This window comes from Vibrio sp. Vb1574, from assembly GCF_033338675.1.
Window position 1 is genome coordinate 115343 of the sequence record NZ_JAWOTC010000003.1, and the last position, 57671, is coordinate 173013.

General features: G+C 45.5%; 47 protein-coding genes and 1 pseudogene (2 of these 48 running past the window's edge). 27 read left to right on the top strand and 21 right to left on the bottom strand.

Annotated elements, in window-relative coordinates:
- The 5 genes from otnK to R7O12_RS03580 form a co-directional block, all read left to right on the top strand.
- A protein-coding gene (gene otnK, locus R7O12_RS03560) for a 3-oxo-tetronate kinase (protein WP_085569494.1) crosses the window boundary here: on the top strand, window positions 1-564 show its 3' end. 693 nt of this gene lie to the left of the window's left edge; the window shows 564 of its 1257 coding nt (coding positions 694-1257); its start codon lies off the left edge, out of view; it ends in the stop codon at window positions 562-564.
- An 11-nt stretch (window positions 565-575) separates the two neighbouring features.
- Entirely contained in the window at window positions 576-1223 is a 648-nt protein-coding gene (locus R7O12_RS03565; protein ID WP_005385078.1) for an aldolase, read from the top strand.
- On the top strand, window positions 1223-1999 hold the full coding sequence (otnI, locus tag R7O12_RS03570) for a 2-oxo-tetronate isomerase (protein ID WP_033906789.1): 777 nt from the start codon (window positions 1223-1225) through the stop codon (window positions 1997-1999). The genes R7O12_RS03565 and otnI overlap by 1 nt, the downstream gene beginning before the upstream one ends.
- A 61-nt stretch (window positions 2000-2060) precedes the next feature.
- A complete protein-coding gene (gene denD, locus R7O12_RS03575; protein WP_064369125.1) occupies window positions 2061-3020 on the top strand; it encodes a D-erythronate dehydrogenase in 960 nt (319 codons plus the stop codon).
- The gene (locus tag R7O12_RS03580) at window positions 3020-4513 is read left to right on the top strand and encodes a GntP family permease (RefSeq protein ID WP_005375369.1); all 1494 of its coding nucleotides are present in this window, start codon (window positions 3020-3022) and stop codon (window positions 4511-4513) included. The genes denD and R7O12_RS03580 overlap by 1 nt, the downstream gene beginning before the upstream one ends.
- 266 nt (window positions 4514-4779) lie before the next feature.
- On the opposite strand, the gene rcnR is transcribed toward R7O12_RS03580, so the two are convergent.
- A complete protein-coding gene (rcnR, locus tag R7O12_RS03585; protein WP_005375370.1) occupies window positions 4780-5052 on the bottom strand; it encodes a Ni(II)/Co(II)-binding transcriptional repressor RcnR in 273 nt (90 codons plus the stop codon).
- Between the two features lie 135 nt (window positions 5053-5187).
- Here rcnR and R7O12_RS03590 point away from each other — a divergent pair, with 135 nt between their 5' ends.
- Together R7O12_RS03590 and R7O12_RS03595 are read left to right on the top strand one after the other, a co-directional pair.
- Window positions 5188-6264: a nickel/cobalt efflux protein RcnA gene (locus R7O12_RS03590; protein WP_132936325.1), complete on the top strand. Its 1077-nt coding sequence runs from the start codon at window positions 5188-5190 to the stop codon at window positions 6262-6264.
- A gap of 550 nt (window positions 6265-6814) precedes the next feature.
- Window positions 6815-8374, top strand: a complete 1560-nt coding sequence (locus tag R7O12_RS03595; protein ID WP_031778895.1) for a methyl-accepting chemotaxis protein — start codon at window positions 6815-6817, stop codon at window positions 8372-8374.
- A 148-nt stretch (window positions 8375-8522) separates the two neighbouring features.
- Here the strand turns inward: R7O12_RS03595 and R7O12_RS03600 are convergent, their stop codons facing one another.
- Window positions 8523-9422, bottom strand: coding sequence for a LysR family transcriptional regulator (locus R7O12_RS03600; RefSeq protein ID WP_318125621.1), 900 nt, complete (start codon window positions 9420-9422; stop codon window positions 8523-8525).
- 141 nt (window positions 9423-9563) lie between these two features.
- Here R7O12_RS03600 and accD point away from each other — a divergent pair, with 141 nt between their 5' ends.
- Window positions 9564-10427 (top strand): acetyl-CoA carboxylase, carboxyltransferase subunit beta, encoded by an 864-nt coding sequence (accD, locus tag R7O12_RS03605; protein ID WP_193837195.1) that lies wholly within the window; start codon window positions 9564-9566, stop codon window positions 10425-10427.
- 144 nt (window positions 10428-10571) lie between these two features.
- On the opposite strand, the gene R7O12_RS03610 is transcribed toward accD, so the two are convergent.
- The gene (locus tag R7O12_RS03610) at window positions 10572-11435 is read right to left on the bottom strand and encodes a hypothetical protein (protein WP_318125622.1); all 864 of its coding nucleotides are present in this window, start codon (window positions 11433-11435) and stop codon (window positions 10572-10574) included.
- A gap of 448 nt (window positions 11436-11883) precedes the next feature.
- On the opposite strand from R7O12_RS03610, the gene R7O12_RS03615 reads away from it, so the two are divergent.
- The gene (locus R7O12_RS03615) at window positions 11884-14310 is read left to right on the top strand and encodes a M9 family metallopeptidase (RefSeq protein WP_151515397.1); all 2427 of its coding nucleotides are present in this window, start codon (window positions 11884-11886) and stop codon (window positions 14308-14310) included.
- A 282-nt stretch (window positions 14311-14592) separates the two neighbouring features.
- Entirely contained in the window at window positions 14593-14823 is a 231-nt protein-coding gene (locus tag R7O12_RS03620; protein WP_005375384.1) for a PAS factor family protein, read from the top strand.
- A 77-nt stretch (window positions 14824-14900) separates the two neighbouring features.
- Here the strand turns inward: R7O12_RS03620 and R7O12_RS03625 are convergent, their stop codons facing one another.
- Together R7O12_RS03625 and R7O12_RS03630 are read right to left on the bottom strand one after the other, a co-directional pair.
- Window positions 14901-15278: a carboxymuconolactone decarboxylase family protein gene (locus R7O12_RS03625; protein ID WP_005375385.1), complete on the bottom strand. Its 378-nt coding sequence runs from the start codon at window positions 15276-15278 to the stop codon at window positions 14901-14903.
- Window positions 15279-15336: 58 nt separating this feature from the next.
- Entirely contained in the window at window positions 15337-15693 is a 357-nt protein-coding gene (locus R7O12_RS03630) for a MerR family transcriptional regulator (RefSeq protein WP_005375386.1), read from the bottom strand.
- A gap of 520 nt (window positions 15694-16213) precedes the next feature.
- On the opposite strand from R7O12_RS03630, the gene R7O12_RS03635 reads away from it, so the two are divergent.
- Window positions 16214-17563 carry an alpha-amylase family protein gene (locus R7O12_RS03635; RefSeq protein ID WP_318125623.1) on the top strand — a complete coding sequence of 450 codons (1350 nt, stop codon included), beginning with the start codon at window positions 16214-16216 and terminating at the stop codon, window positions 17561-17563.
- A 108-nt stretch (window positions 17564-17671) separates the two neighbouring features.
- Here R7O12_RS03635 and R7O12_RS03640 read toward each other — a convergent pair whose 3' ends face one another.
- Window positions 17672-17965 (bottom strand): ArsR/SmtB family transcription factor, encoded by a 294-nt coding sequence (locus R7O12_RS03640; RefSeq protein ID WP_005375388.1) that lies wholly within the window; start codon window positions 17963-17965, stop codon window positions 17672-17674.
- A gap of 245 nt (window positions 17966-18210) precedes the next feature.
- Here R7O12_RS03640 and R7O12_RS03645 point away from each other — a divergent pair, with 245 nt between their 5' ends.
- The gene (locus tag R7O12_RS03645; protein ID WP_005375389.1) at window positions 18211-18504 is read left to right on the top strand and encodes a hypothetical protein; all 294 of its coding nucleotides are present in this window, start codon (window positions 18211-18213) and stop codon (window positions 18502-18504) included.
- Window positions 18505-18596: 92 nt separating this feature from the next.
- On the opposite strand, the gene R7O12_RS03650 is transcribed toward R7O12_RS03645, so the two are convergent.
- The 3 genes from R7O12_RS03650 to R7O12_RS03660 form a co-directional block, all read right to left on the bottom strand.
- Window positions 18597-20561, bottom strand: coding sequence for a monovalent cation:proton antiporter-2 (CPA2) family protein (locus R7O12_RS03650; protein ID WP_318125624.1), 1965 nt, complete (start codon window positions 20559-20561; stop codon window positions 18597-18599).
- A complete protein-coding gene (locus R7O12_RS03655; protein WP_005375391.1) occupies window positions 20558-21175 on the bottom strand; it encodes an NAD(P)H-dependent oxidoreductase in 618 nt (205 codons plus the stop codon). Before R7O12_RS03655 ends, R7O12_RS03650 begins: the two co-directional genes overlap by 4 nt.
- 166 nt (window positions 21176-21341) lie before the next feature.
- Window positions 21342-21767 carry a universal stress protein gene (locus R7O12_RS03660; RefSeq protein WP_005375398.1) on the bottom strand — a complete coding sequence of 142 codons (426 nt, stop codon included), beginning with the start codon at window positions 21765-21767 and terminating at the stop codon, window positions 21342-21344.
- A gap of 445 nt (window positions 21768-22212) precedes the next feature.
- Between R7O12_RS03660 and R7O12_RS03665 the strand changes: the two genes are divergently transcribed.
- The 7 genes from R7O12_RS03665 (at window position 22213) to R7O12_RS03695 (ending at window position 34033) form a co-directional block, all read left to right on the top strand.
- The gene (locus tag R7O12_RS03665; protein ID WP_137283091.1) at window positions 22213-23784 is read left to right on the top strand and encodes an ATP-binding cassette domain-containing protein; all 1572 of its coding nucleotides are present in this window, start codon (window positions 22213-22215) and stop codon (window positions 23782-23784) included.
- Window positions 23785-23990: 206 nt separating this feature from the next.
- Window positions 23991-26150 (top strand): prolyl oligopeptidase family serine peptidase, encoded by a 2160-nt coding sequence (locus tag R7O12_RS03670; RefSeq protein WP_318125625.1) that lies wholly within the window; start codon window positions 23991-23993, stop codon window positions 26148-26150.
- 527 nt (window positions 26151-26677) lie between these two features.
- Complete coding sequence (locus R7O12_RS03675) at window positions 26678-27469, top strand: hypothetical protein (protein ID WP_132936330.1); 792 nt, start codon at window positions 26678-26680, stop codon at window positions 27467-27469.
- Between the two features lie 90 nt (window positions 27470-27559).
- Complete coding sequence (gene vmeP / locus R7O12_RS03680) at window positions 27560-28702, top strand: efflux RND transporter periplasmic adaptor subunit VmeP (RefSeq protein ID WP_005391278.1); 1143 nt, start codon at window positions 27560-27562, stop codon at window positions 28700-28702.
- A 10-nt stretch (window positions 28703-28712) separates the two neighbouring features.
- Window positions 28713-31853 (top strand): efflux RND transporter permease subunit VmeQ, encoded by a 3141-nt coding sequence (gene vmeQ / locus R7O12_RS03685; protein ID WP_318125626.1) that lies wholly within the window; start codon window positions 28713-28715, stop codon window positions 31851-31853.
- A gap of 120 nt (window positions 31854-31973) precedes the next feature.
- Complete coding sequence (locus R7O12_RS03690) at window positions 31974-33059, top strand: OmpP1/FadL family transporter (RefSeq protein ID WP_318125627.1); 1086 nt, start codon at window positions 31974-31976, stop codon at window positions 33057-33059.
- Window positions 33060-33235: 176 nt separating this feature from the next.
- Complete coding sequence (locus R7O12_RS03695; RefSeq protein ID WP_005385112.1) at window positions 33236-34033, top strand: hypothetical protein; 798 nt, start codon at window positions 33236-33238, stop codon at window positions 34031-34033.
- 47 nt (window positions 34034-34080) lie between these two features.
- On the opposite strand, the gene speG is transcribed toward R7O12_RS03695, so the two are convergent.
- Window positions 34081-34620, bottom strand: a complete 540-nt coding sequence (gene speG / locus R7O12_RS03700; protein ID WP_258480941.1) for a spermidine N1-acetyltransferase — start codon at window positions 34618-34620, stop codon at window positions 34081-34083.
- Between the two features lie 246 nt (window positions 34621-34866).
- On the opposite strand from speG, the gene R7O12_RS03705 reads away from it, so the two are divergent.
- Complete coding sequence (locus R7O12_RS03705; protein ID WP_005375418.1) at window positions 34867-35019, top strand: hypothetical protein; 153 nt, start codon at window positions 34867-34869, stop codon at window positions 35017-35019.
- 112 nt (window positions 35020-35131) lie between these two features.
- On the opposite strand, the gene R7O12_RS03710 is transcribed toward R7O12_RS03705, so the two are convergent.
- The 7 genes from R7O12_RS03710 to R7O12_RS03740 form a co-directional block, all read right to left on the bottom strand.
- Entirely contained in the window at window positions 35132-36181 is a 1050-nt protein-coding gene (locus R7O12_RS03710) for a diguanylate cyclase (protein ID WP_031780940.1), read from the bottom strand.
- 282 nt (window positions 36182-36463) lie between these two features.
- Window positions 36464-37315 (bottom strand): CARB family carbenicillin-hydrolyzing class A beta-lactamase, encoded by an 852-nt coding sequence (gene blaCARB / locus R7O12_RS03715; protein ID WP_005385116.1) that lies wholly within the window; start codon window positions 37313-37315, stop codon window positions 36464-36466.
- A gap of 326 nt (window positions 37316-37641) precedes the next feature.
- The gene (copI, locus tag R7O12_RS03720; protein WP_318125628.1) at window positions 37642-38208 is read right to left on the bottom strand and encodes a copper-resistant cuproprotein CopI; all 567 of its coding nucleotides are present in this window, start codon (window positions 38206-38208) and stop codon (window positions 37642-37644) included.
- 76 nt (window positions 38209-38284) lie between these two features.
- Complete coding sequence (locus R7O12_RS03725; RefSeq protein ID WP_318125629.1) at window positions 38285-41452, bottom strand: efflux RND transporter permease subunit; 3168 nt, start codon at window positions 41450-41452, stop codon at window positions 38285-38287.
- Window positions 41453-41454: 2 nt separating this feature from the next.
- Entirely contained in the window at window positions 41455-43173 is a 1719-nt protein-coding gene (locus R7O12_RS03730; RefSeq protein WP_318125630.1) for an efflux RND transporter periplasmic adaptor subunit, read from the bottom strand.
- Between the two features lie 146 nt (window positions 43174-43319).
- Window positions 43320-44711 carry a TolC family protein gene (locus R7O12_RS03735; RefSeq protein WP_269334226.1) on the bottom strand — a complete coding sequence of 464 codons (1392 nt, stop codon included), beginning with the start codon at window positions 44709-44711 and terminating at the stop codon, window positions 43320-43322.
- A gap of 135 nt (window positions 44712-44846) precedes the next feature.
- Window positions 44847-45269: a hypothetical protein gene (locus tag R7O12_RS03740; RefSeq protein ID WP_262659554.1), complete on the bottom strand. Its 423-nt coding sequence runs from the start codon at window positions 45267-45269 to the stop codon at window positions 44847-44849.
- Between the two features lie 315 nt (window positions 45270-45584).
- On the opposite strand from R7O12_RS03740, the gene fdhF reads away from it, so the two are divergent.
- Window positions 45585-49823 (top strand): formate dehydrogenase subunit alpha, encoded by a 4239-nt coding sequence (gene fdhF, locus R7O12_RS03745; RefSeq protein ID WP_318125631.1) that lies wholly within the window; start codon window positions 45585-45587, stop codon window positions 49821-49823.
- A gap of 370 nt (window positions 49824-50193) precedes the next feature.
- On the top strand, window positions 50194-50565 hold the full coding sequence (locus tag R7O12_RS03750) for a hypothetical protein (protein ID WP_017635234.1): 372 nt from the start codon (window positions 50194-50196) through the stop codon (window positions 50563-50565).
- 109 nt (window positions 50566-50674) lie between these two features.
- Here R7O12_RS03750 and R7O12_RS03755 read toward each other — a convergent pair whose 3' ends face one another.
- The 4 genes and pseudogenes from R7O12_RS03755 to R7O12_RS03770 form a co-directional block, all read right to left on the bottom strand.
- Window positions 50675-51772, bottom strand: coding sequence for an ABC transporter permease (locus R7O12_RS03755; protein ID WP_053303790.1), 1098 nt, complete (start codon window positions 51770-51772; stop codon window positions 50675-50677).
- Complete coding sequence (locus tag R7O12_RS03760) at window positions 51772-52698, bottom strand: ABC transporter ATP-binding protein (protein ID WP_203345636.1); 927 nt, start codon at window positions 52696-52698, stop codon at window positions 51772-51774. Before R7O12_RS03760 ends, R7O12_RS03755 begins: the two co-directional genes overlap by 1 nt.
- Window positions 52699-52702: 4 nt before the next feature.
- Window positions 52703-53653 (bottom strand): HlyD family secretion protein, encoded by a 951-nt coding sequence (locus tag R7O12_RS03765; protein WP_372587974.1) that lies wholly within the window; start codon window positions 53651-53653, stop codon window positions 52703-52705.
- 207 nt (window positions 53654-53860) lie between these two features.
- Window positions 53861-54064 (bottom strand): annotated as a pseudogene (locus R7O12_RS03770) (PhzF family phenazine biosynthesis protein); the annotation flags it as partial.
- Window positions 54065-54516: 452 nt separating this feature from the next.
- Here R7O12_RS03770 and R7O12_RS03775 point away from each other — a divergent pair.
- The 5 genes from R7O12_RS03775 to R7O12_RS03795 form a co-directional block, all read left to right on the top strand.
- A complete protein-coding gene (locus R7O12_RS03775) occupies window positions 54517-55365 on the top strand; it encodes a recombinase family protein (RefSeq protein ID WP_318125632.1) in 849 nt (282 codons plus the stop codon).
- Between the two features lie 188 nt (window positions 55366-55553).
- Window positions 55554-56153, top strand: a complete 600-nt coding sequence (locus tag R7O12_RS03780) for a hypothetical protein (RefSeq protein ID WP_318125633.1) — start codon at window positions 55554-55556, stop codon at window positions 56151-56153.
- Between the two features lie 30 nt (window positions 56154-56183).
- Complete coding sequence (locus tag R7O12_RS03785; protein WP_318125634.1) at window positions 56184-56516, top strand: hypothetical protein; 333 nt, start codon at window positions 56184-56186, stop codon at window positions 56514-56516.
- Window positions 56517-56525: 9 nt separating this feature from the next.
- Window positions 56526-56840, top strand: a complete 315-nt coding sequence (locus tag R7O12_RS03790; protein ID WP_318125635.1) for a hypothetical protein — start codon at window positions 56526-56528, stop codon at window positions 56838-56840.
- 157 nt (window positions 56841-56997) lie between these two features.
- On the top strand, window positions 56998-57671 hold the 5' portion of the coding sequence (locus R7O12_RS03795) for a hypothetical protein (RefSeq protein ID WP_318125636.1). Its footprint extends 310 nt past the window's final position; only the first 674 of its 984 coding nucleotides appear in the window; its start codon is at window positions 56998-57000; its stop codon lies beyond the right edge, outside the window.

The window sequence follows — 57671 nt, forward strand, 5'->3', positions numbered from 1 at the left end:
TGGATAGAGAGCCTTGAAGATCAAAGTGATGCGAAGCAAGAGGGGAACCCTAAAAAAGCACCAACCGTTGTGTTATCTGGATCTTGTTCTGTCATGACCAACCAACAGGTCGCTGTTTACAAAGAAAAAGCGCCACACTTTGCTATTGATGTGAAGGCGTGTCTGACGGAAGAAGACTACTCAAATCAAGTGTTTGATTGGGTCATGACCAACATCGAAAGCGAGTTCGCACCACTGGTTTACGCAACCGCAGATGCAGCGGCGTTAAAAGCGATTCAACAAGAGTTTGGCGCGCATGCTTCAAGCCACGCGGTTGAACAATTCTTTAGCCAACTTGCAATCAAACTTCAGCAGCACGGTGTGAAAAATTTCATCGTTGCGGGTGGGGAAACCTCAGGGGTTGTAACCCAAAGCCTAGCCGTAAAAGGTTTTCATATCGGTCCTCAAATCGCACCAGGTGTACCTTGGGTGAAGTCACTTGAAGGCGAGCTTTCTTTGGCTCTGAAATCGGGCAACTTCGGCGATGAACACTTCTTTGCCAAAGCACAGTCGTTTTTTGAATAGGTGAGGTTGTGATGAATAAAGAATTGATGACAGAACAACAACTGCGAGAGCAAATGGTCACTATGGCGCGCTCTATGTTTGAACGTGGCTATGCGACTGGCGGCGCTGGCAACCTTTCTCTAAAACTGCCTAATGGACACTTTCTGGCAACGCCGACTGGTTCTTCGTTCGGCCGCTTGATTGCTGAAGAGCTTTCGGTTGTGGATATTGATGGCAACCATATCTCTGGTGAAAAGCCATCAAAAGAAGTGGCTTTTCATCTGGCGATTTATCGAAATAACTCAAAGTGTAATGCGATTGTGCATCTACATTCTACTTACTTGACGGCGCTTTCTTGTCTTGAAGGTTTAGATCGCGAGAATGCCATCAAAGCTTTCACACCTTACTTTGTAATGCGCATTGGCGAACTGCCAGTGATTCCGTACCTGCGCCCGGGCGACCCTCAGATTGCTGAAGAACTTGCGCAGCGGGCAAGTGACTACCGAGCTTTCCTCCTGGCGAACCATGGTCCAGTGATCACGGGTACGGACTTTGAAGATGCAGTGGATAACGCAGAAGAGCTAGAAGAGACAGCGAAGCTAGCGTTCATTCTTAAAGACAGCAACATCCGCTACTTAACGGATACTGAGATTCAAGACCTAAAAGGGAGAGGTAAGTAATGGCTAAATTCGCGGCAAATCTGACAATGTTATTCACAGAAGTTCCTTTTCTAGATCGTTTCGAAAAAGCACACCAAGCGGGCTTCAAAGCGGTGGAATACCTTTTCCCATACGCATTCGAAGCGCAAGAACTAGCAAGCAAGATACAGCAGTTTGGTTTTGAGCAAGCGTTATTCAACATGCCTCCAGGTGATTGGGATGCAGGTGAACGAGGTTTTGCAGCTATTCCGGGGCGTGAGGATGAATTTAAAACGAGCGTCGAGACTGCGCTGATGTACGCCAAGGCACTGAACTGTAAAAAGGTTCACGCTATGTCTGGCATTGTTGATTCACGCTTCACTCGTGATCAGCATATTGAAACCTTTATCTCAAACATTCGTTATGCAGCGGATAAGTTTGCCGAACAAGGTGTTGAGCTGATGATTGAGCCACTCAACAATCGCGATGTACCGAACTACTTTGTTGCACATCAACGTGAAGCGGTGGAACTCATCAAACAAGTGGCTCGTCCAAACGTGAAATTGCAGCTCGATCTCTATCACGCACAAGTTATGGACGGTGATCTGAGTACGTTGATTCGCGATGTGGCGCCATACACAGGCCATATTCAAATTGCTTCTGTGCCTGAAAGGCACGAACCATCGGAAGGCGAACTGAATTACCCACACCTATTCAATGTTTTGGATGACTCTGGTTACCAAGGCTGGATCGGTTGTGAATACAACCCAAGGCATAGCACGCAGCTGGGCCTTAGTTGGGTTAAACCATACCTATAACAATTTTAATTTCTATCCATAAATAACTTGAAACCAATTACAAAAACAAAGGGTCGTGACTATGAATATTATCATAACTGGAGGGGCGGGTTTTCTCGGAACCCTACTTGCCAAATCACTACTAAAAGAAAACAAAGCTGAAAGTATTACTATTGTCGACATTCAAAAGTCGCGCTTAGAGGGCATTGATGACCGAGTCGTTTCTTTAGTCATGGATATGACAAAGCGAGAAAATATAGACCAAGTTATTACTGCCGAAACGACACACATTTTTCATTTAGCGGCAATTGTATCGAGCCATGCTGAGCAAGATTTTGATTTAGGCGTAGCTGTAAATCTGACGACCACACAGTTATTGCTTGAGCGTTGCCGTAAAGTAAACCCTAATATTCGTTTTACGTTTGCTTCATCTTTAGCTGTATTTGGTGGTGATCTTCCGGAAACGATTACACCAATAACAGCACTTCATCCTCAGTCATCCTACGGGACGCAAAAAGCCATAGGTGAGTTATTGGTGAACGACTATGCCCGCAAAGGCTTTGTTAAAGCTGTATCCGTACGTTTACCGACTATTTGTATTCGCCCTGGGAAACCAAACCTTGCCGCTAGCTCTTTCGTAAGCGGAATTATTCGTGAGCCTTTGAATGCTCAAGAATCAAATTGTCCTGTAGACCCTACGCTAAAACTTTGGATATCGAGCCCGTCTAGAGTGGTGGACAATATTCAATATGCAGGGCTAATGCCTTATGAGCAGTTAAATAATCTGTCCTATAGAACGCTTAATTTACCTGGTATTCAAACTACACCAGCTGAGATGATTCAAACAATGGACACTCTAACGGGTAAACAACTTTCTAATTATATTACCTATGAGCATGATGCGGGTATTGATCGTATTGTGAGTAGTTGGCCACAAAAAATTGATTGTACTAAAGAACTGGAGCTTGGATTTAAAGCAGACAGTAATTTCAAGGATGTATTACAACAATTTATTTCTGTTAACAATATGGAGATTGTCTAATGTTACCAACCTCAGTAATTGGACTAATAGTAGCCGTATCAGTCCTTGTTTTTCTTGTGTTACGTACAAAAGTACATGTGTTAATTGCGATGTTAATTGCGGCATGTATCGCAGGTATTATTGGTGGGTTAAGTGTTGACGACACGATTGCGACCGTTAGCAAAGGATTTGGTGGAACATTAGGCGGTATAGGGATTGTCATCGGTCTCGGCGTTATGATGGGGGCTATTTTAGAGGCTTCTGGAGCAGGAGAAAGTATTGCCTATAATTTTATAAAGTGGTTAGGAAAAAAGAAAGAAGAGGCCGCTCTTGCTGTAACTGGCTATATTGTTAGCATCCCAATCTTTGTGGATAGCGCGCTTATCATTCTTTATCCAATAGCGAAGTCTTTGTCAAAAACGTCCAATCGCTCGATTTTAACGCTTACGGTTGCTCTGGCGGGCGGCTTGGTCGTAGCGCATCACGCTATTCCGCCGACTCCAGGGCCTTTGGGCGTTGCTGGTATCTTTGGTGTCGATCTTGCCAGCATGTTAGGTTTTGGTTTGATGATCGCAGCGCCTTGTGTCATGGGTATTGTTTGGTATGCAAGATGGTTAGAAAAGCAGTTTCCTGAATTCATTCCAACCGAACATTTCTCGAAGTCTAGTGAGCAACTGATTAATGATCACAAAGAGTACATTGCAAGTAAAGAAGCGAAAGACCTACCATCTTTAAGTAAATCTATCGCTCCAATTATTATCCCTATTTTACTTATACTTGCGAAATCAGTGATGGGTTTATTAGAGGGGACTTTCGGTTTCGAAGGGCTGACTGCAACAACATTTGGTCAATTTATCGCTTTTATCGGCAGCCCTACTATTGCACTATCAATAGCGACGTTATTAGCGGTTTACACATTGGGTAATAACCTTACCAAAGAAGAAGCGAATGAAAAGATGGAACAAGGAATCTCCACTTGTGGCATCATTTTGTTAGTAACAGGAGCTGGTGGCGCGTTAGGTGCCGTATTGCGTGAAACGGGTGCGGGCGCAGAGATTGCTAACCAAGTTGCAGGGCTTCCTATTTCTGCGGTTATGATTCCATTTATTATTGCGACGTTAGTTCGTATTATTCAGGGCTCTGGTACAGTCTCCATGATAACCGCTGCTTCTATATCTGCCCCAGTTTTAGTAAATATTCCTGACGTTAACCTTTTATTCGCAGCGACGGCAGCTACGATGGGATCTCTATTTGCTGGCTACTTTAATGACTCGCTATTCCATATTGTTAATCGACTAATGGGGGTGACTGAGGTTAAGAAACAACTCATTATTTGGACTATTCCAACAACAATTGCTTGGGCTATTGGTGGTTCATTAGTCATGATTCTTAACTTATTCTTCGGATCTCATGGTTCAATCTTTGATCCCGTGTTACCACTTGCTGTACTTTTGGGGTGTGTTGCATTTACAAAATCTTACAGCGCTAAGCACGTCGAATTACAAGAGGTATAAAGGTTTACTTGTACTCTTCCATAAAGTAAAAACCTGTCACAACATGTATTTTTATCAGATGGTTTAGAGATTGTTAATAATATGAACGGCCCTATGTTTGGGCCGTTTTAGTTCTTATAAATAAACTATTTAAATTGAACCGATATAGGTTCCGTTTTCAACTTAATCAATATGAAATGGAATTGTTATTTCCCGCTTAGTAAGCGATTACCTATAAAGGATCTATTCGAGTTTAACCCTAGTGACTTTACTCTAGCGAATTAGGGTTACTTTATATAAGAGTCCAGTACTTTTAATACGACTTCCATATCTTTTTCACGTTGAGTTTTGTCTTCCTCAAGTACGACGTGTTCAAGTAAGTGACCTTTAATTACTTCTCGCATCAAACCATTTACTGCTCCCCGAATAGCGGCAATCTGCTGCAACACATCTTGGCATTCATGCTCTTCTTCCAGCATTTTTTTAAGTCCATTCACCTGACCCTGTATTTTACTGACTCGAGTGTTGAGCTTCTTTTGATCTCTGGTTGTATGCGACATGTCTTATCTTCTTTAAGTTACGGGCCGAGTTATTCTAACTGATAATGTAGCACTCAATTTATACTGGGGGGTAGTATTTAATACTAGGGGGGAGTATAGTTTGCGATAAATTAGAATCAACAACAGAGAACAACAATGGATTTTGTCGCGTTACTACAACAAGGTAATGGGTGGTTCTTTATTCCCAGTGCCATTTTGCTTGGCGCTTTGCATGGTTTAGAACCTGGGCACTCTAAAACGATGATGGCGGCGTTCATTGTCGCGGTGAAAGGAACGGTCAAACAAGCCGTGATGCTGGGTTTAGCTGCCACACTTTCTCACACTGCAATTGTATGGTTAATCGCTGTTGGTGGGATGTATATTAGCCAGAAATTCACCGCTGAAGCGGCTGAACCATGGATGCAACTTATCTCTGGAGTCATTATCGTGACAACCGGCGTATGGATGTTTTGGCGGACATGGAGCGATGAGCGAGCTTGGAACAAAGCTCAGGATCATGCTCGCGACTGGACGACGCAAGTTGTGGATACAGGACATGGGCATGTTTCGCTTTCGATTACACAGGAAGGGGACCATCACCGTTTCCAGTTGCGAACACTCAGCGGTAAACCTTTAACTGCTGAAGGTATCAAGGTTTCGGTATCGAGTGATGGTTATCAACCTGCTGATATTTATCACTTTATAGAGCGTGATGGATACTTGGAATCGGCGTCTTGCATTGAAGTCTCTAATGGACTTTCTGTCACTTTGATCATCGGGCACCATGATCATACCCATGACTTTGATGTACATTTCCGTCCTGGTTCTCATTTAGAAAGCGAAGATAAGGAATATCAAGATGCTCACGAGCGCGCTCACGCTTTAGACATTCAAAAGCGCTTTGAGAATCGAGACGTGACGAATGGGCAAATTCTGCTGTTTGGATTAACGGGCGGTTTGATTCCATGCCCTGCTGCGGTAACGGTTTTGCTTATCTGTTTGCAGCTTAAGGCAATGACTCTTGGTGCGACTTTAGTTGTGTCATTCAGTATTGGCTTAGCCTTGACTCTGGTTGCTGTTGGCGTTGTGGCAGCAGTGGGCGTGCAAAAAGCGACATCTAAATGGAGCGGTTTGAATGATGTTGCACGTCGAGCTCCTTACTTATCGGGCGTCTTGATCAGTGCAGTTGGTTTATACATGGGTATGCATGGATACATATCGCTGACGAGTTAAACTCTGTGGTAAAGATTTTTTTCCTTTCTTTTTGTATGGGTAATGGCTTCATGCCTTGGTTTGCATGTTTTGCTGCCGATTCTTGATTGAGAATCACTCGATCCGACATCGCTGCCATATCTACAAACCAAGTCATTCTCGCTTCACCAAGCATCTCGGATTACAACCGCTGCAATTGTGGCTCTAATATCTGAACCTGAGATACTAAATGATAAAACGGGAGCACTGACCACAGCGCTCCCGACGGTCAAAACGCTAATTAGAAGTCTTTTCTTTAATGTTCGATACCAATTTGGTCGCATAGTTAAATTTAACTATGCAAACGTTTCCTTTTGCGTACTCGTCCCTTCGCCAAACCTCGTAGAAATGTGACGTTTTGAAGACTTTTTTTCCTTCTGTCTAAAGTAATCGGGAACCAAGCAGATACATAGTTATAAAGTTATGTCTTGCTCTGCCAAACAGACCCAAAATGCAGTTTGGTTGGTTTTGGAGAAGAAAGACTTAGCGCTCGATTAATGAGCATCAATTGAATTGTATTGAGACAATTATAATGAAAAGAATCATCTTATTAGCAGTCTGCGCCATGTTTGGTATTGCTGTCGTGGCGAGTATGGCATCAACGTACCTAATTTCGAGTCAGAAAATCGATGACATCATCTTAAACAAATCCCAAGTTCAAGCTGAGTTTCTAGCGGGAAATGCGAGTTATATTTTGGAGAACTCAGCCAATCCAATGCAAGATTTACAATCGCTTGTTGAGGGGCTGAAACAACGTTCAGACGTGAGTTATGCCGTTGTAATTGACCGTAACGTAACGGCAGTAGCCCACAGTGATAAGCACAAGCTGAACAAAACCTATAACGATGAATATACTGTTGAAGGCGCGACGAGAGGTGTTCAACAGTACTCAAAGTGGTATGCCGATGTCCAGAAAGTATGGGTGTTTGACATCATGGCACCAATTTATGTGGATGGCCAGTTATACGGTACTTTTGATATTGGTATTCCTATTACCGAAGTGAGCCAAGCGACGAATGGAATTATTACTTACCAGTTGATCTCTATGGTGGCGATCTTCGTTATGTGTGTTTTGATTCTGTCACTTCTGCTAAATAAACTGATGAGACCGCTTTCTGCGCTTAAAGACGCTCTACAAGACATCTCAAAAGGAGACGGAGACTTAACCGTTCGTTTGCCAGCGAAAGGTAATGACGAAGTCGCGCAAATTTCTTCTGCTTTCAACGTTTTTGTTGGGAAAGTACATGAGATTATTACACAAGTTGTAAATACTGGTGTGGAGCTTAATAGTTCAGCTGTCGCTTTGCGTGGGCAATCTCAACAAGCGCTCACAAGAGGGCAAGAGCAGAACGAGCAAACCATGCTGGTTGTCACATCCATGAACGAAATGATTGCGACGGTCAATGAAATTGCCTCCAATGCTGCCGGAGCGGCAAATGCTGCGAGTGCAGCAAGTAATGAAGCGCAAGATGGCTACACGACGCTAGAAAGAACCAAAACGGCGATGACTAATCTTGAAAACGAGATGAACAGCACTTCCAACATTATCGTGAGTCTTGCTGAAAATACTCAGTCGATTGGTAGTATTCTAGAGGTGATTAGAGGTATTTCGGAGCAAACCAATCTATTGGCTCTCAATGCGGCTATCGAAGCGGCACGCGCTGGTGATGCCGGCCGAGGTTTTGCAGTAGTTGCTGATGAAGTTCGCAACCTAGCGACTAAAACGGCTCATTCTACCGATGAAATTGACAATATGATTCACCAGCTACAAACTGAAGCTCAAAGTGCGGTGAATTCAATGAGTAATAGTAAGACTCTTATTGAAGAAGGAACGGCAGAAACCGAGTTAGCTCGACAGGCTTTAGAAGCAATAGCTGCACAAGTGACGACTATTTCAGATATCAATACTCAAGTAGCAACCGCAACAGAACAGCAATCAACGGTAGCAAACGAAATTAATATGAACATGGATACCGTCAGCCACTCAGTGAAAAGTGCGCTAACGGCGAGTGAGCAACTAGAAGCATCAAGTCAACAACTCGCGGAGCTATCGCGAACACTCGATCGTCACGTGGGAGCGTTTAGAATCTAAACGCCAACTGACCCTCTTTAATAAAAAGCCAGTAAATGTTAATTGCTGGCTTTTTTATTTGAAAAAATCGAGTCTCAAATCGCTTAGCGGTGTCTGTCCTTTCTAGACGATAAAACAAAATATGATAAATTAGTTGAGTAAAGCTTAGCTAAGCGTTAAGTTTCGCATTTTGCTTTAAATGTTCAACAAACATAGATATTTTCTTAGCTACATGTTTTCTAGACGAGTAAAAGGCGTAAAGCACTAAATCCTCAGGTTCGTACTCTAGAGTGACGATTTCTAGCTCACCATTTTTGATCTCATTTTGGCATGACTCAATTGGCAATATTGCGTACCCAAGCCCTGATAACGCGCCATATCTGGCGAGATGACCGCTGTTTACTTTGAATGAAGATTGCACAGTTTGAGTAATATGGCCCCCAGCAGGGCTTCTGAATACCCATGGTGCACCATTTACTGCGGTAAGCGTCGTGATGCAGGGAACATGACTTAGATCCGTAATTTTGTAAGGGGTGGCGTATTTCTCAATTAGTTGAGGCGCGGCTAAAATGGCACTGGGCCAGCGTTTTATCTCTCTCGCCACCCAGTTACTGTCTGACAAAGTACCTCTGTGAAAACTCAATATTATATCAAAGCCATCGATAGCATCGCCTTTAGGGGCGAGTGTTGTATCACAATGCAAAGAGATTGCTGGATATTGATTGCAAAAGGAAACAATAGCTTTTGCCAGTACAGGTGTGTCTGGCATAAGAATTCGCAGTTCCCCTGTTACCGTGTGCGAGTGGCGCGTTACCGTTTCTAGTGCGGCGTTGAGTTGCTCCAATAACGGACGAGTGCTGCTATAGAGCTCTTCTCCAGCCTCGGTAGGCGTCATTCGCCTTGTTGTTCTATTGAACAACCTAATGTTTAACTTTTCTTCAAGCAGGGCAATGTGTCGGCTGATATTTGATGTTGGTATATTCAAACACTCAGCGGCTCGCTTAAAGCTGTTGTTCTCATAAACACAGTGAAAACTTTTTAACCAGATTTGGTCAACGTTATCAAACATTTCATTATCCCACTTTATTGGATTATCAAGCCAGCATATCGCACTTTATCCCTGTACTAAGTTACATACAATTTTATTTACAAGTTTAAGCGAACAAACAACGAGATATCGCGCTAGAACGTAATCAATAGTGGTGAATTTATGAGCTGGTTAGAACGGTTATTTGAGAATAAAAATATAATAGGTTCGCGCAAAGCGTCTATCCCTGAGGGAGTTTGGACAAAGTGTCCTGAGTGTGAACAAATACTTTATCGTGCCGCGTTAAAAGAAAATTTGGAAGTATGCCCTAAATGCTCATATCACATGAGAATGGCTGCGCGTCAAAGGTTGATCTCTTTTCTGGACTATGGAACACAACAAGAGTTGGCAAGTGAGTTGGAGCCACAAGATATTTTGGGTTTTAAAGACTTAAAGCGATATAAAGAGCGAATTGCTTTAGCACAGAAAACGACTGGAGAAAAAGATGCGTTGGTGGTGATGGAGGGCAAGTTATTGGGGCTGCCTGTTGTTGCGTGTGCATTCGAATTCTCTTTCATGGCAGGCTCGATGGGCGCAGTGGTTGGCGAGAAGTTTGTCCGAGCAGTTGAAAGCGCAATTAATACAAAATCTGGGTTAGTATGTTTTTCCGCTTGCGGAGGGGCGCGCATGCAAGAGTCTTTGGTGGCACTAATGCAAATGTCAAAAACCAGCGCCGCGTTAAACCACTTATCTGAGCACAGATTACCCTATATCTCAGTATTGACGGACCAAACTTATGGTGGCGTCTCGGCGAGTTTAGCGATGTTAGGAGACATCAATATTGGTGAACCTAAAGCAAGTATTGGCTTTGCGGGAAGACGGGTCATTGAGCAAACGGTACGTGAAAAGCTACCAGACGAGTTTCAGCGAAGTGAATTTTTACTAGCGCATGGTGCGCTAGATATGATTGTCGATAGACGTGAAATGCGCGATCGCGTTGGCCGCTTACTGGCTAAGTTAACCAACGCGAGGGTGGTCTCAGAATAGGTTGTATTAAAGTTAGACTTAGTACTTGCGTTTATTGAGCCGTAATCATTACAAACCGTTCATTTTGCCCCCATCTTGGTTCCGCATTCATTAGGCTGAGATCCAACGCCGTTTGGTATGGGTCAACAGCAAAATGGTCGCTTACTAACCCCCAGAGCATCCAGTTGATTGCGGTTTCATTCTCGGTAAGCTCTTCGAGTGGCGCTTGGAGGAAAAGTACTCATCTTCGCCATCGTAACCGAGCCGATCATAGATAATGTTGCGTAGCTCTCGATCCAAATCATGTTGGAGGTTGATTGAGTCGTACAGTTGCTCTTCTGTTGGGCCATTCTCATGGTGATAAACATTGCGTTTTGACTCTTTGTGTAAAGTACCTGCGCCAGTTTCAATGCTTACTTTCTTTTGCGAGTGTTGCTCAAGAACTTGAATGATTTCATCCTCTAGTTGATCGAGTTTAATCAGCAAAACTTGATTGTTTATGTCACCAGCGGGGGAGGCCATCGTTTGGAAGGCTTTCACTCTCTCGTAGACTGCTTTCCCGTGAGGAAGGGCTGAAAAACACTGTTCTTGGAGCGCTTCATTGGCTTGCCAAATGCCCGAGTAGAGCTCGTAATCATGTGTATATGGTGGAAGCTCTTCAGTATCTTCCCCTAATAATTCTCGCCAGCGCTTTTGCCACTGTTCTTCTTTTGCGTGTTTTACACGCGCGTATTGCTTAACCCAGCGGTTACGAAGTTTTACCCCAAAAATGGCAAGTCCCCATGGAGCGAGCAAATAAAAATAATAGTGAGAAGAGTTATCCCAAAAGTAACCGTAAACGTAAACACCAAAAGCAAGCACCCAAGTTCCAATAGTACAAGCAATAACCCCGGACATTATTGATGATTGGCGCTTTGTTTCTCTTAATGTATTACCTTCAGCACATAACCAAAAAATGCCGCCAAAAACAAAGGCAAATGTTGTCATGAAGTAGGCAATCCCCGTTCCCAAAAATCCCCAAAGTGACATGTATTATCCCTAGCCAAATATCTGCTTAATTCACTCATCAATGACTCGAGGAGTAAATGTGTTTGATTTGGCGGAGAATTTACCATTAATGCCAACCTTTTGATATGCACTCGATGACTTATTGGGAATGAGTCACAAATAAAAATAGATGGTATCAAGCATCAAAATTTAATTTAGAACCTTTGATTTTCGTGAACTCTATCTGGAAGAGTTAAGAGGGGCGTTTAAGGGCAATTTTCCTCATGAAGTCGTTATTTAGAAAAAGGTAAATTAATGTTTTTATTGATAATTGTGAGTTTTTTGGGAGTGGGATTGCTCCCATTTAATTAGAGTAAAAGACCTATTTTTGGGAGCGGTTTCATAAATTTTATGACACTGATTTCACTGTTTGAGCTGTAAAGAATATAAATCCCCACTCAATGTATGTTAATAATCAATGAGTGTTGTTATGTCTCATATCCGTTTTTTCCCGCGCCATCGTTTGGCGCTTGCTTGTATGCTAGCGAGTGTGTCTGGCTTCTCTTTTGCACAAAATCAGTGTGCTGTTGCTGATTTACAACAATCGCGAGATCTGGCTACTGCCGTTTCTGGTGCTGAGTATGATTGCTACCACGCTTGGTTTTCAGCACCTTCAGAAACGCTGAATGATATCTATAGTGAAGCGAGCCTAAGCCGTATCCAAGTCGCTCTGGATCAAGAAATCGCTCGCTATCGTGGTGAAGCAGATCAAGCCCGTGTTCTAGAGAACTTAGGCGAATTTGTTCGAGCGGCCTACTACGTTCGCTACAACGCTGGTACTGGTACACCTGAGTTTTCGCAAGCGTTGAGTCAGCGTTTTGCTCAGTCGACGAACCTATTCCTAAACAACCCTCATGCTTTGGATCAGGGTCGTGAACAAGTTGGTGCAATGAAGAGCCTGACTTTGATGGTTGATAACGTTAAGCAGTTGCCGCTGACCATGGATAGCATGATGGCCGCGTTGATGCACTTTAATCGTGAAACCGCACAGGACACGCAATGGGTCGATGGTTTAAACAACTTGTTCCGCTCTATGGCAGGCCATGCGGCGAACGATGCGTTCTACCGATACATGGCAAACAATACACACCATATTGATACGTTGGTGAAATTCGCATCTGATAATGCTTGGGCATTAGATACGGATGCAAGCTTTATCGTTTTCAATGCATTACGTGAAACTGGTCGTTTGCTCGCGAGCCCAGATCAGGAGACCAAACGCAAAGCATTGGCAGTAATGCAACAGGTGATGCAGCGTTATCCACTGGGTAGTGAGCATGACAAACTATGGCTTGCTGCCGTTGAAATGATGAGCTACTACGCACCAGAAGGCCTAAATGGTCTGAATATTGAGCAAGCCAAGCAAGATTTAGCTGCACGTGTAATGCCAAATCGTTTTGAATGTCAGGGACCTGCCATTATTCGCTCTGAAGATCTGACCGATGCTCAAGCAGCGAAAGCGTGTGAAGTGCTAGCGGCAAAAGAAGCCGACTTCCATCGAGTTGCGAATACGGGTAATCAACCTGTCGCTGATGATTTGAATGATCGTGTTGAAGTGGCGGTATTCGCGAGTAACGCTAGTTACGTTGATTACTCTTCATTCCTATTTGGTAATACAACGGACAACGGTGGTCAGTACCTAGAAGGTGACCCTTCAAAAGCGGACAATACTGCGCGTTTCGTCGCTTATCGCTACGCGAATGGTGAAGATCTCTCTATCTTGAACCTAGAACATGAATACACGCACTATTTAGATGCACGATTTAACCAATACGGTTCGTTCAGCGATAACTTGGCTCATGGTCATATTGTTTGGTGGCTAGAAGGTTTTGCTGAATACATGCATTACAAGCAAGGTTACCAAGCTGCGATTGAGCTGATTGCAGATGGTAAACTGAGCCTTTCCACTGTGTTTGATACCACGTACTCTCACGATACCAATCGTATCTATCGTTGGGGTTATCTAGCTGTTCGATTCATGTTAGAAAATCATCCACAAGACGTCGAAAGCTTGTTGGCATTGTCGCGCTCTGGCCAGTTCGAACAATGGGCACAGCAGGTGACGTCTTTAGGTCAACAATACGATGCTGAGTTTGAACGTTGGTTGGACACATTAAAAGTGGAACCTGAGCAACCTGGTACAGACCCAGAAGAGCCAACAGAGCCAACAAGCCCTGAAGCACAAGTGACTGAATTGACGGCGAACCAAAGCCTTCAGCTCAGTGGCGAAGCATACAGCGAAAAACTGTTCTACGTTGATGTTCCAGCCAACACCGTTAACTTCAATGTATCTATTGAGGGTGCGGGTGATGCGGATCTTTACATGAGCTACAACAAAGTCGCGCATTACTATGATTTCGAAATGAGTCAATATGCTGATGGCAGCAATGAAGAGATTGTGTTTGAACCAGAGCAAGATGGTTACGTTAAAGCGGGTCGTTACTACATCAGCTTAACTGGACGTGATAGCTATGACTCAGTAAATCTTGTGGCTGCGTTAGAAGTGGAAGCGCAAACACCGCCAACCCAAGTGCAAGATGATTTAGCACCTGTGGTACTAGAGTCTGGTGAAGCCAAAATGCTTACCGTTCACAAGCAGCGTTATGCAGCAGTTTATGTGCCTGAAGGTGTAGAAGAGGTTCGTGTATGGCTAACGGCTCACTCTCAAACTGGTAATGTCGATCTATACGCGAGTAGGGAGCATTGGCCTACAGTAGAGCAGCACGAGTATGCGTCCAACTATGCAGGCAGCAATGAATACCTTGCGATTCCTGTTACTGAAGCAGGGTACGTGCACTTCGCTCTTCAGGCTCCAGAGCAAGGCGATGACGTTGAAATGCTAGTGCACTTCAACTAAACAGGTTCGATTAACTAAAGTCGAGATAAAACGTCGCTGATACAGCGACGTTTTTGTTTATATCGGACACGATTATAAACAAACAGCGGCGAATGCTAGTTAATCGGCTGATCTATCGAGTTATCAGTTGCCCTTTTTCTAAACGGCTTTAGGTTTGTATTGCAATTTACCGCGCACATAAACTTTTTTAGCGACGCGTTCTGTGACCTAGCTTCTGATTTGTGTTTCCCAAATGGATACAATATATATGCACCCCGTGCAATAAAGTGAAAAGGGAAAGACATGAAAACGCTTATTTATGAAACGTTGATTAGCCTTGCTAACCAAGAACCAGAACAACATGCAAGAATCCGACAAAATCTCTATGAACAGTTGGATCTGCCGTTCGATAAGCAGCTGGCTTTGTATTCTTGTGCCCTTGGTCCTGCAAGTTCAGGAAAGTTGGAGAGCAGTCAAGGCATTAACAACGCGGTAGATTGCGCGGTTAAACTGCTTGAAACTCCTGAGCGCTAATTCACTCGTTGTTTTAATCACGGCCCGAACCCCAAGGGCCGTTTTTAATTGCGGTTAAATTGATTTCAACGTCGTTATTACTCTGCTCTTTCCGCTAGCACTTCTTTGAATGCAAACATGCCGTTTAATGCCGCGGGAAAACCTGCGTAGACGGACATCTGCAAAATGATCTCTTTAATCTCATCCTCGCTACAGCCTACATTCAGCGCTGCATTTAAGTGCACTTTTAGTTGCGGCGCGCAATTCCCCATTGCCGTTAGCGCGGCGACGGTTGCGATTTCTCTCGATTTTAGGTCTAAGCCCGGGCGAGCATAAATATCGCCAAACGGATACTCAATGGTGTACTGAGCTAAATCTGGACAAATATCTTGTAAGGTTTCGATGACATTATGACCAGCGTCGCCATCAATTTGAGAGAGTAGTTCTAATCCTTTGTTAAAGCGTGATTGTTCCATCGGTATGTTCCTAGTGAATAAACGTAAACACACCTTAATCGTTAGAGTTAACTCTAAGTCAACGAACTTTTCCGCTTTTATACAAGGCAATTTTTTCTTCTAGAGCCGATAAGTGCTTTTTCTGTTGCTCAATGTGGCGTTTGAGGTTTTCTTGGTGTTGTTCTAACAGGGCTTGACGTTGTGGTACAGATTGAGAGCCGACTTCCCTTAATTTGGCATACTCTAGAATCTCTTCAAGTGGCATTGCAGTTTCTTTTAAACGCTTAACAAAGCTTATCCAGTTTAGATCTTTCGAACTATACATTCGATGTCCACTCGCGTTTCTATGGACATGTTTAAGTAAACCGATTTTTTCATAGTATCGAAGTGTATGAGCAGATAGCCCGACGAGGTCAGAAAATTCTTTGATATTCATTATTATCCTCCAAGGTAGAGCATACCCCATAGAGATAAGCTAAGTTTCGCATTTTGAAGTCATTTCGGGACAGATACAAACAGAAATCTTTAGTCTTTTAACGCTAGGTATGGTGATTTACTGGATTTTTGAAACGCGCCAAACGTGATCCATCTGCCAGTTTCGTTTTATTAACAATTGATTACTCAACGGGTTGGCTTGGCTATTTTTATCCTTTGGGCCTATTTTAGGGCGTACATAGGTCTTATGTTCTATCTTTTTAAATTTAAGTTTTTGTTAATAAAAACAATGCCTTAGTTTTGTGTTGGTCTGTTCGGGTTGTATGTCGTGTGCCCGTTATTCACTCAGAACGATTTATCGCTGTGCAATGGATGAGTCGCTACGCCTTCGATTTCAGCCTTGAGTTAGTGCTAAAAGGGTGAGTGCCTCTGATGAATAGCTTTTATAATTTCGATTATTGAATTCACTCACAAAAAAATGCAAACAAGTAATCGTGAGTGGAAACGAGCAGGAGAACAACATGAGTGGCTCACAGGAAACACAATCATTCGGTGCAAACGTTATCTTACATGCGTTTGATTGGAAGTATGCTGACATTGCCCAACGAGCAAAAGAAATCCGCGAGCTTGGTTATGGCTCTGTGTTGGTTTCGCCACCAATGAAAAGCGCACAAGATGAGCGCTGGTGGCAGCGTTATCAACCACAAGATTATCGTGTTATCGATAATGCCTTGGGTGATACCAAAGATTTTATTCATATGGTTCGTGAACTGGAGCAAGTTGGTGTGTGGGTTTATGCCGACGTAGTGTTTAACCATATGGCAAATGAGGCCCACCTTCGCAGAGACCTTCAGTATCCAAGACAAGAGGTCTTGGAGGAATACCAGAACAACAAACAGAAATATCAGTCGCTAGCGTTGTTTGGCGATCTATCTCAACCACTTTTTGATGAAGAGGACTTTGTTGAAGCATTCGGCATCAAAGACTGGAAAGATAAGTGGCAGGTTCAAAACGGACGTATCACAGGTGGGCCAACCGATCCTGGCTTGCCAACTCTTCGTGTTTGTGACCATGTAGTTGAGCAGCAGCGAGCGTACCTAAAGGCGCTGAAAGCTATTGGTGTAAAAGGTTTTCGTATTGACGCTGCGAAACACATGACGTTAGAGCATCTTAAGCGTGTTTGGACAGACGACATCACGCGGGATGTGCATATATTTGGTGAAATTATTACCGATGGCGGTGCAACGGAAGAAGAGTATCAGCTGTTTCTTGAGCCGTATCTACAGGAAACTCGCCTAGGTGCGTACGATTTCCCTTTGTTCTCAACCATGTTTAAGGCGTTTGCTAAAAAGGGCAGTTTTAAGTCTCTGATTGATCCCTATTGTTTTGGTCAGGCTCTGTCCCCCGGTCGTGCGATTACATTTGCTATCACACATGATATTCCTAACAATGATGTCTTTCTTGATCTCATCATGGACGAGGAAAACGAATGGTTAGCTTATGCCTATATTCTAGGCCGAGATGGTGGTGTGCCGTTGATTTATACCGACTTAAACACCAGCGGTATTAAAGGTAAAAATGGTCAGCCAAGATGGCAAGGTGCATGGAGTGATCCGAGAATGGCAAAAATGATCCAGCTCCATAATATGACGCATGGCGAGCCGATGAGTGTTCTTGAAGGTAACGATGACATGCTCGTACTTAAGCGAGGTGACAAAGGTATTGTGGTGCTTAATAAATCGCAGCGTCAACAGTCTTTGACATTAAAAATCGATGGTAATTGGGTTGATTTGATGACAGAACAAATCATTCCAACTGACGGTAAGTTAATCGTACCATCTAAGTCGTCGATGTTACTTGTCGCGAACTAGAAGATGTACACACCGAGCTTAGCAACTTCGGTGTGTATGTTTTTCATCGTCATTCACGTTCTGCTGAAGTTCAATAGAAACTCAAACTCTCTCGTTTTTGCTAGAAATTTATGAGCACTCGTTAACGCAACATTCTGCTTTTAAAAAACCAATTACGTCATCTAAGCACTGATACTCTGCAACACAAAAAAGGGTTCTACCCTCGCGGCGCTGGGTGAGAAGACCAGCTGAAGCAAGGCTCGAGATATGATGAGAGAGAGTGGATGCTGGAATGCCAAGCTTTTCTTGTACGCCGCCTACCGCGATACCTTTGTATCCCGCTTTGACGACTTCTTTGTAAATACTTAAACGAGTCGGATGCCCTAACTCTTTTAGTGCTTTAGCAACGGCTTCAAGCTCCATACTGACCTCTAAAGAATGACCACAGTAATTTTGTTTCGATAATAGGGAAAGTCTCGGTAAATGCCAACTATTACGATCTCAGAACAATTTAAATCAGATGAGATTCATACTGGCTCATGCCTTCATGACAACAATTGTCTGTTCTAATGAGACAGATCAATCTTCATTATTATTTCACGCCACGTTCAAAATCCCTCGTCTACACTCAATGTTGAGTTGTCAGTTGGCAGACCAAGGAGGCGGCCATGATTGCGGTTCATAGAGATTATTGTTTGTCTAACAGTTCGGAGTTACATGCCCACGTTAAAGTCAATCCTGTCGGTAAATTAGAAGTTGAGATTGTTGAACTTCAAGAGCGCCACACTACAGAGTTTGATGATTTGTCTTTTGAGAGTCGTGGGTGTGAAACTCGAATCTGTGGTAAAGAAGACACAACTCCGTGGCAGTTCAATCTTGCGGTTACTGATGCGTTAGAGCTTTCTCATTTAGTGGAAGAAGCAAACGAAGAGTATGAGATTTTAATGAATGATCTTATGTAATATCGAGAAGATCATTTTATCCTGCACGGCGTGTGGCTCTGTACTGAAAAAATAAAAACCTCCCAAGCGGGAGGTTTTTAATATGGAGTGCGTTATCGTTGGATAGACTCTTCTCTTGGTGGTGTTAGCTCTTGGACGTTATCTTCATTAAAGTCATCGGCGTAACCTTTAGGTGGCGGTGTCCAACCACGTTCTGACCGCGATAGTTTGTCATGACGATCTTTTTGCATCTCTTCCGCCATTTTCTCCTCTAACTGAATAAACAGTTGTCGGAAATTGTTGTCATAGCGTTCACCTTCAGAATCATCTTCCCAAGCTTTGTAAAGTATTTCTGACTTACGTGCTTCAACACGCTTATATGTCGCCTTCTGTTGTTCAACAAAGAAGGGGTGAATGCCAAGGGCTTTCATTGTGTGACCGCCCATCTCCAATGCAGAATGGTAGGTCTCTGATTCAATAATATCAGCCCCCGCTTGACGCAAAAGATAGCCATGTCCACGGTCAAAGGCACGTGCAATCACTGTTACTTTTGGGTACGTGTGCTTAACGTACTTCACCAGTTCTACACTCGATTCTTGGTTATCAATCGCCACAACCAACGCAGCGGCGTGCTCAATGCCGGCTGTATGTAGCATATCTGGTCGAGTCGCGTCGCCAAAATAGGCGCGAGTGCCAATCTGGCGCATGTTATCGACTTGGTCAGATTGATGGTCAAGTACCACGGTAGTCACGCCGTTTGATACCAATAGGCGATTCACTATTTGTCCAAAGCGGCCGATGCCGGCGATGATCACCGTGCCTGTTTCCTCAATCGTATCGCTTTCGCGTTCATTTGACTGGCTTTCAAAGCGCGGCAGAATCACTCTATCAAACAGAATAAACAAACCTGGTGTCAGGAACATCGAAATCGCAACCACTAACGCAAGAGTTTGTGAGAGTTCAAATGGGATGACGTGGTTTTGCACTGAAAAGCTTAGAAGCACAAAGCCGAATTCACCTGCTTGAGCCAAGCTTAGGGTAAACAGCCAGCGGTTGCTGCCTTTCACCCTAAATATCAGTGCAAGAATAAACAGCACCAAGGCTTTCAAAACCATCACGCCAATGGTCAATGCCATGACCAACCAGAAATCACCAAAAAGGACCGAGAAGTTGATCCCTGCGCCAACGGTAATAAAGAACAGACCTAACAATAGGCCTTTAAATGGTTCGATATTGGATTCTAACTCGTGGCGGAATTCACTGTTCGCCAATACAACGCCAGCCAAGAAGGTTCCTAAGGCAGGAGATAAGCCCACTAAACTCATCAGTGCAGCGATACCAATGACAAGCATGAGTGCAGTTGCGGTAAAGATTTCTCGCAAATCAGAGCTAGCCACATAATTGAGCAGAGGTCGACTTAAAAAGTGTCCACCAACGACGACGATTGCAATCGATGCTGTGATTACGATGCCGTATGCCCAGCCTGGCAACCCCGCAACGAGGCTTAATTCTTCATGGTGCGCTGCGGCTGTTTGAGCCGCGGACTGTGCCTGTTCAATTAATTCAGGTAAGGCCAATAGAGGAATGAACGCCAACATTGGTATCACTGCAATATCTTGAAAAAGCAACACGGAGAAAGCGTTTTGTCCACCTTCCGTCTTCGTTAATCCTTTTTCGCTAAAAGTTTGCAAAACAATCGCAGTAGAAGAGAGGGCGAAGATCAAACCTATGGCTAAGGCTATGGTCCAAGGCTGGTCAAAATACAAGGCAATACCCATAATCGCCGCGACGGTACCGCCGACTTGCAGACCTCCTAAACCCATTAAGCGATTGCGCATCGCCCACAACATTTTGGGTTCGAGCTCTAAACCAACGAGAAACAGCATCATCACCACGCCAAACTCGGCAAAGTGCTGGATTGTTGTTGTTTCTTCACCGACTAAACCGATAATTGGGCCAATGACCACACCTGCGATGAGATAGCCTAAAACGGACCCAAGTCCCAAACGCTTAGCAAGTGGGACTGCAATTACAGCAGCAATCAAATATATGAAGGCTTGTAAGAATATTCCTGTCATGAAGCCTCCTTAATGAGCTCTGGCAATGCGCTGTTAAGCTTGATTAATGACGCCGCAGCTTCAACATCCAACCTATCTTCGACTAAAGCTGTTAGCAGGCTCTTGTACCGCTCAACATGACGAGGGATTCGCCCTTCTTCATCTGCTGTACGTGCGCCAAACATCGCGAGAGGGGCAATGTAGTTCATGCCGGTCAGTGCGGACATTTGTTCAATGGGCGCAAGCAGTTGACGAATCGTAAAGTGGTTGTAGCCCTCTGCCTTATAAGCTTCTTCTTTGCCCCCTGCAGACAGCACACAAAGCATGGTCTTGCCTTGCAGTGCTGTGCCATCTGTACCGTAAGCAAAGCCATATTCCAAAACCAGATCTTGCCACTCTTTTAAAATCGCAGGCGTTGAATACCAATATAGTGGGAATTGGAAAATCACCACGTCATGCTCACGTAAGCGTTGCTGCTCACGGTCGATATTAATATCGAAACGAGGGTATTCGCCATAGAGATCAACACATGTCACGCCTTCAATTTTTTGAGCTTCTTTGAAAAGTGGAGTATTCACTTCTGAACGATGCTGGGAAGGATGAGCAAAGAGAATGAGTACTTTTTTATTTGCCATAGGGATCCTTGCTATCTAAATAACCATGCCCAGTAGGAGCGCGGGTTGGTTAGAAAATGTAACTCATAAATGATCGCCAAGCTAGTTTGGTAAACTGTTTAAGCTGTTTCAATATCAATAAAAAACCACCAAATAAATTGGTGGTTTTGGGAAGCGTTACGTTTTACTAATCATGAATAGGGACGACTAGAATATCCACCGGTGACTTGTTAATTAAGTGTCTGGAGTAAGAAATAATCTTGCTCCAGAAATCTTGGTGGTGGCCACAAATCAGAAGATCCACTTCTTGCTCTTTAATGGTGACCTCTAATTTATCAGCTAAGTCGCCAGTACCTACGAAGAAATGTTTAAGTGGGTAATCCATGTAATCACTAAATGTTTTTAAACATTCCATTGAATGCTCATTCAACGGCCTTTGATCCGGGTTTTCTTTAATGTCTACAAGCTCACGATAGATTTCTCCGTGCGTACCATCAATATGAATAAAGGAGATATCGGAGTCGAGATAGTTTGCCATTGATACCGCTCTGTCGATAAGCACGGTGCTTTCATCTGACAGTTCGAGTGCAACAAGGATATGTTTGTATTTCATAACCACGCCCTTATGTGGATTATCTTTACCCTAAGCATAGTATGGCTTGGATAAAAATTGTGTTGCTAAGATCTCGAAATTGTTCAAAGACTTGTTAAAAAGTTAATGTGATATAACAACTTACTGTGAAACTTTCTTTTTGTTCACATTTGGTTAGAAAGCTTGCTTTTTGAACAAAAAAGCGGCTACACTCTGTGCATCATTTCTCTAGGAGATTACGCCAACATGAAGAACTAAACCTGTCATCCATATTTTTACTTATTTTTTGGATCTGCAGGGTTAGTAGGCGTAGCTCACTTTCCGATATTTCTTTGCAACAAGACGACTTTTTGATTTGACGTATATCGTCGAGCTTTACATAGAGCTTAATGCGTTTGTGCACGCGTTTTGTTGCCATTTCAAATCATAGCTACGGCTGTTGTCCCTGTCATACAGGAGGCAAATTATGCCAGTTTTACAAGCTTTTAATGTTAGCCATCAGTTTGATAATGGCGATACGCTATTCCAGTCTATTTCTTGTTCCATGACTAAACGACGTGTTGGTTTGGTTGGGCGCAATGGCATCGGCAAGTCGCTTTTGGCTTCCATTTTGGCGGGCGAAACTCAGCCTGCCAGCGGTGTTGTGACTGCTCCCTCTTCTTTCATGATGTATCGCCAGCAGCCGTCTGATCTGCTTTCAGGTCAGCAATCGATCGCCCAGTTTCTGGGCAAAGATGCGGTCTTGCATGCTTTAAAGCAGATTGAACAAGGTGATGTTTCTGAACATTGGTTCGAACTGGTTGGCGAGCAGTGGGATATTGAATTAAAACTCAAACAGCAGCTCGCTGCGATGGGATTACCGCAAGATCCTGATTTCTCTTGTGCTCGGCTCAGTGGTGGTCAGTTGGCGCGTTTGCAGTTATGGCAGTTATTTGAAAACGAAACGGAGCTTTTGATTCTCGATGAACCATCCAATCACCTCGATACCGAGGCGAAACAATGGTTGATAGAGTCTATGACGCACTTCAGCGGCGCGATTTTACTCATCAGTCACGATCGTGAGCTGCTGCGAGAGATGGAGGAAATTTGGGAGCTATCGGGCCTAGGTTTACAGGCTTTTGGTGGAAATTACGATGTGTACGCCGAGAAAAAACGCACTGAACTGCAAGCGGTCGAGAGGCAGTTAGCGCAAGTCGATAAACAGAAAAAACGGTTAGCCGAGCAAGCCCAGAAAAATCGCGAAAAAGCAGACCAACGCGCCGCGCAAGGGAACAAACTGCGCAAAGACGGCAGTCAGCCCAAAATTTTGCTTGATGGAAAAAAGGATAGCGCGACCGCCAGTGCCTCAAATCGCAATAAGAATGAGCAACTCAGACAAGCGCATTTACAAGCCAAAGAACAGGCGTTGCAATCGCGACATGAGCAGCTCAAGGCGCAAAAGTTTTATCTTACAGATAATCCGAACCGTTCGCGAAAAGTATTGTCGATACAAGAAGGTATATTACCTTTTGGGAATTCTACACCTATCACGTTGCAGATTTTTGCGAACGACAAAGTCCATCTCAAAGGGAAAAATGGCTGCGGAAAATCAACCTTGTTAAAGGCATTGCTTGGCGAGTTATCGTTGCAGAGTGGTGAGTTGCAAGTGAATACGTCTTTGTATTATCTCGACCAACATTTTGGCGCAGTGAATCCAAATCTTTCGTTACTTGAAAACGTAATGGAGAGCTGCCAAGAGATGACGGAAAGTGAAGCGAGGACCTTATTGGCCGGGATCGGTTTTCGTCGAGATGCTGTGTTTCGGTTGGGGCGCCTACTGAGCGGTGGCGAGAAGATGAAGCTCGCGATGCTGATAGTCAGCCACCAAAACTCTCAGCCTTTGCTGCTGCTTGATGAGCCAGATAATCATCTCGATCTGGAGTCAAAAATAATGCTTAGTCAGGCGTTAAATGTATACAAAGGTGGATTTGTTCTGATTAGTCACGACCAAGATTTCGCTTCTGAGTCTGGGGTTTTGCGCCAAATCGAGCTGACTTAGACGAAAGAGAGTAAACGTCATCGTAGCTCTTCAGTATTGTTCCCAAGTTCTACACTTCCACTTACTAGTTTGTAGAACTGGAAGGAAATGAGGGAGTTAGGATGGCTTTCACAACTCGTTTAATGAAATTAGATTCATTTTGTCGATATATAGTAGAGTTCTGATGTATTGCACAAAAAGACAACAGAAAAATAAAAAGGAATTTCATGAAAAAGAACACCCTAGCACTCACAACGGCTCTCGCACTCGGAAGTGTGTTGTCTGTGGCGTATGCAAATGAAGCGGCGCAATCGTCGGTTGAACAGGTAACCCCGAAAACCATCACGTATCCAACCACACAAAAAGTGGATGTTGTCGATGACTACTTTGGTACAAAAGTGAGTGATCCTTATCGCTGGTTGGAAGACGATCTCAGCCCAGAAACCGCAGAATGGGTTAAGGCACAAAATGCAGTGACGTTTGATTATCTGTCGAAAATCCCTTACCGCGAGCAGATTGAAGAGCGCATCACTAAGCTCATGGACTACGAAAAGCAAAGCCAACCGTTCAAAGAGGGTAAGTTCACTTACTTCTACAAAAATGACGGGTTACAGAACCAAGATGTGCTTTATCGGCAGTTAGGTGATGGCGAAGCAGAAATTTTCCTCGATCCAAATACTTTTAGTGAAGATGGCACCACATCGTTAGCGGGAGTGAGCTTTTCACGAGATGGATCTTTGGTTGCATACAGCATTTCGGAAGGCGGTAGCGATTGGCGCAAAGTCATTGTGTTAGACACAGAAACCAAAAAGCCCGTCGGTGAAACGCTGGTGGATATTAAGTTCAGTGGCATCAGTTGGCTCGGCAATCAAGGCTTCTATTACTCAAGTTATGACAAGCCAAAAGGGAGTGAACTTTCCGCGAAGACAGACCAACACAAGCTCTACTTTCATAAACTTGGAACGAAACAAAGTGAAGACCAATTAATTTTCGGTGGTGTAAAGGACGAAAAGTATCGCTACGTTGGGGGTTACACGTCGGAAGATGAACGCTACTTGTTTATCTCAGCCAGCGTATCGACGTCGGGCAACAAACTGTTCTTCAAAGACCTGAGTAAGCCAAATAGCCCGCTGAAAACCATTTTAGATAACACCAGTTCTGATACTTGGGTGATAGACAACCAAGGCACGAAACTGTACTTGGTTACGAACCTTAATGCGCCGAACAAACGCGTCGTGACGGTGGATGCAAGTCAGCCGCAGCCCAAAAACTGGAAAGATTTGATTCCTGAAACAAAGAACGTGTTACGTGTTTCTACCGCGGGTGGCAATTTGTTTGCGAGCTATATTGTTGATGCGATCTCGATGGTGAAGCAATACGACATGAACGGCAAACTCATCCGAGAAATCAAATTGCCTGATATTGGCAGCGCATACGGTTTCTCGGGGAAAAAAGAAGAAACCGAAGTCTACTACTCTTTCACCAACTACAAGATGCCAAGCACTACCTATCGTCTGAACATCAAAGATGGTGATAGCGAGGTGTACTACAAATCTAAAGCGCCATTTGACCCTGTTTTGTATGAATCTCGCCAGGTGTTTTACACCTCAAAAGACGGAACAAAAGTGCCGATGATCATCACCTATAAAAAAGGGACACCGATGGACGGCAGTGCACCAACCATCCTATATGGTTATGGCGGTTTCAACATTAGCCTCACGCCATCTTTTAGCCCGACACGTGCGGCTTGGTTAGAGCTTGGTGGTGTTTACGCGGTAGCGAACATTCGTGGTGGTGGGGAATATGGCAAAGAATGGCACAACGCTGGCATTCAAATGCAAAAGCAAAATGTGTTTGATGACTTTATTGCTGCGGCTGAATTCCTAATTGATGAAAAGGTAACGTCATCAAACAAGTTAGCCATTAACGGTGGATCGAATGGTGGCTTGTTAGTAGGGGCCGTTATGACGCAACGTCCAGAGCTGTTTAAAGTGGCGCTGCCAGCAGTCGGCGTACTGGATATGCTGCGTTACCATACTTTTACCGCAGGTGCTGGTTGGGCGTATGACTACGGCACGGCAGAGCAAAGTAAAGAGATGTTCCAATATCTGAAAAGTTATTCGCCGGTGCACAATGTAAAAGCAGGGGTGGAATACCCAGCAACATTGATTACAACCGGTGATCATGATGACCGTGTTGTTCCTGCTCACTCATACAAATTTGCTGCTGAGTTGCAATCGAAGCAAGCGGGTTCAAATCCGACCTTAATTCGCATCGAAACCAATGCAGGACATGGTGCAGGCACACCAACGCGTAAAATAATTGAGACAAATGCAGATATTTATAGTTTTGCACTGTTCAATATGGGAATAGAGAAACTGCAATAGTGCGAATTGTTTGCGTTTTAGTTATCGAAACGCATCGGCGATTTATCGCTCGATAATAAAAGGGAATCACAGAGAGTGATTCCCTTTTTATTTATTATAGGCCTACTATTCTAATCTGATACTAGGCTAATCAAACTAAGGTTTTTAAATTATTATAATGTTCTAATTAATCTGAAGAGTGTTGTACGATCGAAATGAAACATTGATCGCGATCACCTAAATACATTGCACTCTCTATTTATATGGTAAAATTAATTAATCATTTGTTATAATGATAATTGAATTTTCATAAGTTTTAATATTTCCTTCTTCATTGGTATTACCAAATTTCAAGTTATATAAGATATAAGTAGCGGTGATTGAACTTTTACGATGCTTTATTTTATTTTAATTAAAACGTCGAATGTTTCGTCATTATTGAATTTGCTTTGATAATTTATGTTATCCAAAGCGAGTTGTGTTGCTTGCTATTTATGATGACCTCATGACGTGAATAATTTTATAATCATTAAAATGGATACAGTTTTATGAATTTAGTGAAACCGTCTGTTGCCATTATGGTTGCAGCCCTACAACTCGCGTCTTCTGCCTATGCGCAGACAAACAATAACGAAGAACTACAAGATATGTCTGACCCACTTGCGGTATACACCCAAGCTGGCTTTGGTATTACTGATAAAGGCGCGAACATCAAAATCGGTCAAACTTACCAATCTAGCCAGCCTGGTACCATGGCGATGAACATCATCGAAATGAAAGGCATTGGTGGTGAGCTATTTGGCATTCGCGACAATGACGATCCAATGTATGCCAATGTTGATGACAGCATTGACTCTTTCCGACTACGTAATTTCCAAGTAGAAGTCGCAAAAGGTCTAGGCCGTCAATTGGATGTAAACTACGATGTTGATAACGATAAATTAGATGCATCTTACAGCTTTATTCAAGGCCTACCTAAGTTTGGTATGTTGCAGTTATTTCCTTTAGCTGGTGCGGGTGTCACTATTGCTAATGATTTTAGTGATGATGACAAAGGTTATGAAATTCCAGGTACTTTCACCGTTGTCGGTATGTACTCAAAAATTGAATTAACCGATAAAATCTGGATTAACTACAACCCAATGTATATGCATACATTGTCAGGGTCTAGTCAATATAAAGACACTTATTACGCGGGTGAAGATAATATCTTAACTCATGAGTTTGCGTTGTCTTATCAAATTAATCCTCGCGCTAATATTCGTTACTTTGCAAACTGGAATGAGCACGTTAATTTCGGTGATGGTGATCACCGTATCGAATTTAACTACCAATTCTAACTCCCTCGTTTATTTCCAGAATAGAAAGTGCGTTTATCCATATATTTAAATATTTAGGCTAGGGCACTTTCTACATAAAGTAGGTTTATCATGAAAGCCAAATATAAATTTGCGTTGGTATCTATTGCTATATCTTCTGCATTACTATCAGGATGCAAAACTGGCGATATCGCAACGAAAACTGCCCAAGCACCCTCTGTTGAAACCGTTACCCTAACCGAAACAAAAATCACTCCTTATCATACTTTTATCGGTCGAACTGAAGCGGTAAATGACGTTGATATTATGCCTCGAGTCGGTGGCGAATTAACCGCGATTCATTTTAAAGATGGCGATATGGTCGAAAAAGGCCAATTGCTGTTTGAAATCGACGACCGTCCTTACAAAGCGGCACTGGCGTATGCAAAAGCGTCGTTGCAAAAAGCAAAAGCACAACTCGTTCAAACTACGCGTGATGCAGAACGTGTGAAGAAACTCATCAAAGATAAAAGCATCAGTGAGCAGCAATACGATGACGCCATTGCTGCGCACGCCGCAGCGATTGCTTCGGTAGAAGAGGCGAAAGCGACGCTGGTTTCAGCAAGGCTCGATCTTGAATTTAGCTCTGTGCGTGCTCCTTTCTCTGGCCGCGTGGGGTTCAGCAACTTCCGAGTGGGTGACCGTATTTCGAAAATTCAACTCGTTCCTCTTGTTTCGATCACTCAAATCGACCCAATTCGCTTTGGCTTTGATGTGGATGAGAAGCTCTACCGCCGCGTAAGAAGCGCGATTGATGTGGCTCATCGTAACGATGACAAACTGGATGTTGATTTAACACTGACGCTTTCAGACGGTTCATTGTATCCGCTTGATGGCAAGATCTACGCCGTTGGCAACAAGATCGATTTAGAAACAGGCTCAATTCGAGCAGAAGCACAATTTGATAACCCAACTTACGCGCTTATGCCGGGTGAATATGGCAACTTGACCATCAAGCTGCGCAACAAAACCATTGATGGTTTGCTTATCCCATCGGCGGCTGTTCAGCAAGACCAAGCGGGTGACTACGTCATGGTGGTTGGTGATGATCACGTGGTGTCTCGTCGTAACGTTGAACTTGGTCAGACCTACGGTGTGAAACGTGCTGTGCTGACTGGCTTGGCGGCTAACGAAAAAGTCATCGTTAATGGTCTTCAAAAAGTGCGTCCGGGTGCAACGGTGAAAGACGTTGAACTACAGAGTGAACAAGGCTGAGTGAGTACTGATGTTAAGTAAATTTTTCATTCACCGGCCGAAGTTTGCTTTGGTGATCTCACTGGCGATGACATTGATGGGTATGATCGCCCTGAAAGTCTTGCCAATTTCTGAGTATCCTCAAATCTCTCCAACGGTAATTACGGTGAGCACCATGTATCCGGGTGCAAACGCGGACGTGGTTAAAAAGACGGTAGCACAACCGATAGAAGCCAAAGTCAATGGCGTTGAAGACATGATTTACATGTCTTCTGTGATTGGTAACGATGGCTCATACACATTGCGTATTTACTTCCGAGTGGGCGCAGATGGCGATATGGCGCAGGTTCGTGTGAACAACTTGGTGGCACAGGCGACGTCATCTCTACCACAAGAAGTAAACCAAATCGGTGTGACGGTTAAGAAGAAATCTTCCGACATGCTGGGCGTTATCACACTGCGTTCTCCGAAACAGTCTCACGACAGTATCTACCTTTCTAACTACGCGGATCTCAATATCGTTGAGCGTCTAAAACGTATCGAAGGTATGAGTGACATTACGCTGCTGGGTAAGAAAGACTACTCAATGCGTATTTGGTTGAACCCAAATAAACTGGCCACCTTGAAGCTTTCTGCTAGCGATGTTATTGGCGCAATTAAAACGCAAAACATCCAAGTGGCGGCGGGTAAGATCGGTGGTATGCCAGCTCCGGGTGATCAGCAATATCAATATGTTTTGCAAACCAAAGGCCGCCTTACTTCTGCGAAAGAGTTTGAGAACATCATCATCCGCGCGAGCAAGAAAGGTTCTTTGATTCGCTTGAAAGATGTGGCTCGTGTGGAAGTTGGCGCACAAGGTTACGAAGCTGATGGTCGTATGAATAACGAACCAGCCGCCGTTCTGGCATTGTACCAGTTGCCGACAGCGAACGCGCTAGACGTGATGGAACGCGTGAAAGAGGCCATGAAAGAGTACGAGAAATCGTTCCCAGATGATTTGGTTTACGACATCGCTTATGACTCTACCGAATACGTAGAGACGTCGATTGATGAAGTGTATGAGACGCTGGTGATTGCGGTACTTCTTGTCACCTTCGTTGTGTACGTTTTCTTGCAGAACTGGCGAGCGACCATCATTCCAACCTTAGCGATTCCGGTTTCCATCATTGCGACGTTCGCAATCATGGGCGTGATGGGCATGACCATTAACACGATCTCGTTGTTTGGCTTGATCCTCGCCATCGGTATCGTGGTGGACGATGCGATCATCGTGGTAGAGAACGTGGAACGGGTTATCCATGAAGAGCATTTAGACCCGATTCCGGCCACGATCCAAGCTATGAAAGAAGTGACGGGGCCAGTATTGGCAACAACGCTTATTTTGTTGGCGGTATTCGTACCGGTTGCGCTATTGCCGGGTATTTCTGGTCGAATGTTCAACCAGTTCGCGGTCACCATCTGTGTATCGGTGCTGATCTCTGCGATCAACGCATTGACGTTAACGCCAGCGCTTTGTGCGTTGATGTTGAAATCTACTCACTCGCAATCTATTGCGCCTTTGTGTGCGTTTAACCGAGGTTTTGAAGCAATAACGCGCAAATACCAAGGTGTAGTTGGCTTCTTGAGCCGTCGCATTGTGCTGAGTATCGGTGTTTATGGCGCGCTTATTGCGGTGCTGGCATTTGCGTTCATGACCGTACCTTCCTCTTTCGTACCGAACGAAGATAAAGGCGTGTTCATGGTCGAAATGCGTTTGCCAGACGCAGCAGCATTGCAGCGTACTGCACCATTAATGAAGCAGTACGTTGATGAGCTAAAACAGATGGAAGGTGTGGAGAACGTGGTTTCGGTTGCGGGCTTCTCGGTAATTAACATGGCGTCGATTCCAAACTCGGGCATGTTGATCATCAAACTGGATAACTGGAGCAAACGTAAAGACCCTGAGCTACACCAACGCGCATTGATGAATAAAGTTAACCAAATGCTGAACTCAACGCCAGATGCCGCTTCGTTCGTTTTCGCGACACCGGCAATCAAAGGTATGGGTGCGGTGGATGGTTTCAACCTTGTGCTGCAGGACAACTTGGGCCGTTCTCCACAAGAGTTGGCAAAAACAACCGCTGATTTTGTTGCCCAAATCAACCAACTGCCTGAAGTGGCACGTGCGTTCTCGATTTTCCGTGCGAATATTCCGCAACGTTACATCGATATTGATCGCGATAAAGCGATTTCGATGGGCGTACCGTTGAATGAAATCTTCAGCACACTGCAAGCACAGTTGGGCGGCGCCTACATTTCTGACTTCAACTTGTTTGGTCGTTCGTACCAAGTGAAAGTGCAAGCAGAAGAGCAATACCGTGACAATATCGACGACATCAACCATCTGTTTGTTCGCTCAAGCTCTGGAAAAATGGTGTCACTGGCAACGCTAGTGAAAGTGAAGCCGATCTTCGGCCCAGATACCTTGTCGAACTACAACATGTTCAGTTCTGCAACCGTGAACGGTGCGCCAGCGCCAGGTTACAGCTCGGGTGATGTTGTAAAAGCCATTGAAAAACTGGCTGCGGAATCTTTGCCAAGTGGTTACTCATACGAGTGGTCAGGCATGACTTACCAAGAGATGAAAGCAGGCAACATGGCGCCGATCGCGTTCGCATTGTCTTTGCTGTTCACATACTTGTTCTTGGTGGCTCAGTACGAAAGTTGGACCATTCCTGCAGCGGTAATGATGGCGGTTCCAGTCGCGATTCTCGGCGCAATGGGCACGCTACTGCTGGTGGGACAACCGTTCGACTTGTACGTGCAGATTGGTGTGGTCATCTTGATCGGTATGTCCGCCAAAGTGGCGATTCTTATCGTGGAATTTGCCAAAGTTCTGCGAGAAGAAAAGGGCTTATCCATCATTGATGCTGCCAAAGAAGCTGCTCGAATCCGTTTCCGTGCAGTACAGATGACCGCATTTGCCTTCATCTGGGGGGTATTCCCGTTGGTGATTGCATCGGGTGCCGGTGCGGCATCTCGTCACTCACTGGGCTTTGCAGTATTCGGCGGCATGATTCTCTCTACGTTTGTAGGCACGTTACTGACGCCAGTGTTCTTCGTGATGATGCAATCTCTGCGCGAGAAGTTTAAGCGAAAGAAACCCACTGAACTTGAGGTGAGCGAGCAATAACGCTGATTTCAACTGACTGACTCCACAACACCCCCACGCTGTGTGCGATTGGCCAATGCCTTTCATTGATATACAACCACCGTCGCAGCGTGGGTTCCCCAAACAATAATAGGTTTTAGCATGAAAAATCTTTCAAAAATCGTCGTAGCGAGCTCTCTACTGACGTGTGCTGCTGCGCAAGCGGGTGGGTTATACCTTTACGAAACAACAGCATCGGATATTGGTTTGGCATCCGCTGGTATGGCGGCTCGTGCGCAAGATGCCTCAGTAATGGCAGCAAACCCGGCTGGTCTGGCGAATGTTTCTGGTAAATCTTTCTCTGGTAACCTGATTGGCCTTTACGGTGACGCGCAACTAGACACGATGACTGGCGATGCGGGCAACGTGATTGGTTTTGTTCCTATGGCGTCGGCATTTTACAGCCAACAAGTAAACGACAAATGGACGCTGGGTATTGGTCTGTATGGCAACTACGGCCTTGGCCTCAAGTACGAAGGTCTTTTGGATAATCATTTAGATATTCCTACAGCAACGACGCAAGCCTTAACCATTCAACCTTCCGCTTCTTACCGCATCAATGATCACTGGTCTGTGGGTGCGGCGCTTGGTATTCAGTACGGTATGTATGAAGTGGAAACGAAGGGAGCCTTGAACTTCAATGACGAAGACCAAGATACTCAGCTCAACGGCCGAGTAGGTGTGCTTTATGAAGCAACACCAGGCACGCGTCTTGGTCTGTCTTACTCTTCTGAAACCGAATTTGAATTCGACAATAGTAACTCCATTGCTCCGCAACAACTGATCTTCAGTGCTTACCACGAAGTGAATGATGACCTAGCGGTGATGTGGAACGTGAACTGGCAAGACTGGAGCGAATACACAACCACGCTGAACGTAGAGACACAAGACACTTACCAAATCGCATTGGGTACTCAGTACAAACTGAATGAAAAAATGATGTGGAATGCAGGTTTTGCATTCGATACCAGCATGTATGAAAGTCAATCAAACGGTGACATTACCGTTCCTACTGGCAAGGCGTACCGCATTGGTACAGGCATTGATTACAAATTGGATTCAGAAAACTCAATTGGTTTCGCGTTTGAAGCGATCTTGATGGAATCGTCAGAAACGCCACGCTTACGAGCTGGCTTTGATGAGCCTGCGCTGTACTTCATGAGCATGAGCTACAACTGGAAAAACTAATCATTCCTAATCGCTAAAACGCCTTCCTTACAGGCCATTCTACCCTAACTACCTGCACTGGATGCTGTCACACCATCTAAGGTAGTTAGGGCGCTTCTGTCACATCCAGTGAGTGATGATTCAAAAAGTATCTGCGCAGCTAAGTGCAGGTATTCAACATCTCAAAGGACTAAAAAATGAAAAATAAACTAGCGTTAGTGTGTACGACTTTGTTGGTAAGTACGCTGGCTCATGGTGCCGAGCATCGAGTAAAAGACAATAAAAACAAGTTGGCGGATGACCCAACAAAAGTCATCACGAAATTTGGCGCGTCGTACGCAAACAACTACGATTTTGATGATCAAAACATCTCATTCTCGGGCTCACTTGCGCTTGACCAAGCGCGCAAAATTAACCTGCGTATCAATGATGATGCGAGCGAGTGGCGTATTGGTGGCTCGTGGTTGTTTCCGGTCGGTATCGTGAACTTCAACTTCGGTAAAAATGAATACGTAAACGGCGCGGATCAAACCAACTACAGCGTTGGTACCTTTATGCCGCTAAGTTATTTCGGGATTGAGCCAGCAGGCTTCCAAATTTTCCCAATGGCAGGCTATACGTACAACACTGGTGATGTTCCTGTTTGTGACGGTGCAGAAAGTAGTCTCTGTAGCGAGCCTAACTTTACGGGTACGCCAAGTGCAGAGAATGGCTTCAATATGATGAGCTCTTCAGGCAGTAGCGGTTACGTTGGTGCATTTGCGCTGAAATCGTTTACCAAAGAGCTGACGTTAATCAGCTTCGCAGCAGGCACTTACGGCTCAGAAAACAGTGAAGGAGAGAACTACAAAGGCTTCTTTGGTGGTATTGGTCTTGGTTACCTCGTGAGCAAACGCCACTCTTTTAACGTAATGACGTTTGTCATGGACAACAACACCTATTTGGATGAAGCAGACAAGCGCATCGTATTATCATATCAATATCAATTTGAATAAATAAAAACGCAGCCCAAATAGCTGCGTTTTTACTTTGATAGAATGAACTAGTGAATTGAGTTGTTTTCTTCGATCTTTTTCTGGTCCTGGTGTTTTAATATATACATGCGCTTAACATCGCTGTAAGCGCCGTTAATAAAGTATTCTTCTACAAGGTGACCTTCTTCGATAAAGCCGCACTTTTTGTATAAGTGAATAGCGACTTCGTTATCCACTGCGACTAATAAGTAGATTTTACGTAGATTAAGAATTGAGAATGAGTAATCTAACGCACGATTAATCATCTCTGTCGCATAACCTCGGCCTTGATGCTCTGGGGCGATGATTATCTGAAATTCCGCGCTGCGGTGAATGTAGTTAATCTCGATCAGCTCAACTAAGCCAATTACGATGCCGTCTTCATCTTCGACGACAAAACGCCTTTCAGCGTCATCATGTATATGTTTTCGATAAAGTTCTTCGAGCTCGTCATAAGACTCGTAAGGTTCTTCGAACCAGTAGGCCATGATATTTCGGTTGTTATTCAGTTCATGAATAAAGCGCAAATCAGAACGCTCTAATGCACGCATTTTTAGGCCTTTCTTCATCATTTTTCTCCAATGAGGGCGGAGAATACCTCCGCACTTGATGCTAGAAAATATTACCGTATTTCACAAGAATAGCGCATCTTTTTTTGGAAAATATCCTGTGATTTTCAATGTGGAAACTTAGAGTTCACGACAAATATAAATTAATCTTTACGATAAAAAACTCGATTAGGTGCTTTGCCTAATATCGTATTAAATACCGCGCAACGACTTAGTGTCTTAATCTAAACAAACAAGGTATTCAATATGTTTTCAATCGGTGACGTAGTAGTAGCGACTAAAGGTATCGATCTTGGCGAAATGGTTGTTACAGGTTTAAGCAGTGGCGGTTTTTACACACATGTAAAAGCAGGCGAAAAAACACTAACTTACCCAGCTAAAGATCTTAAGAAAGCATAATTAAATTTGCTCATTCTTATTTTTAACTGGCTTAAAGTTCGTATTAGTTATTTTAAGCGGGTTAGAATCGATAAAAGGTAGCGCAATGAGTCGCTACCTTTTTTTATTTTTTCTACCTTTCTTCACCAATATGAAACTCAACGCGATTTCTTCCGGTTTCTTTTGCCTTGTAAAGTGCTAAGTCGGCGCGTTTAACGAGTGGTTCAAATGAGTCGTCGAGACGACAGACTTGAGTTACCCCAATACTCGCGGTGAAGCTCATATCACAACCTGAATGTTGAACGGTCGTCGTTTCTAGTGCATTACGAATTGTTTCTAATGTGTCTAGAGCTTGCTGTGATGAGCGACTTCTTAATACGATGGCAAACTCTTCACCGCCAACTCTGGCAAGTAAGTCACAATCAAGTAGATGACTTTTAATAGTATTAACTGCATGGATCAGTGATTTATCGCCTGCGTCATGACCAAATCGGTCATTGAGGCTTTTAAAATTGTCGAGATCTAAAATAGCAACATGGAAGTCAATGCCCTGGATTCGGTATTCATTTAGGCGGCTTTCGATTTGTCGCATGAACTCTCTGCGGTTTGGAATACCTGTCAGATCATCCGTCGTGGCGAGGTGCTCCATTTTCATAATCTGTATATGAAGGGCAATGTTTAAAGCAATCCAATTAGCGATGCACTGAAGCTGTGCCGCTTGTTCGTTTGTGTAAATGTGCGTTTGATGATGCGCAACATTAAGCGTTCCTAGGCAGACTTTACCGTGCATTAAAGGCGCGTCCATACACGTACCCATACCATTGGATGCGAGCATCACACAATCAATCTCATCAGATTGTGTAACATCATCGCAGATCATCAGTTGTTGCTTTTTGAACACTCGGCCAACAAACGCTTGATGAATGGGCACTAAAAATTCAGCGGGAATCGCTTTACTACCAGAGAAAGAGTAGACCTTCAGATGATCATTGTTTTCATAAAGTGTGATACTCGCACGGTCAGAGTTAAATATGCGATTTATCCATTCTGCCACCGTATCAAGTACTTGCTGTAGTGTTTCCGATTGAGCTAAAAAGTGAACAAACCCTATCGGCATACATATCGGACTTTCCATGTTTTGCATCGATAAGTCATCAGGGTTAAAAGTTCTTTCAAGTCTCAATAGACATCTCCTTGGCAATGTTGCAAATACCAACAATAAATTACGTGAAGCTATTTTGTAGAAAATGCGCTTCTTGGTAAGAGTATGGTTTAATTATCGCCATTTGTGTGCGTTTGGTTGCTTAATATGGGCGTTAACTCACCCTAAATAAGTAAATCTTATACCTATTTATAAGTAAGTCATTACTCAATAAGTGGTGTTTTTAAGATGGAAGTACAGAATGAGCCCTTCTGGAAGAGAAGGGCTAGAAAAGGATACAAATGGGGTCAGGTGAGTAAAGACTTAATTGTCTTTGTACTTTTGTAAAATCAACTGACTTATCTGCGCAACGAGCTGGTCCCTAGCTTGAAGTGAGAGCTCGGTTTCTGTGACATAAATACTAATGTAAACAGGTCGATGATTTTCCTTCCATATAATCGCGTTAATGCCACGCGAACCATGACCTCCCGCACCAGAACGGTCTGCAATAGACCAACCTGTTGGTAATACAGAACGCATTAACGAGTCTGAAACTTTGTTGTCTTGCATCCAGATTTTTAATTGTACACGAGACTCATAAGACAACGTTTCGCCTTCGACCAAGGTTCGCAGAGTGTTTAGCATGGCGTTAGGTGTGGTTGTGTCGCGGCTGTCGCCTGGTGTGGCTTCGTTCAAGCGAGGTTCTATTCTGTCTAGGCGCGTTGCTTTATCTCCAATTGTTCGCAGAAACATTGTTACGGCCTTAGGGCCGCCAATTTCATTTAATACTAAGTTGGCTGCGGTATTATCACTCATTAACATAGCGGCTTCACACGCGTGCTCTATGCGTGTGTTTTGGCCTGCGAGCTTATCCATCACTGGAGACCATACAACGATACTGCGCTCATCGACTTTTGCGGTCGCATTTTTACTTAGCTTACCGCTGTCCATATCACTTAGCATTTTGGCACAAGCTAGGGTTTTGAATGTGCTCATGAGTGGGAAGCGTTCATCGCCACGGTAATCCCAACGCTCGTCTGCTTGAGTATCCCAAACTGACACCCCAATTCTGCTTGAGGTTTGTTGCTCGAGGAGAGAAATGTCCTCATTCAATTGGGACGCGTAACTTAGGGTTGAGCAAACCATTAGCCCAGCCAACAAAAATAACTTTTTCATGGATCGTGTTCTTCAATTTTAGTTTTAGTTCGCACCGTAGCGATGTCACGTAAACTATAACGAGCCAATACTCTAAACACTGTTAAATCTATGTCTATTTTATGTAGGATTCTTTGCAATACGCTTAAACGGTCTCAATATGGGGAGAAGAGTGTTGCTATCAAGGCCTGTAGTTTGGCTTATATATTACGTCGGTGATTCGGTCATAAAAATATCTTAGCGTGAGACACTGGCTCAGAATTTCTTATCATGAGCTAACGAATAGTTTGATCCAGAGAAATAAAAGGAGCTGAATCATCAGCTCCTTTGTCTAGTTGGATAATTACTTACAGTTCAATCTTTTTAACCATGCCCGATTCTGCATGGCCCGGAATGTTGCACGCGAACTCAACCTTGTTGTCACCGTGGAAGTGCCACAGTAATTGCTTCGCTTTACCTGGTTCTACCGTAACTGCGTTGCCTGAGTCATGCATGTGATCGCCGCTCATTGTCTTCATCATTTCGCGATGTTCTAGCTGCTCTTTAGCCGAACCAATCGTAAACTCGTGGTTGATCTTACCTGTGTTCATCACAACAAATTGCACCACATCGTTTGGCTCAATCTTAACGTCTTTTTTGAACTTGATGGTCATGTCATCACCCAAGATAACGTGTACCACCTTGTCTGGCTTTGCCCCTTTTGCTGGCATACCAACAGTCGACATGCCCGGCATATCCATCATGTTTGAATGGTCCATTTTACTGTGGTCCATCTTCATGCTGCCGTGGTCCATATTTTCATGCTTCATGTTGCTATGATCCATGTTCGCGTGGTCCATGTTTGAATGATCCACTTGGGCAAACGCAGTCGTTGTTGTTAGGGCTAGAGCAAGAGTGATTAGTGTCTTTTTCATTTTTATATCCTTGTTTTAATTCATTATTAACTTGGTTGCTTCCCCTCAAACGGCATGTTTGAGAGGAAGGTAGGGGTTAAGCCTTGTTGTTTACATCACTAGCTTGGTGATTAGTTGCATTGCTTTGGCGCAACTCACGTTGTTTCCACAGCTTGAAGATGGCTGGAAGCACCAACAGCGTCAGCAGCAGTGCTGATGCCATACCACCAATCATTGGTGCGGCGATACGTTGCATTACTTCTGATCCTGTCCCTTCGCCGTACATGATCGGAATCAGACCAATAATGACCGTCAGTACCGTCATCATTACTGGGCGAACACGTAGGCCTGCACCTTCACGAATGGCATCAGTTAGGTCTTTCGCCTCAAGCTTCTGTTGGCTCTCTTCTGCATCGAGTTTTTTGTAGTGCCACGCTTGGTTGAGGTAGACGAGCATGATGACCCCAATTTCAACCGCGACGCCTGCTAGGGCAATAAAGCCGACCCCAACGGCAATCGAGAAGTTGTAGTTGAGGATATGCATGAGCCACAAACCACCAACCATAGCGAGTGGTAGGGTAAGCATGATGATCATCACTTCACCGACACGACGGAAGCTGAAGTAAAGCAGCAGCATAATGATGGCGATGGTGATTGGTACCACGACACTCAAGCGATCTTTCGCACGCTCCATGTATTCGTATTGACCAGACCAAGCCAGCGAGTAACCCGCAGGAAGTTCTAGTTGATCGGCCACGACTTGCTGTGCTTCCACTACGTAAGAGCCAAGGTCACGACCATCGATGTCGACAAATACCCAGCCGTTTGGACGCGCGTTTTCTGTCTTGATCATCGGAGGGCCGTCTTCGTAACGAATGTCCGCTACATCAGCCAGCGCAATACGAGCGCCATTTGGTGTCACCAATGGTAGGTTTTGCAGTTTAACCACTGAATCTCGGTAGTCTTGTGGGTAGCGAACGTTGATTGGGTAACGCTCCAAGCCTTCAATGGTTTCACCCACATTCATACCGCCCACCGCAGTGGAGATCACTTGCTGAACGTCTTTGATGCTTAAGCCATAACGCGCTGCGGCACGACGTTTAATGTCGATCGTGACATAACGACCACCTGCTACACGTTCTGCATAAACCGATGCCGTGCCTTGTACGCCGTTAAGAATTGGCTCCAACTGAGAACCGATCTTCTCAATCACTTTCAGATCGGGTCCGGAGATCTTAATGCCGATAGGGGTTTTGATGCCCGTTGCCAACATGTCGATACGCGTTTTGATCGGCATTACCCAAGCGTTAGTAAGACCAGGGAACTGAACCAGCTTGTCGAACTCTTTGCGCAGTGACTCGGTTGTTACCCCTTCACGCCATTGGTCGCGTGGCTTCAACTGAATCACGGTTTCAATCATGGTGAGTGGCGCTGGATCGGTTGCAGTTTCAGCTCGGCCAATCTTGCCCCATACGGTTTTCACTTCTGGAACGGTTTTGATCAGCTTGTTGGTTTGTTGTAGAAGCTCGCGTGCTTTACCAATTGAGATACCCGGATAGGTTGTTGGCATGTACATCAAGTCCCCTTCATCCAGCGGAGGGATGAACTCGCTACCCAGTTTACTGGTTGGGTAGTAAGCCGATGCCATCAGACCTAATGCGATAACAATCATGGTCTTAGGGTATTTTAAGCTGGTGTTCAACAGCGGACGGTACAACGCGACCAAGCCACGGTTAACTGGGTTTTTGTGTTCCGGTAACACCTTACCGCGAATGAAGTAGCCCATAAGAACAGGGACGAGTGTGATTGCCAAACCTGCTGCCGCTGCCATTGCGTAAGTCTTAGTGAACGCAAGCGGCGAGAACATCTTGCCTTCTTGGCCTTCTAAGGCGAACACTGGTACGAAGCTAAGAGTGATGATAAGCAACGAGAAGAACAGCGGTGCGCCGACCTCTTCTGCGGCTTTGCCGATTACTTGCCAGCGGTTCTTGTCGGTCAATGGCGTTCGTTCAATGTGCTTGTGAACGTTTTCAATCATCACGATTGCACCATCCACCATGGCACCGATGGCAATCGCGATACCACCAAGGGACATGATGTTGGCGTTGATGCCTTGCCAATGCATTACGATAAACGCAGTGAGAATACCGACCGGTAGGCTCAGAGCGATAACCAATGAAGAACGAATGTGGAACAGGAACAACGTACACACAATCGCAACGACGATGAACTCCTCTGCAAGCTTTTTCCATAGGTTTTCTACCGCTGAATCGATAAGGGTAGAGCGGTCGTAGGTTGCAACAATTTCCACGCCTTCTGGTAGGCTGCGTTGCAGGTCGGCGAGTTTGTCTTTGACTTTCGCAATCACTTCACTCGCGTTCTCGCCAAAGCGCATTACGATAACGCCACCCACTGCTTCACCTTCGCCATTCAACTCTGAGATACCTCGTCGCATTTGTGGACCAAGGTTAATGTCTGCGATGTCTCCTAATAGCAACGGCGTGCCTTTCTCGGTGACTTTTAGCGGCAGTGATTTTATGTCTTCAATGCTGGTTAGGTAACCCGTGGTACGAACCATGTGTTCGGCTTCGGCCACTTCGATAACGGACGCGCCGGTCTCTTGGTTACCGTTTTGGATTGCCATGTTCACTTGTTGCAGAGTGAGGTTGTAAGCACGAAGCTTGGCAGGATCAACCTGCACTTGATACTGCTTCACCATACCGCCCACGGTAGCGACTTCAGAAACGCCATCAACGGTTTGCAATTCGTACTTCAAGAACCAGTCTTGCAGGCTGCGAAGATCCGCCAAATCATGCTTGCCGGTTTTGTCTTGTAATACGTAGCTGTAAACCCAGCCCACGCCCGTTGCATCAGGACCTAGGGTTGGTTTTGCGTTCGGTGGCAGCTTGGGTGCTACTTGGCTTAAGTACTCCAACACGCGTGAACGTGCCCAGTACATGTCGGTATCATCGTTGAAAATGATATAAACGTAAGAGTCACCAAAGAAAGAGTAGCCACGAACCGTCTCAGCACCCGGCACGGCAAGCATGGCGGTGGTGAGCGGGTAAGTAACTTGATCCTCGACGACTTGAGGAGCTTGCCCCGGATAGCTTGTCTTGATGATCACTTGCACATCAGAAAGATCCGGAATCGCATCAACAGGCGTATTCTTTACACTGTAAAGTCCGCCTAATATAAGGGCTAAGGTCGCGACCAACACTAGGAATCGGTTGCTCAGTGACCAACGAATAATAGCATTGATCATAATTAACCCTCGACGGCTGCTGTTGCAGGAACTAGCTGTTTAAGAACGTAGTCAGAACCTTGTTTTTCAACTAGAAATCGAACTTTCTGTCCTTCTTCAAAACCCGATAGATCAACATCTTCACCCACAGAGAAGTTCATCTCGCCAGCATCCCAGTTCCATTCTGCAACCGGTAGGTGGTTTAAGGTGATCATGCCAAAATCAGCCATCAGCATCGTGATGTCACCAGTTAGCCAAACTTCTGCTGCAATGACGCTGTTGTCTGCCCTATAGTCAACGATTTGGTACTGACCGGACTCCGTCTTTTGCATTTCAAATTCGATAGCCTGACCTTTTTTCAAGTCACCCATCTCAACGCCATCTGCAAAAGTGAAGTTCATTACCATGCCCGGCCAATCCCATTCTGGTACAGGCTGGTGGTTGATGGTCAGCATGCGGTGATCTTTCATTACGTCTGTGATCTCACCTTTGGCCCATGCTGTTTCCGCCGCTGCTTCTACACCATTGATGCGAGACAGATCCGCCGACTGGCTTGATTCAGAGTCGAGCATGAAGTGAGATGAAGTAACGATCTTGTCGCCTTTTTTAAGTCCTTGTAATACTTCGATTTGTTCGCCAGCTTCGCGGCCAACTTCAATTCGAGCAGAACGGTATTTGCCATCACCTTCCGCCAGAACAACGCGAGTCATACCGCCAGAGCGGATAACAGATGATTTAGGAATCGTTAATACTGCGTCGTCAGTGACAGGCTGCAAGGCAATATTGGCGAACATGTTTGGCTTCAATGCGCCATCTGGGTTAGGGAATTTAAGGCGCACACGCAACGTACGTGTTTTCGGATCAAGGATTGGGTACACGTAATCGACAACACCTTGCCATTCATTGCCCGGAATCGCGTCAAGGGTCATCGTGGCTTGAGAACCCGCTTTCATCCAGTGCGCTTGACGCTCAAAGACTTCTGCATCAACCCAAACATTGTCCAAAGGACCTGCACTGATCACCGCTTGAGCAGGGGATAAATAGCCACCTTCACGCACGTTTAAGCTCGCGATAACGCCATCAGCAGGCGCTTTGATTTCAATGGTTTGCGATGCTTTACCGCTACGAGTAATGGATTTGATTTGAGCGCGGTCAACCCCAAGCGTTACCAAGCGTTCGGTCGCGCCTTTTACAAGACCTTTGCGGCCAGTGCGGTACGCATTTAGCAATTCTTCTTGTGCTTTAACCAGTTCAGGAGAGTAGAGCGTGAAAAGCACATCGCCTTTCTTCACTTTCTCACCGACGGCATTGATGTAGAGTTTTTCTACCCAACCCGCCACACGAACGTTGGTTTGCCATAACAGACTTTCATCAAAGGCAATATAGCCAACCGTTTCGATGCGTGGTGATAGCTGTTGTAGTGTCGCGTTTGCGGTTTTAACCCCGAGGTTGTTCTCTACTGAAGGGTCAATAGTCACTGTACCCGGTGCGTCTTGTTCACCGGATAGGTCTTCTGCGTAAACAGGAATCAAATCCATGCCCATTGGGGACTTACCCGGCTTGTCGCGTTTGTAATTCGGATCCATTGGGGCAACCCAGTAAAGCGGATCATTAGAGCTTGCAGCAGATTCGCCACCCATCGCACTCATGTCGTGAGTCGAGCCCGTAAGAAAATGATTAGCACCAAACCCTAAAGCACCACCAACAATCAGCGCGATGGTTGCAATTTTTAATGTTTTCATTGTTTTACCTTATTTTCCCCTTCACATTTGACGCTACAGCGTTGTTACCTACTCTCGTTCGCCCAAATCACATAGAGGATCTATGCTCATGGGATTCTCTCGTTTGCCGCCTAGCTGTAGCCCCAACTGTCTTGGGGAATCACAAATTAATATGTCGAAATAGAGCGAGCTTCCGGTGAAGCCACTTGATAGTCGAAACCACCGAGTAGGGTGGCTAAATTGCTGTTTGCGATGTTGAGATCGGTCAGCAGACGTTGTTGCTCTAATTGCAGAGCCAACTCGTCAGTCGTGGCAGAAATCACATCGTTAAACTGAGCTGTGTTGTTTTGATAACCCCGCTCAACGGCTTGAATGCGCGCTTTCGCTTGAGGCAATAAGGTGGATTGATAACGTTCTAAGCGTTGGGTTAAGTTGCCGCGATCAACCAGCAAAGTGTTCACCTTGGCATTCATCTGCGTTAGTAAGGTGTCTTTTTGCGATTGTGCCGCGCCAACTTGGTATTGAGCGGCCGCGAGATTGCGATCTTGGCGGTCACCCGTAAACAACGGAATGTCCATGGTGAGGTAAGCGCTGACCAAGTCTGATGCGGGTTCACCCATCATGTTGTCGGCTTGGCGGTAGGCGTACATTACTTCGACGCCAAACTGCGGGTTGTAGGCTTGCTCAGCAATTTCCACCTGAGTTTTATTGGCAGAAATGCTGACGTCGGCCATCTTAACCATCGGGTGTTGGCTGAGTTGCTGATAATGCTTGGTGGAACCCTGACTGGCGGCAAGTTTGCTGTTCAGTGTGTCCCAATTAAGTTGATTGCTCGCATGCAGGGCCTGTTCATTCGCCAACCAATCTGACCCCAACCATTCGGAGAGTTGAGAGATAAGACGACGTTGCATTTGTGCATTGGCCTGCAGTTTCTCATCCAACTTGCTGACTTGAAGTTGGGCGTTAAGCAGATCTTGCGCTTCGCTCTTACCAATCGAGTAGTTGGTTTGAATAAAGCTTTCCATCTCCTTCATCAACTTGCGGTTCTCAAGCATGATTTGCTCAGCGCGTTGCTGGTAACCAAGTTCTAACCAAAGTTGAGTCATGCTGTTGGCTACCTCAAGCTCACGAGCATGCACTTGAATCCCAAGGCCGTCAGCTTGTTGGTTGGCTTTCTTCTGTTGCAAATCAAGGGTAGAGCCACGCTCAAACTGTTGCATTAAACCAACGGAGATGTTGGTCATTGGGTCTTCATCGAATTTGAAGCTGTCGACAGGCAAGCCACCAAAACCCACTTTCAGTTTTGGGTCCATCAAGGTCGCGCTCGCGACGCCCGTTTCACGCATGGCAGCAGATTGCGCTGAGTATTGCTTACGATTGCCATCGTTACTCAAAGCGACGTTGATCAGTTGGGCAAGCTTGGTCGTCGAAGCTCGCTCACTTGATGCGGAATTTTGTGCTGCGTGCGTCTCTTTACCAGCGGCGTTAACCAAGGTTGGTGCAGCGACCAGAGCCACCATAAAAATAGGTGCAGCTAAGCGGTATGGTTTGATATCCATAATCTAAATCCAGTGTTCGCCGGATCGATGGAGGTGCGGATTTTATTGCGGGAACAGTAAAGCCTTGTTACCTCATCGTTCAGGCGCATTAAAACAACCTGCGATAGATGTGCAGGGTCGAATGCTAGGACGGATTTAGGCTATAGGAGGTCGGTACAGGTCGCGGCCGACGTGTACGACTGGGGAAGCAACTTCAGGAGTAATAGTTGCGCGATAGACGACGGGCATTGGGCTATTGATAGGATTCGGTAGGGGGACGAAAACTATCGTACACGCGGCAGTACAGCAGGTATGAACCATGCCGGAGCCTCCACCACAGTTCATGCTGGTTTCTCTTGCATCGCCATCTTCGGACATAGAAGCGTCAGTCATGGATACGTCCATCATGCCAGGCATACCGCAGTGTTCGCTGTCACTCATCATCGAAGGATGGTGAGCCATGCCAGTAGACATCATTTGAATATTCATCAACGGCTCACTGTTCGCCACACTAGATACCAATAGCACTAGCGTCGTGAAAAGAGTTAACCAGATTGTATGCAGCGATTTTAAGTGCATACCCTTTCCCATGTGTTTGATGAAAATGATGAAAACCCTTCGATTCTAAAGGTTAACCTAAGGGTAAGGTCAATCATTTATTACTCTTATTATCAAAATAGTCCAACCCTACAGTTTTCGCACTTTCGAGGGAGTAAAACGTTTGTTAAACACCGAGTGTTGAAAGTTAGCGAAAGAAGCCCTCGCTTTTTATGACACGTGAAAAATGTGGTTTATAAGTTTTACATCACACTAACTTGTCTTACAAATGATTATCCTTATAGAATGCATGGTTTTACTTGTGCAGATTTGGATTTGCTTTGCTGCGGGGGTTGCATGATAGAAATTGTCATCGATGGAAAATATAGAATTGTAGAAGAGGGTCTAACCCTTTTAGAAGCAGCAAAAGTGTGTGGGGTCGAGATCCCATCGCTGTGCGGAATGAACAAAAGTAATGAAAAAGTACCGTGTGACTTGTGTGTAGTTGAAGTCGAAAGTGGCGGTACTAAGCGTGCGTGTGAAATCGAAGTTTACCGCGGCCTTAATGTGGTCACGCAATCAGAACAATTAAGCGAGCACCGCAGAAAAGCACTCAACCGCATCATGACGGACCATTACGCCGATTGTGAAGCGCCATGTAAAACCGCGTGTCCAGCGGGCGTTGATATCCAATCGTACCTTTATCACATCGCACAGAACGATCATCAAAAAGCGATTGAAGTGATTAAGCGTACGCTCCCTATGCCGTTATCGATTGGCCGCGTGTGCCCAGCATTTTGTGAAAGTGAATGTCGCCGTTCGTTAGTCGATGAGCCTATTGCAATTCGCCAGCTAAAACGTCATGCCGCGGATGCGGATTTGTCTGCGCATGAAGCCTATTTACCAGAAAAGAAACCAAGCAAAGGTTTGAACATTGCCGTCGTCGGCAGTGGTCCTGGTGGTCTAACGGCTGGCTACTACCTATCGAACGAAGGCTATGACGTTACGGTCTTTGAATCCATGCCAAAAGCGGGCGGTTGGTTGCGTTATGGCATTCCTGAATACCGTTTGCCAAAAGACATTCTCGATAAAGAAATCGAACTGATGTGCCGTAATGGTATGCAAGTTCACACTAATCAAAAGCTGGGTGTGGATTTCACGCTTTCTCAATTGAGCGAAGAATACGATGCGGTGTGTTTAGCTGTCGGCGCGTCTCAAGCGGTTGAAATGCATTACACAGGCAGTGACCTTGAAGGTTGCTACTTAGGTGTTGATTACCTCAAAGATTACGTGACTGAGCAAAATTACGTCACGGGTCAGAAAGTCGCGGTGATCGGTGGTGGTAACACGGCAATTGACTGTGCTCGTACTGCGCGTCGTGCTGGTGCCGACACCACGTTGATTTACCGTCGTACCCGTGACGAAATGCCGGCAGAAGACTACGAGATTGTCGAAGCGGAACACGAAGGGGTGAAATTCCACTTCTTGACCAACCCTGCAGAAAACCTTGCCGATGAAACCGGACGCGTGAATGCGATTCGTCTAGAGCGCATGGCGTTGGGTGAGCCGGATGCATCTGGTCGTCGAAGCCCAAAACCAACCGGCGAGTTCTTTACCGAAGAGTTCGACACCGTGATTGCGGCAGTATCGCAAAAGCCAGATCTGAGCTTCCTCGAAGGCGAAGATTTGTCGATTCCGCTTACGCGTTGGAACACCTCTGATGCCGATGAAAAGACCATGCACACCGGCACGGGCAATATCTTCAGTATTGGTGATTTCCGCCGTGGTCCAGCAACGGCAGTTGAAGCGGTGGGTGATGGCCGCGTTGCGGCAAAAGCGATTGACCTGTTTTTGAATGGTGATATGGCGGATATGCCAAAGGCAGCGTTCAACTCGCGTAAAGAGAAGAAGCTCTCTCAAGTCGATCCGCTTCACTTCGAGAACATCCAGAAAGTCGCTCGCTCTATCATGCCTGAGCTGACTCCAGCACAACGCGAGCAAAGCTTCGCTGAAGTGGAGTTGGGCTTTGATAACGAAGAAGCGATGAAGGAAGCGGCGCGCTGCCTTGAATGTGGCTGTCAGGCAAATACCGATTGTGCGCTGCGTGATTACTCCACCGAATATGAAGCTGAGCAAAGCTTTGACTTCTCCTTACAGATTAAATCGCATCAAGATTGGTTAGATCTTCGTGCGAAAGACTTGCGTCATAAGTACGAAGTTGACCGTAGCTCTGAGTTTATTGAGTTTGATGCCAACCGCTGTATTAGCTGTGGTCAGTGTATCCAAGCGTGTCGTGACAAAGCCGTGCACGGCGTACTGAACTTTGTGTGCGACAAACAAGGTCGTCCTGCATTACGTCCTGACGACCGTCCACACTTTGGAAGTAACAAGAATGGCTTAACCCTAATGGGCGATTCGAACTGCGTGCAATGTGGCGCGTGCGTTCAAGTGTGTCCAACGGGCGCGATGGTCGATAGTCGCGACCGCTCACAGGGTCGTACTGAAGATCTGAAAGCGGTCGACACCATTTGTACGTACTGTGGTGTGGGTTGTAAGTTGACTATGTTCGTGGACGAAGCAACCAATACGATTCGTTACGTGAAGGGCGGTGACTCGCCAGTGAACCAAGGCATGCTGTGTGTGAAAGGGCGCTTTGGTTTTGATTTCATCGGCAGTGAAGAGCGTCTTACCACGCCTTTGATTCGTAAAGACGGTTGGTTGCAGCCTGCAAGTTGGGAAGAGGCGATTCAACTGATTGCGAGCAAGTTCTCTGGCATCAAGCAAGATTTTGGCAGCAACGCATTGGCGGGTTTCTCTTCAGCGAAAACCACCAACGAAGACAACTACGCGTTCCAAAAATTTGTCCGTCGTGAACTAGGCACCAATAACGTCGATCATTGTGCGCGCTTGTGTCACGCATCGAGTGTAACCGGTCTTGAGGCATCACTCGGTAGTGGTGCAATGACCAACGACATTCCAAGCATTAAGCACTCTGATGTGATCTTTATTATTGGTTCGGATACCACATCGGCGCACCCGATTATCGCTTCACACATCAAACAAGCAATTCGTCACCACGGCGCTCGCTTGATTGTGGCTGACCCGAAACGTGTCGATATGGCAGAGCATGCTGAGTTGTACATGGCGCACCGTCCGGGTACAGATGTGATGCTTTTAAATGGCGTCATGCAGCAGATCATCAAGAACGGTTGGTACGATCAAGAGTACATTGAAGAACGTGTCGACGGCTTTGATACCTTGTTGCAAGAGGTGATGTCGCCAGCTTACAACCTCGATAAAGTGGAGTTGGTTACGGGTGTTAAAGCCGAAGACATTCAAGCAATGGCGCGCATGATCGGTACGGCAGATCGTACAGCTGTGTACTACTCGATGGGTATTACTCAGCACACGACAGGTCATGACAACGTGCGTTCTATCGCTAACCTGCAATTACTGTGTGGCAACATCGGTATTGAAGGTGGTGGTATCAATCCGCTGCGTGGTCAATCAAACGTGCAAGGCGCGTGTGATATGGGGGCTTTGCCAAACAGTTTCCCAGGCTACCAAAAGGTATACAACCCAATTGTGCGTCAGAAGTTTGCGATTGAATGGAATGCGCCAAATCTGCCTTCTGAGCAAGGTCTAACCCTGACAGAAATCATTGATGCGGCTTGCCATCGTGACGTTCGTGGTATGTACATCATGGGTGAGAACCCAGTGTTGAGTGACCCGAACCAAGCGCATGTGATTGAAGGTTTAGAAGCACTCGACTTCTTGGTTGTTCAAGACATCTTCCTAACGGAGACTGCGCAATACGCGGATGTGGTTCTGCCTTCTTGCTCGTTTGCAGAGAAAGCGGGTCACTTCACCAATACAGAACGTCGTGTACAGCGTGTGAATCCGGTTGTCACGGCACCGGGTGAAGCGAAAGAAGATTGGTGGATTATTCAAGAAATTGCCAATGCCATGGGCAGTGATTGGGATTACCACTGCGTGTCTGATATCACCAATGAAATCGCACGAGTGACACCTCAATACGCGGGTCTTCGTTGGGATGCCATTACGCCAAACGGTGTGCAATGGCCTAGCAACAAGAACAACCCTGCGGGTACTCGCATCATGCACCAAACCCAGTTTACTCGTGGTAAAGGGCAGATGGTGGGTGTACCGTTCCGTTATACGGCTGAGCTGCCAGATGAAGAGTACCCACTTGTGTTAACGACGGGTCGCGTACTTGAGCAGTTCCACACTGGCACCATGACGCGCAAAACCAAAGGGTTGGATAATCTTGCTGGCCCACGAGCGATGGTGAGCGTGGAAGACGCAGAAGCACTTGGCATCAGTAATGGTCAGCGTCTGACGGTGTCTACACGTCGTGGCAGCATTGAGATTGATGCCTTTGTGACTAAGCGGATTCAAAGAGGTGTGGTGTTCATTCCTTTCCACTTTGTTGAATCGCCAGTCAACCGCCTAACGACAATGGCAACTGACCCGCATGCGAAGATCCCTGAGTTCAAGGTCGCTGCGGTTAAAGTGGAAGTGAGCGAGAAAACAACGCAGACAGAGTCTCTCGAAGATAGTTACCAACACGTTTAAATTCGGTGAGTCGCGTTGTTGTGGTCACTGACAATTTGAGCCTAGTTGATGGGCGGATAATCTAATCTTGATTTCCGCTCTCACTACATTCACTCGGATTGTCTTTTTCTTCAAACTCCTTTTACTTTTCTGTTATCACCGCGCTCCGGTTAGTTTTCCCTTCTTACTTCTTACTTCTTACTGTCTCTATGGCGTATTTTTGTTCAAGCCCATGATGAGAGTGCAATAAAGTTTGTTGTTGAGCTTGTCATAGAATTGACTGTCTCTGACTGTCCTCTGTTATTTGGGCAAGTTCTATAACCTAAACTTTGCTCGCTTCCTATACTGAATTAACGAAGCAAGATTTTTATAACAACAAGAGGAAGCTTGTATGACAAGAACAACCTCATTTGCACTCGTTTTATTACTTATGTGCGCATACTTTGGTTACAACCGTTATTATTTATACCCCCAGCAGTTGGAAACACAGGCGAAGTCCATGCTAATACAAATGGCAAATCGCGAAGAGTGGGTCGATGTGTTTGAGATGATGAATCGCGTAGACGCGCATAAGGGCCATTTGGAACTTGTTGCTGACGTGACATCCTCTGATGGTCAGCGTGCGTACAGTGAAGGTATTATCACGTACACGGATCGCGAAGGCGTTGTCTGTAAACAGGTAGTGTTCAACTTTAAAATAAACTCTTTGAAAAACTACAATATTTCCGATTTACGAGATTGTTCCTACGGTGAGTACTATTAATATTGTCTGAGAGTTGAGCTCGATAGCACAGTGTATGAATACAGAAACAAAAAATAGCCCTTCGTTGGGGCTATTTTTGTTTTTAAGGAATGAACGTAATATCGTGGAATTAGTCGAGTGATTTTTTGAAGCGAAATGAAGCGACAATAAGGCCGATAACGGTGAATCCAAGTAACCAAACTGTATCTCGCCATAGCTCTATTAGGTCTGCACCACGCAGCACCACACCACGAATAATTCGCATAAAGTGGGTGGCAGGCAGCGCTTCGGATATCCATTGTGCCGCGATGGGCATTCCTTCATAAGGGAACATAAATCCGGACAGAAGAATCGATGGCAAAAGAATAAACACCGTCATCTGCATTGCTTGAAGCTGCGTCGTCGCAATGGTGGATATCACCAAACCTAAGGTTAAACTCGCGGCGATAAACAGCAGCGTACCAAACAGTATCTGACTAATGGCGCCGTTTATCGGCACACCAAATATCCAGTGCCCCAAGCCTAAAATGATAAACACCTGTATCAGACCAACAAAGATGTAAGGGATGATCTTCGCCACCATGAGTTCTATGGAGTGGATTGGCGTAGTAATCAGTAACTCTAAATTGCCACGCTCCCGTTCTCGAACAATGGCTGCACTGGTGAACAAGATCATCGTCATGGTTAGAATCACGCCCAACAAACCAGGGACAATGTTCACCGCTGAGCGCCGACTCGGGTTGTAATACAGCGCAACTTCAAAGGTTTTGGTTGGAGCAGGACGTATCTCAAAATCAAAATCCGTTAACGGCATGGTTTGTAGCGAGAGAATCGCAGAACTGATCATGGTGTCTGAACCATCCACAATCCACTGGCCAAGTTCTCGACCTTGCACCATACGTTGGGTTAAGTCGCTAGGTAGAATTAAAGCCGCTCGCACCAAACCGTCTTGAATGGCTTGTTCGGCTTCTGAAGCGGTAGCAAAGGTTTCAACCACATCGACCACTTGCGTTACTTTAACGGACTCGGTAATCACGCGCCCGGCGGTACTGCCACTTTGATCAACGACACCAACGGGAATATTGCGAATATCGGTATTAATAGCGAAGCCGAACAGCAGAAGCTGAATTAGCGGGATCATCACGACCATGCCAAAGGTAATGCGGTCACGTGAAAGCTGACGGATCTCTTTGATCATTACCGCTTTCATACGGGCAATAGATTTCATCATTGGCGACCTTCTCCCGTCACGCTGACAAACACATCTTCCAAGCTAGGACGAGCAATGTTCATCTCGCAGCCCTCAAGCTCTGGAAAGGTTTGGGTTAACCATTCGATCGGTTGTTCGATGTGCTGGTGGATCAAAATGCGTAAGCGAATGCCGAGCTGTGCGGCTGAGCGTACCTCTTCACGCTGAATGACTTTCTCTTTGAGCTCGCGTAAGTTATCCGCTTTGACTTCGACGATGTTAACGCCCATTTGCGCCATGAGTTCTTCTGGCTCACCATCGGCGCGGATTTCCCCGGCTTCCATAATAGCCAGACGATGACAGCGCTCTGCTTCGTCCATGTAGTGCGTTGTGACCAAAATCGTGGTGCCTTGGTCAGAGAGATCAAACAATTGCTCCCAGAAATCGCGTCGGTTCTCTGGGTCAACCGCAGATGTGGGTTCATCGAGAAACAACAGTTCTGGTTTGTGCATGGTCGCTGCGGCGAGAGACAAGCGTTGTTTCTGGCCGCCACTCATTCCGCCGACGCGCTGTTTACGCAACTGGTCGAGACCGTAGGTGGATAGTTGTTCTTCGATGCGAGCTTTTAGGGCCTTGGTTTCCATACCAAAGATTTGTCCAATAAACTCAAGATTCTCTTGAACCGTCAGATCATCATAAAGCGAGAACTTTTGCGTCATGTAGCCAATCTTGAGGCGCAGAAGCTCAGATTGTTTTGGGATCTCTAGCCCGAGTACATCGACATTGCCTTCGCTTGGGCTAAGTAAGCCAGTTAACACACGAATAGTTGTCGATTTGCCACAGCCGTTAGGACCAAGAAAACCATAAATACTGCCTTTGGGCACATTAAGCGTGATGTTGTTGATGGCGGTGAAGTCACCAAACTTCTTCACCACATTTTCAGCTTGAATCACGTATTCGGTCATTGGCTTACTCCACCAAATCCACTTGCGCTGGAATACCCGAAGGCAAGGATTGTGCGGAGTCTTGTAGGTCGACTTCTGCTAGGTACATCAAACGCGAGCGTTCTTCCTCGGTGAGCGCGAAATAAGGCGTGAATGAAGGTTCAGTCGCTACCCAACGAACGGTGCCACTATATGGTTGCTCAACGCCATCTACATGCACGTTAACCGTTTTACCCGGCACAAAGTTGACTCGATAATTGGCAGGAACATAAACACGGGCGTATGGGACGCGGCTCGCTTGAATTACTGCAACAATGCCATTGACAGGAACGCGTTCACCAAGGTTAAACGGTAGGTTATCTAACAAGCCATCTCGCGTGGCCGTGATGGTGAGTTCTGCCAGTTTCTGTTCTTGTAGTGCTACATCGGCTTTTGCAGCCATGAGTGCGGCTTTCGCTTGTTCAATATCTTCAGGACGAGAGCCAGCGGTCAGTTTGCTGAACTCTTCTTGTGAGGAGTCTAGCTCTGCACGGGCAGAATCTCTGGCTGCTAAAGCGGTGTCTTTCTCTGATTGGCTGATGAGTTTTTTACGAACTAACTCCGCTTTACGTTGGTAGTTCTTTTGCGCTTCAACCAATTGAGCTTCCGCTCTGGCAACACGTGCTTGCGCTGCGGCAATGTCTTCTGGTCGCTCACCATTGGTCAATTTCAAAAGATAAGCGTCAGCCTTGGCTTGTTCGGCTACGGCGTGAGCTAAAACGGCTTCTTGGTTCTTTGTATCGAGCTGAACCAGCACTTCTCCTTCGGTGACTTGGCTGCCTTCCTTAATGGGTAGGGCACGAATTATCTCGCTAGAGGTAGCAGTAAAGGTTACGCGGTCACGTTCCAGTGTGCCAAGGGCTTGCTGTCCGTCATCTTTGGAACAGGCAGTTAAAAGAGTCAGGGCTAGGGTGCCAAGAATGATTCGCTTCATCATGCGACGCTTCCTCTAAGAAGGTGAACTCGAATTCGTATCAAGCTATAGAAGAGTGTGGGACTGCATTCAGTGTAACGTGAGTCAGTTTTGTCCGGCTAGGAAGTTAATTCCTTCAATATTCATCAATTGATTAATTATTGAAGCTGGCTTGATCCTGCGGAAGCCGTGCTTTACTTGGCTCTTTTAAGTTGATTACATGAATATCATTTAAACAAAAATCTTGCGTTTCATGTAGAGCACGCCGTCGCCAGATACTCTTACTTGTTCGCCAGTAACTTCACAGTGCAAAATGCCTCCGCGCTGAGAAGCTTGGTAAGCGACCAGTGATGTTTTGCCTAACGCTTCTGCCCAGAACGGTGCTAACCCAGCGTGAATCGAGCCAGTTACGGGGTCTTCGTCACCACCATTTGCAGAACAAACAAGAGAGTATCTTTGTTGTATTTCGTCCTCCTAACAATGTACACAGTTCAAAAACGGGTTAGGGATGTGCGATACCTTCCGTGGTTGGGCGCGGAGTGAGTTCCCCCTATGCTGCCCTTGAAGCTGAGAGAATCCGTCTCTGTGTGGTTCAGCCAACAAAGGACAAACCGATTAGTCTAATAGGCATTAGACTTTTCTTAATTAGCACGTGCTTATAAAAGTCTGTCGCGCGACAGACTGAGCCAAAGCTGTGTAACTACCGGAGATATACAGAGACAGAGGGCGTGAGAGTTGTGCAGCTACAGGTGTGACAGTGTGCAAGTATGGTTAGCATCTAACTGATACGCCTAAACTGTATCAATAATGTGTCAGTTAGGTGTTGACTTCTCGATACTGACACACTACATTACTGACACATCAACCAAACTGACACAGGCAATACGATGAAACACACAATGTACTCACCTAAGCAAATGACCTCTCTCTCTGAGTGTCTAGAAGCGATACAGGCTATTGAGACACACATCGACAACTACAAGAAGGCTGACCATGTGCGCTTTCGTAATGGTGAACACTGCACAGTGAGCAAGGCTGCACAGAAGATGATAGACCGTCTTAATGCTCGTGCTGATGAGCTATGCCCTGATGAGGAGGAATACACCGCACCTACTGATAACTCAATTGATGTGGGATATGTCCGTACCTCTACAGACAAGCAAAGCATTGCAGGTCAGGTGGAGAGTATCAAAGAGATGTGCCCTCACGTTGAGCTGTACACTGATGAGGGTGTGTCAGGTACTGTGCCAGTGCAGGAGCGTGAGCAACTACCACAACTGCTAGCCAAGCTACGCAAGGGTGACAGACTGTGGGTATGGTGGATTGACCGTCTAGGTCGTAACAGCGAAGAGATTGAAATGGTAGTGCGTGACCTGCTGCACCGTGGTGTGACTATCCGCACTGTCAACCAAGGTATGACGTTTTCACCATTCACGGGTGATGCCATGCGTGACCTTGTACAGAAAACCCAACTACTGATGATAACTGCAATGGCGGAGGCAGAACGTATGAACCGACTACAATCGGCTGAGGATGGACGTAGAGCTATGCGTAATGGTGCTAAGTCCAAGAAAGGTCTTACATGGTCTGAGGCTTTTAAAGGTCGCAAGGCTGACACTGATAAGCATAAGCGCATTATGGAGCTACTAGGGCAGGGCATGAGCATTCGTGCTGTAGCTAAGGAGGTTGGCTGTAGTACTACTACTGTGCAGACAGTGAAGAAACAACATAGTTAATCAATACAGTCGGGCGGTCATACAGCCGCCCTCCCTCCTAGCGGCAATTCTAGGCAAAGCTGCAAGCGGTGATTTAAAACTCTCCACCCTTGAACGACACCATACTCACCCCTCTTATCTCTCATTCTGACTTGCTACAGGTATAGGGACAACTTACTACGGTTGTCACTGAATATAGGAGTACCTGCATGCGAGTAAATACTGGCGGTCTGACTGCCATCCCCAAACCTATCAAAGCTAAGAAGTATCGTGGCAAGCGTGTCCTTGATGATGAACTCAAGGAGCAGATACGAAAGTGTCTCGATGTTTGCATGAATCAAAAAGATGACCATGTGATTCGTAAGAAGTCGAAGCGTCCGTCTATCGCTCCTCGGTACACCATGAGGCAGCTTGCAAAATACAGTGGTCTGAGTCTGGGACTAGTGGAGCGGCTACTTGATGGAAGTAGTTGCCATTGGTCTTGGTTGCGTGAGGAAGGCTATCGCCCTAAGCCGTGGTTGCTGAGGTGTTCACAGCATGGCACTCAACGGCACTTGATGAAGGTAGGGTATGCGGAGCTTGACTGGCGATATGAGCAGCGAGCTGTGACGAAGAAGGAATGGAAGGAAAGCAAAAAACGGCTACGTGACGCACTACGGCCTTTGCTCGGCTTGAAGGACACCAAAGGCGTCACCTATCGCACTGTGTTGTGTAAGGCATACATGAGCATTCAACCGTGGTCGCTTGAGCGGCTTGCTGAAGGGCAGAAGCGGATTGAGAAAAAGAAGCGTAAAGGTAAACGGGTTTAACGTGGCTGTGTGCCATACAGGAGTTATTTGATGGGTAAGAAAAACAAATCTAAGAAAACTAATGAGACTGGTGCAGGTACGCAGTCAGATATGGACAAGCTGCACGGTCTAGTCACTCGTGTGCTTATCAAGCAGATTGAGGAGGGCATAGCTGAGGCGGAGCAATCTGATGATGCTGACGATAACTACACGTTGTGCGTTGATGCGAAGGCGTTGGATAACGCTCTCAAGCATCTTCGAGCAGGTAAGGTAGTCCACAAGGAGAATGAGGATGAGGAATCCAAGGAGCAAGAAAACACCCTTGAGGAAATAAAGCGTACTCAAGCAATCAAGGTCGGCAGGGCTTCGAAGACTCGTAACTAAGGGGGCTGTATGGCTAAGGGTATCAAACTGGATTGCTATGGAGGTAAGAAGCGCACGTATCTCACACCTAACCGGATGCACATGAAGCAGTTCAAGCAACAGAAGTACGTCAACGTATCAGCCTGTAACTTCAAGGAGTGGCTACGTGCACAGGGGTTTAACCCTAGCGGAGTAACTAGAGGTTGGACTGCCGCAATGCTGAGGGAGGCTAGACGGTCAGGTCTGGTGAAGTACAAAACAACCACCTTCCCCTGTGGCATGAAGCAATACAGACACCACCAAAAGCAGCTTGCACAGTTCATCTTTGATTACTACCAGAGGTGAGCCTGTGTAGCTCAAGTAGTGACACAGAAATAGAAGATATAGCACTACACCATATGATAAAACATAGGTACTGCGAACCCTTATGGCGTAAGGGCTGAGCGGGTGTCTGTGACGTCATTGTGTAGGTAAACTAACCATAGGTCAGAGGATGTTGAAAATGACTAGAAAGAAACGGGTGCAGTGTAAGACTGTAGGGTGTAAGAACGGTGCGAAGATTGCGAACTATGGCTACTGCGGCAACTGTAGAAATGACACTATGAGATTCAAGAAAACTCGTGTGTTCCGTTGGTTGTTCGACCAGTGCCGTAGTGCTAAGAGTCTTGTAGGTCTTGAAGGTATTGATGCGAAGGCGTTGTGTGAACTTGACGACATGCTGCGTATACGTTCATTGCTATCAGGCTATGAGATATCAGGTGGAGAGGTGAAGCAAAGGCGGAAGATGCACATTTGTCACCTTGCCGCTAAGAGATACCGTGATGAGAATGGGGTGTTGTGGTTTGGCTCACATCATCCGGCTAACCTACTCATTGGGTTTGGTACACCTAATCAGCAAGCAGGGAATCGCCCCTACACTGCACCGGATGGGAAAGTGATTCACCCTTGGCGCAAGGCTGATAAGGAGATGACTCGTGATGTGAAATGGTCGGATATTGTCAAAGCGATTGATGTAGATGCGGTGACGCAATTCCTAGCCAGTAAACCTGCTATGTATCAGACCAAATCGCTGAGCGTAAAACAGAGTTACATCCTTGCTGAGTGTGGTGTACTAGATATCGGGCTTGGTGCTGAACTTGAACGCATCAAGCATTGGCATTCACAGCCAGAAGTACA

Coding starts and splice junctions, on each gene's coding strand:
- R7O12_RS03565 (WP_005385078.1), top strand. CDS start 576: ATGAATAAAGAATTGATGACAGAACAACAACTGCGAGAGCAAATGGTC.
- otnI (WP_033906789.1), top strand. CDS start 1,223: ATGGCTAAATTCGCGGCAAATCTGACAATGTTATTCACAGAAGTTCCT.
- denD (WP_064369125.1), top strand. CDS start 2,061: ATGAATATTATCATAACTGGAGGGGCGGGTTTTCTCGGAACCCTACTT.
- R7O12_RS03580 (WP_005375369.1), top strand. CDS start 3,020: ATGTTACCAACCTCAGTAATTGGACTAATAGTAGCCGTATCAGTCCTT.
- rcnR (WP_005375370.1), bottom strand. CDS start 5,052: ATGTCGCATACAACCAGAGATCAAAAGAAGCTCAACACTCGAGTCAGT.
- R7O12_RS03590 (WP_132936325.1), top strand. CDS start 5,188: ATGGATTTTGTCGCGTTACTACAACAAGGTAATGGGTGGTTCTTTATT.
- R7O12_RS03595 (WP_031778895.1), top strand. CDS start 6,815: ATGAAAAGAATCATCTTATTAGCAGTCTGCGCCATGTTTGGTATTGCT.
- R7O12_RS03600 (WP_318125621.1), bottom strand. CDS start 9,422: ATGTTTGATAACGTTGACCAAATCTGGTTAAAAAGTTTTCACTGTGTT.
- accD (WP_193837195.1), top strand. CDS start 9,564: ATGAGCTGGTTAGAACGGTTATTTGAGAATAAAAATATAATAGGTTCG.
- R7O12_RS03610 (WP_318125622.1), bottom strand. CDS start 11,435: ATGTCACTTTGGGGATTTTTGGGAACGGGGATTGCCTACTTCATGACA.
- R7O12_RS03615 (WP_151515397.1), top strand. CDS start 11,884: ATGTCTCATATCCGTTTTTTCCCGCGCCATCGTTTGGCGCTTGCTTGT.
- R7O12_RS03620 (WP_005375384.1), top strand. CDS start 14,593: ATGAAAACGCTTATTTATGAAACGTTGATTAGCCTTGCTAACCAAGAA.
- R7O12_RS03625 (WP_005375385.1), bottom strand. CDS start 15,278: ATGGAACAATCACGCTTTAACAAAGGATTAGAACTACTCTCTCAAATT.
- R7O12_RS03630 (WP_005375386.1), bottom strand. CDS start 15,693: ATGAATATCAAAGAATTTTCTGACCTCGTCGGGCTATCTGCTCATACA.
- R7O12_RS03635 (WP_318125623.1), top strand. CDS start 16,214: ATGAGTGGCTCACAGGAAACACAATCATTCGGTGCAAACGTTATCTTA.
- R7O12_RS03640 (WP_005375388.1), bottom strand. CDS start 17,965: ATGGAGCTTGAAGCCGTTGCTAAAGCACTAAAAGAGTTAGGGCATCCG.
- R7O12_RS03645 (WP_005375389.1), top strand. CDS start 18,211: ATGATTGCGGTTCATAGAGATTATTGTTTGTCTAACAGTTCGGAGTTA.
- R7O12_RS03650 (WP_318125624.1), bottom strand. CDS start 20,561: ATGACAGGAATATTCTTACAAGCCTTCATATATTTGATTGCTGCTGTA.
- R7O12_RS03655 (WP_005375391.1), bottom strand. CDS start 21,175: ATGGCAAATAAAAAAGTACTCATTCTCTTTGCTCATCCTTCCCAGCAT.
- R7O12_RS03660 (WP_005375398.1), bottom strand. CDS start 21,767: ATGAAATACAAACATATCCTTGTTGCACTCGAACTGTCAGATGAAAGC.
- R7O12_RS03665 (WP_137283091.1), top strand. CDS start 22,213: ATGCCAGTTTTACAAGCTTTTAATGTTAGCCATCAGTTTGATAATGGC.
- R7O12_RS03670 (WP_318125625.1), top strand. CDS start 23,991: ATGAAAAAGAACACCCTAGCACTCACAACGGCTCTCGCACTCGGAAGT.
- R7O12_RS03675 (WP_132936330.1), top strand. CDS start 26,678: ATGAATTTAGTGAAACCGTCTGTTGCCATTATGGTTGCAGCCCTACAA.
- vmeP (WP_005391278.1), top strand. CDS start 27,560: ATGAAAGCCAAATATAAATTTGCGTTGGTATCTATTGCTATATCTTCT.
- vmeQ (WP_318125626.1), top strand. CDS start 28,713: ATGTTAAGTAAATTTTTCATTCACCGGCCGAAGTTTGCTTTGGTGATC.
- R7O12_RS03690 (WP_318125627.1), top strand. CDS start 31,974: ATGAAAAATCTTTCAAAAATCGTCGTAGCGAGCTCTCTACTGACGTGT.
- R7O12_RS03695 (WP_005385112.1), top strand. CDS start 33,236: ATGAAAAATAAACTAGCGTTAGTGTGTACGACTTTGTTGGTAAGTACG.
- speG (WP_258480941.1), bottom strand. CDS start 34,620: ATGAAGAAAGGCCTAAAAATGCGTGCATTAGAGCGTTCTGATTTGCGC.
- R7O12_RS03705 (WP_005375418.1), top strand. CDS start 34,867: ATGTTTTCAATCGGTGACGTAGTAGTAGCGACTAAAGGTATCGATCTT.
- blaCARB (WP_005385116.1), bottom strand. CDS start 37,315: ATGAAAAAGTTATTTTTGTTGGCTGGGCTAATGGTTTGCTCAACCCTA.
- copI (WP_318125628.1), bottom strand. CDS start 38,208: ATGAAAAAGACACTAATCACTCTTGCTCTAGCCCTAACAACAACGACT.
- R7O12_RS03725 (WP_318125629.1), bottom strand. CDS start 41,452: ATGATCAATGCTATTATTCGTTGGTCACTGAGCAACCGATTCCTAGTG.
- R7O12_RS03730 (WP_318125630.1), bottom strand. CDS start 43,173: ATGAAAACATTAAAAATTGCAACCATCGCGCTGATTGTTGGTGGTGCT.
- R7O12_RS03735 (WP_269334226.1), bottom strand. CDS start 44,711: ATGGATATCAAACCATACCGCTTAGCTGCACCTATTTTTATGGTGGCT.
- R7O12_RS03740 (WP_262659554.1), bottom strand. CDS start 45,269: ATGCACTTAAAATCGCTGCATACAATCTGGTTAACTCTTTTCACGACG.
- fdhF (WP_318125631.1), top strand. CDS start 45,585: ATGATAGAAATTGTCATCGATGGAAAATATAGAATTGTAGAAGAGGGT.
- R7O12_RS03750 (WP_017635234.1), top strand. CDS start 50,194: ATGACAAGAACAACCTCATTTGCACTCGTTTTATTACTTATGTGCGCA.
- R7O12_RS03755 (WP_053303790.1), bottom strand. CDS start 51,772: ATGAAATCTATTGCCCGTATGAAAGCGGTAATGATCAAAGAGATCCGT.
- R7O12_RS03760 (WP_203345636.1), bottom strand. CDS start 52,698: ATGACCGAATACGTGATTCAAGCTGAAAATGTGGTGAAGAAGTTTGGT.
- R7O12_RS03765 (WP_372587974.1), bottom strand. CDS start 53,653: ATGATGAAGCGAATCATTCTTGGCACCCTAGCCCTGACTCTTTTAACT.
- R7O12_RS03775 (WP_318125632.1), top strand. CDS start 54,517: ATGAAACACACAATGTACTCACCTAAGCAAATGACCTCTCTCTCTGAG.
- R7O12_RS03780 (WP_318125633.1), top strand. CDS start 55,554: ATGCGAGTAAATACTGGCGGTCTGACTGCCATCCCCAAACCTATCAAA.
- R7O12_RS03785 (WP_318125634.1), top strand. CDS start 56,184: ATGGGTAAGAAAAACAAATCTAAGAAAACTAATGAGACTGGTGCAGGT.
- R7O12_RS03790 (WP_318125635.1), top strand. CDS start 56,526: ATGGCTAAGGGTATCAAACTGGATTGCTATGGAGGTAAGAAGCGCACG.